This is a genomic window from Blastomonas sp. RAC04 (assembly GCF_001713435.1).
In the GTDB taxonomy this organism is placed as follows: Bacteria; Pseudomonadota; Alphaproteobacteria; order Sphingomonadales; family Sphingomonadaceae; genus Blastomonas; species Blastomonas fulva.
In genome coordinates this window covers 3,882,494-3,940,164 of sequence record NZ_CP016460.1, presented here as the reverse complement: position 1 = coordinate 3,940,164, position 57,671 = coordinate 3,882,494, and the positions used below count along the sequence as shown (strand labels likewise).

At 64.2% G+C, this 57,671-nt stretch carries 43 protein-coding genes (2 of these 43 running past the window's edge); 22 read left to right on the top strand and 21 right to left on the bottom strand.

Annotation, left to right across the window (positions count from 1 at the left end):
* A protein-coding gene (locus BSY18_RS19230) for a LacI family DNA-binding transcriptional regulator (RefSeq protein WP_054133537.1) crosses the window boundary here: on the bottom strand, window positions 1-870 show its 5' portion. It extends 144 nt beyond the left edge of the window; only the first 870 of its 1,014 coding nucleotides appear in the window; the start codon lies at window positions 868-870; its stop codon lies beyond the left edge, outside the window.
* On the bottom strand, window positions 867-2,876 hold the full coding sequence (locus BSY18_RS19225; protein ID WP_069051591.1) for an alpha-glucosidase: 2,010 nt from the start codon (window positions 2,874-2,876) through the stop codon (window positions 867-869). The genes BSY18_RS19230 and BSY18_RS19225 overlap by 4 nt, the downstream gene beginning before the upstream one ends.
* Window positions 2,877-3,054: 178 nt before the next feature.
* Here BSY18_RS19225 and BSY18_RS19220 point away from each other — a divergent pair, with 178 nt between their 5' ends.
* Entirely contained in the window at window positions 3,055-5,394 is a 2,340-nt protein-coding gene (locus tag BSY18_RS19220) for a TonB-dependent receptor (protein ID WP_069051590.1), read from the top strand.
* A 162-nt stretch (window positions 5,395-5,556) separates the two neighbouring features.
* On the opposite strand, the gene BSY18_RS19215 is transcribed toward BSY18_RS19220, so the two are convergent.
* Window positions 5,557-6,801 carry a serine hydrolase domain-containing protein gene (locus BSY18_RS19215; protein WP_083231591.1) on the bottom strand — a complete coding sequence of 415 codons (1,245 nt, stop codon included), beginning with the start codon at window positions 6,799-6,801 and terminating at the stop codon, window positions 5,557-5,559.
* A gap of 94 nt (window positions 6,802-6,895) precedes the next feature.
* Here BSY18_RS19215 and BSY18_RS19210 point away from each other — a divergent pair, with 94 nt between their 5' ends.
* Window positions 6,896-7,468, top strand: a complete 573-nt coding sequence (locus BSY18_RS19210; RefSeq protein WP_150126345.1) for a winged helix-turn-helix domain-containing protein — start codon at window positions 6,896-6,898, stop codon at window positions 7,466-7,468.
* A 22-nt stretch (window positions 7,469-7,490) separates the two neighbouring features.
* On the opposite strand, the gene BSY18_RS19205 is transcribed toward BSY18_RS19210, so the two are convergent.
* Window positions 7,491-8,729 carry an MFS transporter gene (locus tag BSY18_RS19205; RefSeq protein ID WP_069051587.1) on the bottom strand — a complete coding sequence of 413 codons (1,239 nt, stop codon included), beginning with the start codon at window positions 8,727-8,729 and terminating at the stop codon, window positions 7,491-7,493.
* Between the two features lie 130 nt (window positions 8,730-8,859).
* Here BSY18_RS19205 and BSY18_RS19200 point away from each other — a divergent pair, with 130 nt between their 5' ends.
* Entirely contained in the window at window positions 8,860-9,963 is a 1,104-nt protein-coding gene (locus BSY18_RS19200; protein ID WP_083231590.1) for a YeiH family protein, read from the top strand.
* 34 nt (window positions 9,964-9,997) lie between these two features.
* On the opposite strand, the gene sorB is transcribed toward BSY18_RS19200, so the two are convergent.
* The 4 genes from sorB to BSY18_RS19180 all read right to left on the bottom strand — a co-directional run bounded on the left by sorB (window position 9,998) and on the right by BSY18_RS19180 (window position 13,285).
* Window positions 9,998-10,381, bottom strand: a complete 384-nt coding sequence (sorB, locus tag BSY18_RS21360) for a SorB family sulfite dehydrogenase c-type cytochrome subunit (protein ID WP_054133543.1) — start codon at window positions 10,379-10,381, stop codon at window positions 9,998-10,000.
* Window positions 10,381-11,598, bottom strand: coding sequence for a SorA family sulfite dehydrogenase catalytic subunit (gene sorA / locus BSY18_RS19190; RefSeq protein ID WP_069051586.1), 1,218 nt, complete (start codon window positions 11,596-11,598; stop codon window positions 10,381-10,383). Before sorA ends, sorB begins: the two co-directional genes overlap by 1 nt.
* A 108-nt stretch (window positions 11,599-11,706) precedes the next feature.
* Entirely contained in the window at window positions 11,707-12,069 is a 363-nt protein-coding gene (locus BSY18_RS19185; protein ID WP_069051585.1) for an ArsR/SmtB family transcription factor, read from the bottom strand.
* Between the two features lie 4 nt (window positions 12,070-12,073).
* Entirely contained in the window at window positions 12,074-13,285 is a 1,212-nt protein-coding gene (locus BSY18_RS19180) for a hypothetical protein (protein WP_150126344.1), read from the bottom strand.
* A gap of 124 nt (window positions 13,286-13,409) precedes the next feature.
* On the opposite strand from BSY18_RS19180, the gene BSY18_RS19175 reads away from it, so the two are divergent.
* From BSY18_RS19175 to BSY18_RS19165, 3 genes are all read left to right on the top strand, one after another.
* On the top strand, window positions 13,410-14,291 hold the full coding sequence (locus tag BSY18_RS19175; protein ID WP_054133546.1) for a LysR family transcriptional regulator: 882 nt from the start codon (window positions 13,410-13,412) through the stop codon (window positions 14,289-14,291).
* A 114-nt stretch (window positions 14,292-14,405) separates the two neighbouring features.
* Window positions 14,406-15,965 (top strand): proton-conducting transporter transmembrane domain-containing protein, encoded by a 1,560-nt coding sequence (locus BSY18_RS19170; RefSeq protein WP_054133547.1) that lies wholly within the window; start codon window positions 14,406-14,408, stop codon window positions 15,963-15,965.
* A gap of 65 nt (window positions 15,966-16,030) precedes the next feature.
* Window positions 16,031-18,451 carry a YbcC family protein gene (locus BSY18_RS19165; protein WP_069052045.1) on the top strand — a complete coding sequence of 807 codons (2,421 nt, stop codon included), beginning with the start codon at window positions 16,031-16,033 and terminating at the stop codon, window positions 18,449-18,451.
* Window positions 18,452-18,470: 19 nt separating this feature from the next.
* Here BSY18_RS19165 and BSY18_RS19160 read toward each other — a convergent pair whose 3' ends face one another.
* Complete coding sequence (locus tag BSY18_RS19160; RefSeq protein ID WP_069051583.1) at window positions 18,471-19,691, bottom strand: GNAT family N-acetyltransferase; 1,221 nt, start codon at window positions 19,689-19,691, stop codon at window positions 18,471-18,473.
* A 243-nt stretch (window positions 19,692-19,934) separates the two neighbouring features.
* Here BSY18_RS19160 and BSY18_RS19155 point away from each other — a divergent pair, with 243 nt between their 5' ends.
* Window positions 19,935-21,233, top strand: coding sequence for a sugar MFS transporter (locus BSY18_RS19155; RefSeq protein ID WP_236823416.1), 1,299 nt, complete (start codon window positions 19,935-19,937; stop codon window positions 21,231-21,233).
* A 3-nt stretch (window positions 21,234-21,236) separates the two neighbouring features.
* Here the strand turns inward: BSY18_RS19155 and BSY18_RS19150 are convergent, their stop codons facing one another.
* Window positions 21,237-22,733, bottom strand: a complete 1,497-nt coding sequence (locus BSY18_RS19150; RefSeq protein ID WP_069051581.1) for an MFS transporter — start codon at window positions 22,731-22,733, stop codon at window positions 21,237-21,239.
* A gap of 134 nt (window positions 22,734-22,867) precedes the next feature.
* Window positions 22,868-23,887 (bottom strand): LacI family DNA-binding transcriptional regulator, encoded by a 1,020-nt coding sequence (locus BSY18_RS19145; protein WP_069052044.1) that lies wholly within the window; start codon window positions 23,885-23,887, stop codon window positions 22,868-22,870.
* Between the two features lie 220 nt (window positions 23,888-24,107).
* On the opposite strand from BSY18_RS19145, the gene BSY18_RS19140 reads away from it, so the two are divergent.
* The 4 genes from BSY18_RS19140 to BSY18_RS19125 all read left to right on the top strand — a co-directional run bounded on the left by BSY18_RS19140 (window position 24,108) and on the right by BSY18_RS19125 (window position 32,632).
* Window positions 24,108-26,996: a TonB-dependent receptor gene (locus BSY18_RS19140; protein WP_069051580.1), complete on the top strand. Its 2,889-nt coding sequence runs from the start codon at window positions 24,108-24,110 to the stop codon at window positions 26,994-26,996.
* Between the two features lie 65 nt (window positions 26,997-27,061).
* On the top strand, window positions 27,062-28,894 hold the full coding sequence (locus BSY18_RS19135; RefSeq protein WP_150126342.1) for an alpha-amylase family glycosyl hydrolase: 1,833 nt from the start codon (window positions 27,062-27,064) through the stop codon (window positions 28,892-28,894).
* Between the two features lie 14 nt (window positions 28,895-28,908).
* Complete coding sequence (locus BSY18_RS19130; RefSeq protein ID WP_069051578.1) at window positions 28,909-30,543, top strand: alpha-amylase family glycosyl hydrolase; 1,635 nt, start codon at window positions 28,909-28,911, stop codon at window positions 30,541-30,543.
* A gap of 22 nt (window positions 30,544-30,565) precedes the next feature.
* Complete coding sequence (locus BSY18_RS19125) at window positions 30,566-32,632, top strand: glycoside hydrolase family 97 protein (RefSeq protein WP_069051577.1); 2,067 nt, start codon at window positions 30,566-30,568, stop codon at window positions 32,630-32,632.
* 102 nt (window positions 32,633-32,734) lie between these two features.
* On the opposite strand, the gene BSY18_RS19120 is transcribed toward BSY18_RS19125, so the two are convergent.
* Window positions 32,735-33,634 (bottom strand): LysR family transcriptional regulator, encoded by a 900-nt coding sequence (locus BSY18_RS19120; RefSeq protein ID WP_069051576.1) that lies wholly within the window; start codon window positions 33,632-33,634, stop codon window positions 32,735-32,737.
* Window positions 33,635-33,727: 93 nt separating this feature from the next.
* Between BSY18_RS19120 and BSY18_RS19115 the strand changes: the two genes are divergently transcribed.
* The 6 genes from BSY18_RS19115 to BSY18_RS19090 all read left to right on the top strand — a co-directional run bounded on the left by BSY18_RS19115 (window position 33,728) and on the right by BSY18_RS19090 (window position 41,919).
* The gene (locus BSY18_RS19115; protein ID WP_069051575.1) at window positions 33,728-34,936 is read left to right on the top strand and encodes a cytochrome P450; all 1,209 of its coding nucleotides are present in this window, start codon (window positions 33,728-33,730) and stop codon (window positions 34,934-34,936) included.
* A 15-nt stretch (window positions 34,937-34,951) separates the two neighbouring features.
* Window positions 34,952-35,752, top strand: a complete 801-nt coding sequence (locus tag BSY18_RS19110) for an SDR family NAD(P)-dependent oxidoreductase (protein WP_069051574.1) — start codon at window positions 34,952-34,954, stop codon at window positions 35,750-35,752.
* 3 nt (window positions 35,753-35,755) lie between these two features.
* Window positions 35,756-37,213 (top strand): aldehyde dehydrogenase family protein, encoded by a 1,458-nt coding sequence (locus BSY18_RS19105; protein ID WP_069051573.1) that lies wholly within the window; start codon window positions 35,756-35,758, stop codon window positions 37,211-37,213.
* Between the two features lie 22 nt (window positions 37,214-37,235).
* Window positions 37,236-38,840 (top strand): GMC family oxidoreductase, encoded by a 1,605-nt coding sequence (locus BSY18_RS19100; RefSeq protein WP_083231588.1) that lies wholly within the window; start codon window positions 37,236-37,238, stop codon window positions 38,838-38,840.
* Entirely contained in the window at window positions 38,837-39,526 is a 690-nt protein-coding gene (locus BSY18_RS19095) for an SDR family NAD(P)-dependent oxidoreductase (protein WP_069051572.1), read from the top strand. The genes BSY18_RS19100 and BSY18_RS19095 overlap by 4 nt, the downstream gene beginning before the upstream one ends.
* 122 nt (window positions 39,527-39,648) lie before the next feature.
* The gene (locus tag BSY18_RS19090; protein ID WP_069051571.1) at window positions 39,649-41,919 is read left to right on the top strand and encodes an arylsulfatase; all 2,271 of its coding nucleotides are present in this window, start codon (window positions 39,649-39,651) and stop codon (window positions 41,917-41,919) included.
* Between the two features lie 14 nt (window positions 41,920-41,933).
* Here BSY18_RS19090 and BSY18_RS19085 read toward each other — a convergent pair whose 3' ends face one another.
* Entirely contained in the window at window positions 41,934-42,830 is an 897-nt protein-coding gene (locus tag BSY18_RS19085) for a formylglycine-generating enzyme family protein (protein ID WP_236823414.1), read from the bottom strand.
* Window positions 42,831-42,926: 96 nt separating this feature from the next.
* On the opposite strand from BSY18_RS19085, the gene BSY18_RS19080 reads away from it, so the two are divergent.
* The 3 genes from BSY18_RS19080 (at window position 42,927) to BSY18_RS19070 (ending at window position 46,834) form a co-directional block, all read left to right on the top strand.
* The gene (locus BSY18_RS19080; protein ID WP_069051569.1) at window positions 42,927-43,535 is read left to right on the top strand and encodes a TetR/AcrR family transcriptional regulator; all 609 of its coding nucleotides are present in this window, start codon (window positions 42,927-42,929) and stop codon (window positions 43,533-43,535) included.
* 141 nt (window positions 43,536-43,676) lie between these two features.
* Window positions 43,677-45,302, top strand: a complete 1,626-nt coding sequence (locus BSY18_RS19075) for a GMC family oxidoreductase (protein WP_083231587.1) — start codon at window positions 43,677-43,679, stop codon at window positions 45,300-45,302.
* A 56-nt stretch (window positions 45,303-45,358) separates the two neighbouring features.
* A complete protein-coding gene (locus tag BSY18_RS19070) occupies window positions 45,359-46,834 on the top strand; it encodes an aldehyde dehydrogenase family protein (RefSeq protein ID WP_069051567.1) in 1,476 nt (491 codons plus the stop codon).
* A gap of 51 nt (window positions 46,835-46,885) precedes the next feature.
* Here the strand turns inward: BSY18_RS19070 and BSY18_RS19065 are convergent, their stop codons facing one another.
* The 4 genes from BSY18_RS19065 to BSY18_RS19050 all read right to left on the bottom strand — a co-directional run bounded on the left by BSY18_RS19065 (window position 46,886) and on the right by BSY18_RS19050 (window position 52,412).
* On the bottom strand, window positions 46,886-47,980 hold the full coding sequence (locus BSY18_RS19065; RefSeq protein WP_069052042.1) for an alcohol dehydrogenase catalytic domain-containing protein: 1,095 nt from the start codon (window positions 47,978-47,980) through the stop codon (window positions 46,886-46,888).
* Window positions 47,981-48,152: 172 nt separating this feature from the next.
* Window positions 48,153-50,660 (bottom strand): TonB-dependent receptor, encoded by a 2,508-nt coding sequence (locus tag BSY18_RS19060; RefSeq protein ID WP_069051566.1) that lies wholly within the window; start codon window positions 50,658-50,660, stop codon window positions 48,153-48,155.
* Between the two features lie 200 nt (window positions 50,661-50,860).
* Window positions 50,861-51,661 (bottom strand): acyl-CoA thioesterase, encoded by an 801-nt coding sequence (locus BSY18_RS19055; RefSeq protein ID WP_069051565.1) that lies wholly within the window; start codon window positions 51,659-51,661, stop codon window positions 50,861-50,863.
* Between the two features lie 37 nt (window positions 51,662-51,698).
* Window positions 51,699-52,412, bottom strand: coding sequence for a 2-oxo acid dehydrogenase subunit E2 (locus BSY18_RS19050; RefSeq protein ID WP_069051564.1), 714 nt, complete (start codon window positions 52,410-52,412; stop codon window positions 51,699-51,701).
* 207 nt (window positions 52,413-52,619) lie between these two features.
* Between BSY18_RS19050 and BSY18_RS19045 the strand changes: the two genes are divergently transcribed.
* Window positions 52,620-54,152: a class I adenylate-forming enzyme family protein gene (locus tag BSY18_RS19045; RefSeq protein ID WP_171900281.1), complete on the top strand. Its 1,533-nt coding sequence runs from the start codon at window positions 52,620-52,622 to the stop codon at window positions 54,150-54,152.
* 46 nt (window positions 54,153-54,198) lie between these two features.
* A complete protein-coding gene (locus tag BSY18_RS19040; protein WP_069051562.1) occupies window positions 54,199-55,032 on the top strand; it encodes an SDR family NAD(P)-dependent oxidoreductase in 834 nt (277 codons plus the stop codon).
* A gap of 13 nt (window positions 55,033-55,045) precedes the next feature.
* Here BSY18_RS19040 and BSY18_RS19035 read toward each other — a convergent pair whose 3' ends face one another.
* The 4 genes from BSY18_RS19035 to BSY18_RS19020 form a co-directional block, all read right to left on the bottom strand.
* Entirely contained in the window at window positions 55,046-55,600 is a 555-nt protein-coding gene (locus BSY18_RS19035) for a TetR/AcrR family transcriptional regulator (RefSeq protein WP_069051561.1), read from the bottom strand.
* Window positions 55,601-55,715: 115 nt separating this feature from the next.
* Complete coding sequence (locus BSY18_RS19030; protein WP_150126340.1) at window positions 55,716-56,501, bottom strand: enoyl-CoA hydratase/isomerase family protein; 786 nt, start codon at window positions 56,499-56,501, stop codon at window positions 55,716-55,718.
* A gap of 77 nt (window positions 56,502-56,578) precedes the next feature.
* A complete protein-coding gene (locus BSY18_RS19025; protein WP_069051559.1) occupies window positions 56,579-57,154 on the bottom strand; it encodes a carboxymuconolactone decarboxylase family protein in 576 nt (191 codons plus the stop codon).
* A gap of 11 nt (window positions 57,155-57,165) precedes the next feature.
* Window positions 57,166-57,671 carry the 3' portion of an NAD(P)H-dependent flavin oxidoreductase gene (locus BSY18_RS19020; protein WP_236823413.1) on the bottom strand. It continues 394 nt past the right edge of the window, so the window shows 506 of its 900 coding nt (coding positions 395-900); the start codon falls outside the window, past its right edge — the gene reads right to left on this strand; the stop codon is at window positions 57,166-57,168.

The window sequence follows — 57,671 nt, the reverse complement described above, 5'->3', positions numbered from 1 at the left end:
GAGCGGCGGCCAGACGGTGCGCGCCAGCGTGGTATCGTCGAAGCCCGCAACCGAAAGCTGCGCGGGCACGACCATTCCGCGATCATGCGCGACGGCAAGCACGCCCGCGGCCATGTCGTCGTTCGAGGCGAAGATCGCGCTGGGCCGCTGCGGTAGATCGAGCAGCATCCGCCCGCCGCGTACGCCCGAATCGAAATCGAACTCGCCATCGCACACCAGCACCGGATCGTACGGCAACCCCGCCCGGTCGAGTGCGCGGCGATAGCCGAAAAGCCGGTCGTCGGAGGCCATGTGATTGTGGTGGCCCTTGATGAAGCCGATGCGGCGGTGCCCGGCGTTGATCAGATGGGTGGTCATGTCATCGGCGGCCTGGGCATCGTCCATGAACACCGAACTCGTCAGCGCGTGATTGGTGCCGGGCGAAATCCGCACGAAGGGCACATCGAGCGCCTCGAGCGCGCGCAGCACCGGGTCGCAATCGGTCACCGGCGACGACAGGATGATGCCATCGACATGCGTTTCGGTGACGAGGCCCCGCACCTGCTCGCCGACATCGGGATCGGCGACATCGACCGGCTGGGCGAGCAGCCGGATATGGTTGGCGCGGCAGAAGTCCCAGCAGCCGGTCTGGATCTGGAACATGTAATAGGGGCTGTGGTTGTCGTAGATCAGCGCGATCTGGTTCGACTTGCCGCCCGACAATATGCGAGCGGCGACGCTGGGGCGGAAATCGAGCGCGCGCATCGCGTCCTCGACCCGGGTGCGGGTCTCGGTGCTGACATAGGGGTGGCCGTTGAGCACCCGGCTGACGGTCTTGACCGCAACCCCTGCCCGCGCCGCCACGTCCTTGATGTTGGCTCGCTCGCTCATTCCTCCAGCACCCCTTTCAGCCCCGCGAACAGCGCGGCAAAGTCGCTGTCCGGGCGGTAAAACACCGGTGGCTGACCGATCGGAGCAGGGATGTCGTGAACCCCGGGGGCGAAGTCCTCGCCCGTCCAGACATGCCGCCAGGGCCGTTCGCCCGGAAGGATGACCTGGCGCTGCAACGCCCCCTGCTCGATCACTGGTGCCACCAGCAGGTCGGCACCGTAGAGAAACTGATCCTGCACCGTAAAGAGTGCAGCATCATTGGGGTAATGCAGGAACAAGGGCCGCTGTGCAGGGAGCCCGGCCTCGCTGGCCTCGGCGCACAGCTGGCGGACATAAGGAGCAAGGTGCGCGTGCACCTGGCTCCAGCGCGCAAAGCAGGCGAGCAATTCGGCATTGCTGTCATATTGCAGATTGTCGTCGGGGCGGTTGCCCTCGTGGCTGCGCATCACCGGCGCGAAGGCCGAAAGTTCGCACCAGCGCTGCATCAGCTCTTCGCTGCGCACATTGCCGTGCAGCGAGGTGTAGCCGCCGCAGTCCGAATGGCTGTAGGCGTTGCCCACCAGCCCTGCGGACAGCGCGCCGGTGATCACCGTGCCGATGCCGTCATGCCGGGTGAAATCGACTGACTGGTCACCCGCCCAGAGCAACGGGCAGTGTGCCTGCACGCCCGAAAAGCCTGCGCGCATGAAGAACACCGCATCGCCGGTGCGTCCCCGGCTTTCGACCGCACGCGCGTTGACCTCGGCCCACAACACCGGCCACAGATTGTGCGCTTCCATCGGGTCGGAACCGTCGGCAAGCCTGAGGTCGGTGGGCAGATACTCACCGAAATCGGCCATCCAGCCATCGATCCCGATATCGAGCATCTCGCGGCCCAGCACGCGTTCGGCGAACCAGGCGCGCGTCTGCTCGCTGGTGAAATCGACAACGCCGCAATCGAACTCGCCGAAATCGACAAGGTGGACGTCATCGCTTTCGCGCTGCAGGCAGAAATGGCCGCCCGCGCGGCCCTCCTCGTAGAGATCGCCATCGACCGCGATGTAGGGGTTTGCATAAGCCATGAAGCGGATGCCGCGTGCATGGAGATCAGCGATGCGCGCCTTGAGATCGGGATAACGCTCTTCGCTGCGCGCGCCGCTGTGCCAGTCCCAGAACAGGCGGCGTCCGAAGGTCGTTTCGCGGACCCCTGCCCAGTCCTCGCACCACACAGCGGAAACCGCAGCGCCAGCCTCGATGAACCGCTCGAGCCTCTCGAAGCTCGACGCGCCAGACTTCAGCCCGACGATCGCGCCGCCGATCGCCCAGTCGGGCAATTGCGGCTGCCGCCCGAAGCGCGTGGAAAGCTGCGCGACCAGGCCTGTCGGGCCGGTGTCGGCGAAAATCTCGAACGTCGCCGCGCCGCTCCACACATCGACCGCATGGATTGCAGGATGGGTGAAATCGAGCACGCTGTAGCAGCTGGCATCGAGATGCACCGCCAGCCAGCGCGAGGTGAGGAAGGTCGGCTGCGGATAATTGGTGTTCCAGTAATCGCCGCCCGCCATGCCGTCGGCGTCCATGATGCGCGTGAGCTCGGTCGACTTGTCGCGGCCGACACCGGGCTCGCTGGTCCAGATCGGGAAGGCGCGGCCGTTCAGCGCCAGATAGCTCATCTGCTCGCCGCCGCCCCAGACGGTCTCGCCGGGCTCGGCGTGAAAATTGACGCGCAGCCGGTCATAGCCCTGGATCAGCGCGCGCAGCTTGAGCATGCTCCCGGCCAGCTCGATCCGCACAACGGGCACATCGCCGTCGAGCAGTTCGACGCCCTGATAGCAGGTGCGCCAACCCGCAGGTGCAATGGCACCTTCAGGAGAATCGGAAATGCGGAAATTGCCGCGAATCATCAGGATATCGGGGTTGCCCCGCGCCATGACCACCGCAGGACAGGATTGGCGGTGACGCAACACCACATGATCCCCGAAGCGGAGATCGAACCCGTCATTTCCGGCGTCCAGCCGCAGTTTCAAGCTATTATCCTCACCCCGCAGCCGGGACTGTGGCAGATTGGCCGCAGCCTCCGCCCGTTTTTCTGACACCGCTTGACATATCGGGACAGTCATAGCAGATCAAGGGGCAATCGCGGCGACCATATCAAGGGGCGGCAAGCCCCCGCTACGACCGCATTCTCGCAGGGAGAGGTTACACATGACGTTCACCAAGTACCCGTCCGCACGCGCCCTGGCGCTGTCCGCCACCGCGCTGTCGCTTGGCTTTGCCACCCCCGCTTTCGCGCAGGATGCCGCGCAGGAAGACACCGGCGGGATCGCCGAAATCGTCGTGACCGCGCAGAAGGTCGCAGAGAACGTGCAGGATGTGCCGATCTCGATCACCGCGATCACCGCTGACCGGCTCGAAGCCACCGGCGTCACCAGCCTGGAAGGGCTGACCCAGCTCGTTCCTTCGGTTACCTTCCGCAAGGGCACCACCAGCGCCAACAGCGCCATCGTGATGCGCGGCGTCGGCACCATCACCTTCTCGGTCGCAGCCGAACCCAGCGTCTCGACCGTGGTCGATGGCGTGGTGCTCAGCCGTTCGGGTCAGGCGTTCATGGATCTGGTCGACGCCGAGCGGCTTGAAGTGCTGCGCGGCCCCCAGGGCACGCTGTTCGGCAAGAACGCGTCGGCCGGCCTCGTCAACATCATCTCCAAGGGCGGCACCGACACTTTGCAGGCCGAAGCGCGCGCCGAACTGTTCGAGGGCCAGGAGTACCGCCTGCGCGCATCGCTCTCCGGCCCGCTGGGCGAAGGCCTGACCGGCCGCGTGACCGGCTTCTACGGCACCTTCGATGGCAACATCACCAACATCAACGGCGGCCGTCGCAACACCATCAACGGCTATGAGCATTACGGTGCGCGCGCGATCCTCGATTACGACAGCGGCGGTTCGCGCTTCCGCTTCATCGCCGATTATTTCGAAGCGGATGACGATTGCTGTGCCGATGTCACCGGCGTCAGCCGCGGCGCGGTGCTCGATCGCGAGCTCGGCCTGCCCGGCGGCGTGGCGCGCGGCGTCAACCAGCGCTTCGTCAACCACAACCTCGTCACCCGCACCCTCGACCGCCAGTGGAGCCTCACCGCTTCGGGCGATTTCGATGTGCTGACCGACCATGTGCTTAGCGTCGTCGCGGGCTATCGCAACTGGGAGAACACCGAAATCCGCGAGGGTGACTTCCTCCCCCGCGCGCTCGTCGGCACCGGCGAACTGCACGACAATGGCGAAGTGCGCACCGAACAGCTCTCGCTCGAAGTGCGCCTGGCATCGGACCAGTCCAAGCCGTTCTTCTACCAGATCGGCGGCTTCCTGTGGGGTTCGGACAACGAGCAGGACTTCACCCGTCGCAACATCACCTGCAACAGCTCGACGCTGCCGATCGATCCGATCACCGGTGGCCGTCCGTGCAACGTGAACGATCGCACCAACACGCTGTTCCCGACCGCGACCTCGTTCAGCGACGTCAAGTCGCGCAACTACGCGATCTTCGGCCAGGCGACCTATCGCCTGACCGAGCAGCTCGCGCTGATCGGCGGCCTGCGTTACACCTGGGATGAGCTCGACTTCGTGCACACCCGCGCACCGGGCATCAACGCCACCACCGGGCTTCCGGCCACCGGTCCCGGCGTTTCCGGCGCCCCTGCCGGCGGCACGATCGCCACGGGCGGCAACGGCACCAACACTTCGCGTGGCCAGAGCAGCAACGGCAACCTTTCAGGTCGCGCCGCGCTGCAGTTCAAGCCATCCGAAGACGTGATGCTCTACGGCAGCTACACCCGCGGCTACAAGGGCCCGGCGTTCAACGTGTTCTTCAACCACACCGCGCCGACCAACGCGATCCCGATCGACGAGGAAACCTCCGACGCGTTCGAGATCGGCATCAAGTCGCAGTTCCTCGACAACCGCATTCAGGTCAACGCGTCTGCCTTCACCGTCACCTATGACGGCTTCCAGGCGAACAACTTCGTGCTGCTGAACGGGGCGGTCGTCTCGAACCTGACCAACGCCGGATCGGTGAAGAGCGAAGGCTTCGAGATCGATTTGCTCGCAGTGCCGGTCGATGGCTGGACTTTGCGTGCGAGCGGCGCTTATGCCGACGCCACGGTCAAGCGCTTCAACCCCAACCCCGCCACCAACGCTCCGGATGCCCGCAACGGCACCCAGCTGCCGCTGGCACCCAAGTTCACCTGGACGATCGGCACCAGCTACGAGCGCGATCTGGGTCCGGTGAAGGTCTATCTGGACACCGACTTCCGCCACGTCAGCCGCCAGTTCTCCGACCTCGGCGAATCCGGCCCGATCGCGGCCTATGGCATCTGGAACGGCTCGATCGGGTTCTCGGACCCTGAGGACAACTACCGCATCAGCTTCCTGGCGCGCAACATCACCGACAAGGCGTACGCCCTGCTCAACGTCAGCGCCGGCCAGCGCCTGCAGATCCCGCGCGATGCCGATCGCTACTTCGGCGTAAGCTTCCGCGCCCGCCTGCGCTGAGTGGTTCAGGGATAACATAAGCCCTTCGGGCCACAGGGCAAAGAATGGGGCTCCGGGCGCAACGTCCAGAGCCCTTTTTCTTGTCCTTAATCCTCCCCCAGCGTGCTGCTTAGCCGGGGTTTAGAGGGCGAGCGGGCGGTGCCCGATTTCAACGGGGCCTGATCACGTGCAGGTCCCACCATCAAACAGAATTGCGCGCACATTGCGCATCAAATCGGTTGCCACTGGCGGGTCGCGATTGGCCATGATCACTATCGTCGTCTGATCGTCGGGAAACGTCGCCGTCTCGACATTCACCCCCAAAGTTCCGCCATTGTGTCCCATCCATCGGTGCCCGTTGTACGTGCCAACTGCAAAGCCGAGGCCATGAGAAACCGCAGGCCTGCTGGGACTGGCAGGATCCATCGCAATCTGCGTGGAAAGCAGACGATCACGCATGGCGGCGCTGGTCAGCTTTCCGGCCACCAGAGATGCAAAGAAACGCTGCATATCCGCTGCATTGCTATAGGCCCCGCCTGCCGAATTTCCGACCAGTGCGGCTTCCACGGCAGGGCGAAGCGGGCCGGGTGGTGGCATCTGCATTCCATTCGGCCCGCCAGGCATTCCGGGCGGTGGTCCAGGCGGTGGTCCCAGTGGAGGTCCGGGCGGCCCGGCGTGCTGTCCGGGTGCGCCGCCGGGCGGCGGAAGCAGCATTTCAGGCATGTTGGTCATTCCAACGGCGCGTTCGGTGTCGCTGCCGGGCAGCGTGCTGGATGCCGTCATGCCTGATGGCGCAAAGATATGCCGCTGGAGATAGTCTTCATAGCTCTCTCCGCTGACATGCTCGATCATGAGGCCCAGCAGGAGAAAACCAGAGTTTGAATACTGGACGCGCGAGCCGGGCGGAAATTCCGGTCGTTCGCGCACGACCAGAGGCTTCAGATCAGAAAGGCTTCTCGCGGCCTCGAGAGCCGGCAGATTGTCCGGCGTGAAGAAGTTGCCCAGCCCGCTGCTGTGCGTCAGCAACTGCCGGACGGTCACAGCGCCAGCACCGGGCGTCAGGCCATCGACATGGTTCCTGATCGGATCATCCAGGCTGACTTTGCCTGCGTCTACCAACTGGGCCACGGCCACCGCCGTGAACATCTTGCTGGCCGATCCCAGATTGAACCGGGCACCGCTTGCAATGGCGGTGCTTCCGGCCCCGGCCATCAGGCCTTGCGCATAGGATACAGTGCCGCCCGGTCTCGTCACGGCCATGACGCCAGAGAAGGACGAAGGGGCTGCAACGCCCGCCAGGCACGCGCGCAACCCATCGTCGTCCAGTGCTTGTGGGGTGGCGGTGGCACCAGCCCCGGGACAGGCCAGCAGTGCCGTGACGAGCATGGCTGAAATCGGTCGAATCAAACGCACAATTTTGTCTCCCATAGAGGATCACCAGCTTTGACGAGCACCAACTTCAAATTCTATACATGGTCTTGAACTAGGCGAGCTTGATGATGGTCAGCCCAGGAGGCATTCGATGCGTGAACATATGCATGTAACGGAGCGAGCAGCCGCCGCAGCCTTTGCATCTCCCCGTCAGCGCAGGATCGTACAAACCCTCATGGCGGGTGACATGTCGATGAGCGAACTGGCATCTGCAACCCAGCTGCCGCTCAGCCTGCTACACTATCATGTCTCGCAGTGTATGCGACTGGGCCTGATCGAGATCACGCGAGAACAGCCCCGGTCCGGGCGGGCGGTAAAATTCTATCGTGCGGTGGCGAAATCGTTCTTTGTGGCTGCAGAGCTGGTCGACGAAATGCCGGGCACTGCATTCACGCGGAAACTGCGGGACCTGCTTGACCAGAATTTGAACAGATCGCTGCAGGGGATATGCTTCCGGCACGATGGCGTCCGACCTCGCGCCGATCTTGTGACTGACCCTGACCAGCAGAATGAAGCCATTGAACTATGGCTCGACGTCGGCCTGACGGGAGCCGATGCAGCCCGGCTGCGGCAGGAGTTGCAAGCCCTGATGGATCGCTTCCGGATGTGCGATAACGCTGCAAATCCGCGCTATCTTTTGCACATGGCGGCGGTCAAACTTTGATCTGCCGCATTCCCCCAATTCCTCACTCCGTCGCCAGCTTGAGCTTCGGGATCATCACCTGGATGAACGCCAGCGCCACCAGATACGCGCTGCCGCAGATCGCGAACAGCGGAACGTAGCCCATGCCGCTGCCCAGCGAATAGCCTGCGAACTCGATGATCGCGGTGCCCGACAGGTTGCCCGCGACCGCGCCCAAGGCGATGACGCTGGCGACGCGGGTGGCGGGGATGATGTCGGCGGTCATGCCGAAAACGTTGGTCGAAAAGCCCTGATGCGCGAACAGGCCAAGGCCGATCAGCACCGCGGCGATCCACGGATTGCCGGTGGTCAGCGCCAGCGGCATCGCCAGTACGACCAGCGCGTAGAACAGCATCGAGCTCTTGCGCGCGGCGTTGACGGTCATGCCCCGGCTCAGCAGGATCGGGTAGAGCCCGCCCGAGGTGATCGCGCCCAGCGCGGCCAGCGTGAAGATGATCGCGATCGGCCAGCCCAGGTCGCCCTGCGCCATGTTGAACTGCCGGTTGAAGAAATCGGGCATCCAGAACAGCACGAACCACCACACCGCATCGATGCAGAACTTCGCGCCGATCACGGTCCAGGTCCTGCGGTCGGAGAGCAGGATTCCCCACGGCACGCGCGCGCGCTCGGGGATATCGCCCAGGGGCTTGAGGTTGCGGGTGCCATACCACCAGCCCGCGAGCCAGAAGAAGCCCAAGGCTCCCGTGACCCAGAACGCTGCCTGCCAGCCAAAGGCGAGCGCGAACGGCGGGATCAGCAATGGGGTGATGATCGCGCCGATATTTGGCGCGGTGTTGATCAGGCCAATGGCGAAGTTGCGTTCCTTGACCGGAAGATACATCGCCGCGGCCTTGAGCCCCGCTGGCGTGCTCACCGATTCGCCCGCCGCCAGCACGATCCGCGCGGCGACAAACTGCTGCACCGTTTGCGCCAGCGCATGCGCCATGCCGGCAGCGCTCCACACCACGACCGCGATCGAATAGGCGACGCGTACCCCCAGCCGGTCGACGAACCAGCCGACGAACAGCAAGGTGCCAGCGGCCGCGATCTGGAAGGAGGAGCCGAGATGGGCATAGTCCGCGTCCGACCAGCCGAATTCGGCTTCCAGCGTGGGCTTCAATAGCGCCAGCACCTGCCGGTCGACATAGTTGAGCGCATTGCCCAGGAACAGCAGCGCCACCAGCGCAATCGCCGCGCCGCGCGCGACGCCCTGTTGCGCCGATTGTTTCTGGGCCTCGTTCATTGCGCAATCCTCCCGCTGGTGCACGCTTATGCCGCGCTTCTCGCTTGCACGATAGCCGCTCCCGAGCGTAAGAAAAGCCCTATATGACACCGAAGGACATACTTTGTGGTCAGGTCAGGGAGAGCCACGCGTGAAACGGCAGGAGATTGACTGGGATTCGCTGCCCGCGGCAGGCGACCTGTTCGGCGAGATGTATCTGGCCGATGCCGGCCCCAAACCGACATCCCAGACCCCTTCGGAGCCCGCCAAACCGCGCGAAACCGTTTTCCAGGGACTGGTCATCTGCGCGATTGCCGCCGCAGCGGCAGCGTGGCTGTCCGAACACTATATGTTCCCGATCATCCTGCTGGGGCTGCTGATCGGGCTGTCGTTGAGCTTTGTCGCGCGCGATCCGCGCAGCCATATGGGGCTCGATTTCGCGTCGCGCACCTGCCTGCGCTTCGGCGTGGTGCTGCTGGGGCTGCAGGTGACCTTCAGCCAGATCGGATCGCTGGGCCCCGAGCCCTTTGCCGCGCTCGCCGCGATCATGACGTTGACCTTCGTGGCCGGGATCGTCGGTGCGCGGCTGGTCGGCCAATCGGTCTATACCGGCATCCTCGCGGGCGGCGCGACCGCGATCTGCGGCGCGAGCGCGGCGATGGCGCTCTATGGCATCATCGGGCGCGAGCGGGTCAGCCAGTCGCAGTTCGCGATCACTTTGGTCGTGGTGTCGCTGGCGAGCGCGCTGGCGATGTCGCTCTACCCTATCCTCGCCGAATATCTGAACCTCACCGACGAGCAGGCAGGCTTTCTGATCGGCGCCTCGATCCACGACGTCGCGCAGGCGATCGGCGGCGGCTATGCGTTTTCCGAAGCCGCGGGCAGCTATGCCGCGATCGTCAAGCTGTCGCGCGTCGCGCTGCTCGCGCCGGTGGTGATCATCACCGGGCTGCTGATCGGCGGCGCAGGCAAGGCCGAGGGTGGCCCGCTGTGGAAGCGGCTGGCGCTGCCGTGGTTCATTGTCGCGTTCTTCGGAGTGGTGCTGCTCAATTCGATGGTCGCGATCCCCGCGCCCGCACGCGATTTCGCGCTCAGCGTCTCGAAGGGCCTGCTGCTGATCGCGGTGATCGCCACCGCGATGCGCAGCCGGCTCGACCTGCTGATGGAAACCGGCATCCGCCCCGCCATTCCCGTGGCGATCGCAACGCTGGTCAGCCTGCTCGCCTCGTTCGCGGCGGTGATGCTGATCAACTGATCGGTTAGAGTGAAACGGGGACATCCCCGCGCGTTCACGGCAGCTGGGTTGCCTGGCCGAAGCGGTCGGCAAGGATGTCGCCGATCGCCTCTGCGTCCGCAGGTTCGATCGGCGCGCCATAGACCTTGATCATCTTGGCGACCGAATCGTGCCAGAATTTGTCGCCCATGCCGCGCGGCTGGGTGGTGATGTACTCGAGCGAGTGGCAGGCCGAGCAGGTCGAGACCACCAGCTCGGCGCCCGCATCGGCGAGTTCGGGCGGCGTGGTTTCCTGCGGCATCGTGAACGCAACCGGTTCCAGCGAGGATGGCGGCTGCGCGCGCTCCCCGGACCCTGGTTGCGGAAACACCGCCAGCACCGCGAGCGCGGCAACCACGACGAACCCTGCCACTGCGGCGTTCTGTCCACCCGGTCCCATCACACCGCCTCCACTTGCACGGTTTCAACGGCATTGCGCATATAGCCCGCAGGCTGCCAGCGCGCGTCGAACGGCTGCGTCTCTGCGCCTGCCGTGACCGCGCGCACCTTTATCGCATGCCGCCCCCGGGCCAGGGTCACGCCCAGCCGCCATGGCCGGAACGAATAGCGCCCCGCATCCTCGCCCAGCCGCGCCGCCTGCCAGCTGCGGCCATCATCGGCAGAAACGAGCACCTGTTTCACCGGATCGCCCCCGGCGAACGCGATGCCGCGCAGCTCTGTGGTCTGCCCGGCGGAAACCTTCGCGCCATCGGCATGGCTAGTGAGGAACGAGCGCACATTGAAGCGGCCGATCGGCACAGTCTTGTCGGGCTTGGTGCCAGGCTCGACACAGGCGCAGTTATTGTCGGGAATGCGATAGGCGGTCTTCATCCAGTATCCATCGAAGTCCGCATCGACGACGTTGATCTCGTTCAAATGCTTGACCCAATAGGTGCCGAAATGCCCGGGGACGACCAGACGCAGCGGATAGCCGTTGAGGAACGGCAGGTCTGCGCCGTTCATCGCGAACGCGACCATCACCTCGCCATCGATGGCATGATCGATATCCAGCGCCTTGACGAAATCGGGGACGGTATCGATTGGCGGATTGTCGAGGCCGTTGAAGGTGACCTGCCGCGCGCCTTCGCGCAGACCCGCCTTGGCGAGCAGGTGCTTGAGCGCTACGCCGCGCCAGCGCGCATTGCCCATCGCGCCGTTGCCCAATTGCCCGCCGCCGACGCGCGGGGTCACGAACCCGCGGCTGTTTCCCGAACACTGGTTCACCGCGACGATCTCGGTGACCGGAAAATCGCGCTGCAGGCTTTCGAGCGTGAGCTCCAGCGGCGCGGTAACATGCCCGCCGATCTTCAGCCGGAAGCTGCGCGGATCGATCTCGCTGGGCAGGCCCGAGAGATGATAGCGCACGAAGAACGCGTCATTGGGGGTGATCAGGCCTTCATCGAACACGCCGAACGGGGTTTCGAGCTGCGGCGGACGGGTGGTGAGCAGGATCATCTCCCGCTTGCCGGGCATCCGCACCAGCGGCCGGGCGCCATTGCCGAACGGCAGCGTCACATGGCCCGGCGTGTCCCGGGTGGTGGCGCCCAGCAGCGCCGCACCGGCTCCGGCCAGGAACAGTCGACGGTCAAAATCGCTCACATTGCCTCCGTTGCGCATATCGGGTTGGCATCCCTTTTTGCGCAGCACGCAGCGTATGTCCACCGTTAGTCATAGGCGGCAGGATTTGCGGAAACTCGTTCGAAGCCGGAAAAGCGACGCTACTGTTTAGAGCGCGCCGACCGAATCCAGCTCCCACAGCCTTTTGGCGTGCTCCATGTCGCTTTCACTCACCCGGCCGATGCGGTGGGCGATGAAATCGATACCCTCGATCAGCCAGAGAGCCAGTTGCGGCTGGGTGAGCCGGTAAAACCGGTTCTGGCCGATCGACTTGATCTCGACCAGCCCAAGCGCGCGCAGCACCGCAAGATGCTGCGACAGCCGGGTGGGGGTGATATCGAGCGCGGCCGCCATCTCGTTGACGGTCTGGTCGCCCACCCGCAGCTTCTGGATCAGCCGGATGCGGTCCGGGTGCGATATCTGGCGCAGCACGGTGGCGAGTTCGTTGGCGACAATCTGGCGGCTTGGCATGGGCTTATTGACCTGTAATGGCGGAAACGAGGCGCAATGCGGGGCGGGCTGCCGGCCGCGCTGCGGTCTGGACAGGGGCAATCGCGCGCCATGGTGCGGGCTTGCGCGGCGAACCGGCAATCCCCCCGCACATCTGCGCGATGAACTCCTGATCGCTGACTTCGGTGACATAGGGCGCGACCGACCCCCTGCCCGGGGTGGTGATGCCGCAATCCCAGATGCGCGCCGCGCCCTGCTGAAGCCGGTGCGCTGCCTGGCGCATGCCAGCCTGAGACGCAGCCAGCGCCAGAGCCTGCACCAGCAAGGGGGCGTTGAGCGGCAGCACCGCATCCGCCTCGTCGAGCGCTTCGCCCGACACGCCGCTGAAATCGCGCTGATGCCACAGCATCGGCCAGGGGCTGCGGATGCGGGTGGTTTCTGCAAGCATCGCGAAGACCAGGCTGCGCAGATCGGGCAGCACCACAATCGCATCCCATCGGCCTGCATGCCGCACCAGATGGCACAAGGCGTCCTCGATGGTCAGAACTTCGATCTGCAGATCGTCACGGGCCGCGGGACGACCCGTGATCAGCAGGCGGCGCACCATGGGGTTGCGGCGCCGGGAATCGACGATGATGGCAACGCGGCTGCGTCCTTCCTGCCGCGCTGCCTGCAGCATGGCCTGCATCGCATCGGCGCGGGGCATCGGCGCGCTGCATTCGTCATCGACCGGGCAGGCTGCGGGCAGCGGCGACATCAGCATGACATCCAGCCCGCCCGCCTTGAGCTTTTTGCCCGCCCCCTGGTCGTGCAGGTAGCTTGCGACCCAAGAGGCCCGCGGCAGGAACGCGTGGCCGCCGCCCTGAAGCGCGACCGGTGAAACAGCCTGCCATGGCGCGAAAACCGGAACGGTGGCTGCACTCGCAATCGAAGAGGCCCAAGCCGCCGCACGCCGCAGTTCACTCACCGGCCGGACAGGGATCAGCCTGATGTCGAGATCGAGCCAGGCGGCCAGCCGGTCGAGCGCCTGCTGCCAGTCGCCGGGCACCGGCTGCGACGTCTGGCCCAGCGTCAGGACAGAGCCTGCCACCAGGCTGAGCATGGGGCCGTGCGCAGGGCGGGGGCGCGCAGATATCCCCTGACCGGATGGAACTGCGAACATCCGGTCAGGGGCGCAGCCATCCACAGCCTGGGGGGAGTTGGCGGGCAGATCAGGCTGTTCGGGGCGTGCTTCCATGGTGGGGAACCTCGTATGGAACGTTTGACCCTTGTTCGCCTAAACGGATTGCCCTCATCGAGGAAATTCAATAAAATGGACTAATCGTTCTTATTTCGGGAATTGAATGGGGATCCGGGACGCCATGCACCTCAATTTCAAACACCTGCGCTATTTTCATGCGGTCGCGCATGACGGCAATCTGACCAACGCCGCACGCCGGCTCAATGTTTCGCAATCCGCGCTGTCGACCCAGATCCGCCTGCTCGAAGAAAGCGTCGGCCATCAGCTGTTCGAGCGGCGCGGGCGCAGGCTCGAACTGACCGAAGCCGGACGGGTCGCGCTCAATTATGCCGACAGCATGTTCGAGACCGCCAACGAGATGATGGCGACCTTCGCAGGTGGCAGCGGCGCGAGCCGGCGGCACCTGCGCGTCGGCGCGCTCTCGACGCTGTCGCGCAACTTCCAGATGCGCTTCCTGGCGCCGATGGTGGGCCGCGATGACGTGCATCTGGTGATCCGGTCGGGTTCACCGCGCGATCTGGTCAAGGCGCTGGAGGCGCACGAGCTCGACGTGCTGCTGACCAACCGCCTGCCTTTCCGCGACAGCAGCACCAACTGGGTGGCGCATCTGGTCGATCAGGCGCCGGTCAGCCTGATCGGGCCGCAGCGGGTCGATGTCGCGCGCATGACGCTGCGCGACATGCTGGTGACCATGCGGCTGGTGCTTCCCGCCAAGGACAGCGGGATGCGCGCCGATTTCGACCTGATGGTCGACCGGCTGGGAATTCTGCCCAATATCGTGGCAGAAGCCGATGACATGGCGATGCTGCGGCTGCTGCTGCGCGCAGGCACCGGAATCGGCGTGGTGCCGCCGATCGTGGTGCGCGACGAACTCAGCGCGGGGCTTCTGCACGAGATCATGGTGATCCCCGGCCTCACCGAATCCTTCTATGCGATGACCCAGTCGCGGCGCTTCCCCCACCCGCTGGTGGACCAGCTGCTCGAGATCGCAAAAATCGGCTAGTTCTTTTTTCAAGAACCAAATCTTAGTTTCATTGTATTTTCCGAAGTATCCGACCCGCGTTATCCGGATGCGATCGCTTCGCTCCCCACGGGGCGGCACGGAGACGGAAAGACTATGGATATCGCGATTTGCCTCGCCCTGGCGATAGCCGGCTTTGCAGGCCTTGGACTGGTGGCACTGATCGCTGGAGACCGCCACGCCCGGGTGACCGGCCTGGTGCTGGAGGCGGGCATGCTGGCATGCCTCGCGCTCGGCGTGGCAGCGGTGGCGCAGATCGTCCGCGCAGGGCCAGCGACGACCGATCTGCTGGTGTGGCACCAGGCGGGGCTGTCGGTCCGTCTGGACGCGGTGAGCCTGCCGATCATGGTGCTGGTCGCCTTTATCGGCTGGGTGGTGCTGCGTTATTCGCGCACATACATGGCCGAAGAGCCCCGCCGCGCCTATTTCCAGGCATGGCTGGCATTCACGCTGGCAAGCGTGCTGCTGCTCGCGCTGGCTGGCAATCTGGTGCAGCTGGCGCTGGCGTGGATCGCAACCAGCCTGTGCCTGCACCGCCTGCTGCTGTTCTATCCGCACCGCGCCGCCGCGCAGCGCGTCGCGCGCAAGAAGGCCATGACCGCTCGCGTCGCCGATGCCGCGCTGATCGGCGCGGTCGCGCTGCTCGCGGCGCTCTATGGCACCGGCGATATCATCACCATCCTTGATGCCGCACGCGATGGCCAGGGGGGCGCAGGCGTCACCGTTGCGGTGCTGGGCCTTGCGCTCGCCGCGATCCTCAAGTCCGCGCAATTCCCGCTGCACGGCTGGCTGACCGAAGTGATGGAGGCGCCGACCCCGGTGTCCGCGCTGCTCCATGCCGGGGTCATCAACGCAGGCGGCTTTCTGCTTATCCGCTTTGCCGATGTCATGCTGATGTCGCCTGCGGTCATGGCCGGGCTGGTGATGGTGGGCGGATTCACCGCGCTGTTCGGCGGGCTCGTCATGCTCACCCAGCCTGCGGTCAAGACCTCGCTGGCCTGGTCCACCGTCGCGCAGATGGGCTTCATGATCATGCAGTGCGGCCTCGCGCTGTTCCCGCTGGCGATGCTGCATATCATCGCGCACTCGCTGTACAAGGCGCATAGCTTCCTCGCCTCGGGCGGCGCGGTCGAGCGGATTGCGGCGCTGCGGCGGCCGGGTCCGGTCGCCATCCCCGGCGCTGCAGCGGTGACCAGCGCCTTCGTCGCAGCGATCGCCATCTATGTCGCCATGGGCTGGGCGTTCGGCTTTGCCGACAAGTCGCCACAATCCAACGCGCTGGGTGCGATCCTGATCTTCGGCGTCGCGTATCTGCTGGCGCAGGGGCTCGCGGGCGCCGCGCCGGTGGCGCTGATGCGCCGGATGGTCGCCTATTCGCTGGTCGCCTCGCTGGGTTATTTCATGCTGCACATCCTGGCCGACTGGCTGATGATGGGGACGCTGCCTGCGACCCCTGCCCCCGGCCCGCTGGAATGGGTGCTGATCATCCTGGCGGTGGTGAGCTTTGGCCTGGTCGCCTTTGCCCAGTCGATGTTCCCGCTGTGGGCCTATCACCCCGCAGCGGCGGGCCTGAGGGTCCATCTGTCCAATGGCCTGTATGCCAATGCGCTGTTCGATCGGCTGCTGAGCGGCTGGGCGCTGCGTCGTCCCCTGTGACCCGCATGTGACCTGCCAGTGACCCACCCGTGACCCCGCTGCCGACCCACAAGGAGATTGCCGTGATGCACACCACCCCGATCGAGACCGCCCCGGCAGGGCCAGATATCGCAGCCCTGGCCGATACCGCCGCGCGCGCCATCCCACCGGTCTGGCCGCTGGCCTCCAGCGTGGCGGTCAACCCCTATCTCGGCCAATCCGATCTGGATCTCGCCGCGACCGGCGCGCTGCTCGCCCGGATCAGCGAAGCCCCGGTCACCATGCAGCGCAGCTGGTACCGCGAGCGGATCACCAGCGGTGCGATCAGCGATGCCGATCTGGCAGCGGCGCTGGCCGCCAGCACCTCGTCACCGCGACCCGCCTCGGTCGCAGAACTGAAACTCGCCGCGCAGCGCCCGCATGTCCGTCAGGACCCGCTGCCCACGATCGCCGATCTGGCCGCCCGCGTCTCCGGGATCGACTGGCCCGCGGTCATCGCCGAGCGCTTCGGCACCTGGGCCGGTGCATGGAGCGACGAAGGCCAGGCGCTGTGGGCCGCGCCGCGCGGCAAATGCGCATGGCGCGCCTGGCAGGCGGTGGCAACGCATGACCTGACGCCCGAGATCGTCGGTCTCAAGGGCTTTGCCGCCTTTGTCGCCGAAGCCCCCGACAGCCCGGCCGACGCCATGGCCGCGAGCGTCGGCCGGCTATCGATGCCCACAGAGGCGATGCCGACCTATTTCCACGCGCTGCTGGCGAGCCTTGGCGGCTGGGCGCAATATGCGCGCTACCGGCTGTGGCAGGCCGAACTTGCGGGCGAGCATGACAGCGCGCTCACCGATTTCCTGTGCATCCGTCTGTTGTGGGAGGATGCGCTGTTCGCGCAGTACCGCTCTAGCATCATCGACGCCTGGACGCATGTGGTCGCATCGCATGCCGCCCCGGCGCTGCCCGGCGAGGAGCAGGTGATCGACGCCATCCTGCAGGAAGCCGCCGAGCGAGCGGGCCAGCGCGATATCGGCCAGATCCTCGCCGGCGGTGCTCCCGTCTGCCCTGCCGGCCCCCCGCTGCTGCAGGCGGCGTTCTGCATCGACGTGCGTTCCGAAGTGTTCCGCCGCTCGCTCGAGGCGGTCGATCCCGGCATCCGCACGCTGGGCTTTGCCGGCTTCTTCGGTCTGGGCGCTTCGCACCGGCGCTTTGCCTCGGATGTGGCGGAACACCGGCTGCCGGTGCTGCTGAACCCCAAATTGACCAGCTGCGCAGGCAGCTCGGAAGACGCTGCCGATGATCGCGCCGCGCGCTATCTGTCGCGCGCACGCAGAGCCTGGGGGCGGTTCAAGCTGGCGGCGGTATCGTCCTTCGCGTTTGTCGAGGCGGCAGGCCCGGTCTATCTCGGAAAGCTGCTGCGCGACGGGCTGGGACTGAAGCGCACCAGGCTGCCCAACGATCCCATGCCGCGGCCCGATCCCGCGCTGAGCCTGGAGGATCGCATCGCTGCAGCCGGTTCGATCCTGCGCGCGATGTCGCTGACCGCCGATTTTGCGCCGCTGGTGTTGCTGGTCGGCCATGGCGCCAATGTCGTCAACAATCCGCACGCCAGCGGTCTGCACTGCGGCGCCTGCGGCGGCTATTCGGGCGAGGTCAACGCCCGGCTGCTGGCGAGCCTGCTGAACGATCCCGCGGTGCGCGGCGGGCTTGCGGCTGCGGGCATCCGGGTTCCGGCCGAAACGCTGTTTCTGGCAGCGCTGCACGACACCACCACCGACACCGTGCTGATCTATGACGGCGACCATCCCTCGCCCGCGCATGCCGACGATCTGGCCCGCGCGCGCACGTGGCTGGCGAGCGCCGGACTGGTCGCACGCGGCGAGCGCGCGCTGCGCCTGCCGCGCGCCGGATCGGCTGCGGACGTTGCTCGCCGCAGCCGCGACTGGGCGGAAATCCGTCCCGAATGGGCGCTGGCAGGATGCCGCGCGTTCATCGCCGCACCGCGCAGCCGCACCAGCGGCAGGAGCCTGGAGGGTCGCGCCTTCCTGCATGACTATGAATGGCAGCAGGATCAGGGCTTTGGCGTGCTGGAGCTGATCATGACCGCGCCGGTGGTGGTCGCAAGCTGGATCAGCCTGCAATATTACGGCTCGGCCGTGGCGCCCGAGGTGTTCGGCGGCGGCAACAAGCTGATCCACAACGTCATCGGGGGGATCGGGGTCGTGGAAGGATATGGCGGCACGATGCGCGCCGGGCTGCCCTTTCAGTCGGTGCACGATGGCAGCAGCCTGGTGCACGAACCACTGCGGCTGAGCGTGTGCATCGAGGCCCCGGTCGAGGCGATGACCGCGATCCTGGAGAAGCACCCGGGCGTGCGCGCGCTGTTCGATAATCGCTGGCTGCACCTGCTGGCGCTGGATGACGCGGGGCAGTTCGCGTGGCGCTATGTCGGCGATCTCGACTGGCAGCGCGTGGATGGCGACGGCCAGACGGTCATCGAGCGCGATCTGGCAGCGTGATAGCGGCTCAGCGCCGTGGTCACTCGACCATCAGCGCGGCGGCTGCGGACAGCGTCAGGCCCGACATCAGCAGCCGCTTGATCGTGGCGCTCGATGGCAGGCCCGAGGCCTTGATCGCATCGGCGAGCCCGGTGGCGATGGCGAGCGTGCCCGATCCGGCGGATTCCTCCCATCTGGGGCGCAGCGCTGCGGCGATCGTCGCGCTGCGCACCAGGAGCAGGTCGTGGATTCGCGAACCGGGCCGCGCGCCAAGCTCCTGCTTGTAACCGCTGTCGCCCGCACCCCAGTCGATCTGGCGCACGCCGCGCGCGAGGCTGTCATCGATTCCATGCAGCGTGACGATCTGGCCCGGAGAAAATGCGGCGAAGGCATCGTCATAGCTGCTGGCAATGCCATATTGCAGCGATCCGCAGGTCAGATCGAGCGAGAATGCCACCGGCTTGTCACCCACATAGAGCAGCGTTGCGGCAAGCATCTCGGCCAGCTCGGGATCGACCACCGCCCGCTGCCAGTGCGCCAGCATGTGCGGGTTGAGGAACTTGGCGCCGCTGCGATCGGTGCGCTTGCCCACCCAGCTGTTTTCCTCAATCCGCGCCAGATCATGAAACACCCGGCGCGACCAGGCGTCGCCGCGCACGATGCGCAAAGTCAGCGGCCCGAGCTCTTCCAGCCGCGCGATCATGCGGCGGATCTTCTTGCGGCGCGACTTGCTGGGCCATGGATCGGGTGCGCCGGGACCGGGAAGATCCTGCATGAAGCTTTGCCCCATGTCGCGGGTCAGCACGTGCCAGCCGGTAGCTTCGGCGGCGGCGACCAAGAGCTGCGCCAGCCGGTCGTCCTGGTAGATCGGCCCCAGCCGCAGCATCGGACCGATCGCCGCGCGCGCGGCGGGATGATCCAGCACGGCACGCATGTCGCCGACCCCCGCAGTCTGATCGATCGCCGCGCTGCGGAACGGCCAGTAGCTGCCCGCCAGCGCACGCGCCTTCAGCCCCGCCGGGCCAAGCTGCCGCATCGGCAGGGCCAGAATTTCGCTGCCATCGCCGCGCCGCGCCACCAGCGTCGATATTGCCTCGGGCTCGCCGCGGCAGAACCAGGCGGCGCGCAGGAAGGCGTGGCTGGCGGGAGCCTGCGCCGCAAGCCGGTCCACTGCCGATGCCACCCCCGGCACCACCGCACAATCGATCGCTCCCAGTGGAGCAGCATTGGCCAGCATGGTCTTGTGGTTTATCTCCAGCATGAATGGCTCCCGGCAAGGTGGCAACACCCAGCCTATGCCAGAAAGAAGATAAGCCAAAGTTTACACCCGGCAAGACGGACGAGCGGTGCCAAAGACCGATCCTGGCGCGACGGGCGGTCATGCCCTGGTGCTCGCGGGGGTGCAGCACATACGTATTCATGGCGCATGATGGCCGCGAGTGCGGCACTCTTCGGCTTTGGCACGACCCCCGGCAAAGCGGGGCGCGGCAGGGAGAGGTGACGGATGGCAGGCATGGGAATGGGCAGCATCGATCGCGGCGGGAGCCCCCAGCGTCCCGGGATGAGCCAGGCGGACATCCGCCGGATGCAGCTGCTGGTGGTCGCGGTATTCTTCCTGTTCGGCGGGATCACCAACATCAACGATGTGCTGATCCCCAAGCTCAAGGGGCTGTTCCAGCTCTCCTACATGCAGGCCAACCTCGTCCAGTTCGCCTTTTTCACCAGCTATGCGATCTTCTCGATCCCAGCAGGGCTGGTGATGAAGAAGCTGGGCTATGTCCGCGGCGTGGTGCTGGGCTTTGCGATCATGGCGCTGGCGTGCGTGATGTTCCTGCCTGCCACCTATTCGGGGCAATACATCTCCTTCCTCGTCGCGCTGTTCATGATCGGCGGCGGGATCACGCTGCTGCAGGTGGCGGTGAACCCGCTGATCCTGCAACTGGGCCCGGCAGAGACCGCGCACAGCCGGCTGACCTTCGCGCAATTGTTCAACTCGATCGGCGTGTTCGTGATGGTCTATGGCGGGGCCGAGCTGATCCTGGGTGACAGCACGCCGGTCGATGCGACCGGGCTCAGCGCCGCGTCGCTCAAGGCGATCCGGGTGCAGGAGACCGCGATCATCGGGCAGGCCTATCTGGGGCTTGCGGTGGTGCTGACCGCGATTGCCGCGTTCTTCTGGCTGTGGCGCAAGGCGCTCGACGGGCAGGCCGTCGAGGAAGTGAAGCTGGAGGGCACCTTCGCGCTGCTGCGTCGCCCGCGCCTCGCCTTCGGCGTGCTGTGCATCTTCATGTATGTCGGCGCCGAAGTCGGCATCGGCAGCAACCTCGTCTCTTATCTTGGCGACGAGCGCGTGCTCGGGCTGAGCCAGGTCGAGGCGGGGCGGTTGCTGGCGCTCTATTGGCTCGGCGCGCTGGTCGGGCGGCTGGCGGGCACCGTGCTGCTGCGGCTGGTGAAACCGGGTCTGGTGCTGCTGTGCTTTGCCGCCGCTGCGATCGCGCTGATCGCAACCTCGGCGCTGTCGTCGGGCGCGCTGGCGGCGTGGACGCTGATCGCGGTGGGGCTCGCCAACTCGATCATGTTCCCGACGATCTTCAGCCTGGCGACCGAAGGCATGACCGCAGAAGCACCGCAGGCGTCGGGCCTGCTGTGCACCGCCATCGTCGGCGGAGCGATCGTGCCGGTGCTGATCGGGTTTGCCGCAGACAACGTGGGCCTTGCCGCTGCAATGCTGGTGCCGATCGCCTGCTATGCGGTGATCGCGAGCTTCGGCATCTATGCTATGCGCAGCCGGGCCGCCGCGTAAGGGTCAGCTCGTCGGCTCGGGCACCCGCAAGGTGGCGAGCGCGGCAAGCGCCAGCACCGCTGCGGCAAAGGCCATCGTCCAGATCGGCTCGGTCGGGAAGAACGCCTTGAGCAAGCTGCCCATCACCGTTGCCACCAGCAATTGCGGCAGCACCACGAAGACGTTGAACAGCCCCATGAAGATTCCGAGCTTGGCTTGCGGCAGGCTGGAGGCGAGGATCGCATACGGCATCGCGAGGATCGATGCCCAGGCGATGCCGATGCCGATCTCGCTGGCGATCAACCATTGGGGATCGCGGATGACGAGGAAGCTTCCAAAGCCCGCAGCGCCGCACAGCAGGCACAGCGCATGGGTGCGTACCTTGCCCATCCGGGCCGCAAGCCACGGCAGCAACGTCAGCGCCGCGACCGCCGCGACGCCGTTGTAGACCGCAAACAGCACGCCCACCCAGTTTCCCGCATCGTTGAACGCCGCGCTGCCTGCATCGGTGGTGGCGAACATCGCCTGCGCGACGACGGGGGTGGTGTATATCCACATGATGAACAGCGCTGACCAGCTGAAGAACTGCACCAGCGACAATCGCTTCATGATCGGCGGCATGCCCGAGAAGTCACCGACGATGTGGCTGAGCAGGTTGTTGTCGCGTCCGGCGCGGGCGAGATGGATCGCAGCCAGGCTGATCAGACCATAAGCCGCGAACAATCCGCCGAGCAGATAGACCTCCTTCTCAAGCTCCAGCCGCCAGACAAGCGCGATGACCACAACCCCCGCCACCAGCCAGGCCAGCGCGGTGCTGGGGCCGCGCGCGGCGAGCGCGCGCATCGGCGGGGCCTGCGGCTCGTCGGTATAGGCTTCAGCGAACGCCTGCATCTCGTCGGGGCTGTATTCGCTTGTCGTGACGATGGTCCACAGCACCGCGACGAACAGCGCCGCGCCACCGAACCAGAAGCTGTAACGCACGGTATCGGGCACGCCGCCTGCGGCATCGGTGTTGGCGACGCCAAGACCGGTCAGCAGATAGGGGAACAGCGATCCCGCCACCGCGCCTGCGCCGATGAATGCGGTCTGCACCGCATAACCAAGCGTGTGCTGGTCCTTGCGCAGGCTGTCGCCGACAAAGGCGCGGAACGGCTCCATCGAGATGTTGAGCGACGCATCGAGGATCCACAGCATCATCGCGGCGAGCAGCAGCGACTGCGCCATCGGCATGATCACCAGCGACAGCGCGGCGAGCACGGCGCCAGCGAGAAAATAGGGTCGCCTGCGCCCCAGCCGCGTCCAGGTGCGGTCCGAATAATGGCCGACGATCGGCTGCACCAGCAGGCCGGTGAGCGGGGCTGCGACCCAGAGCGCGGGCAGGTTGTCGAGACTTTCGCCCAGCGACTGGAAGATGCGGCTCATGTTCGCATTCTGCAACGCAAAGCCGATCTGGATGCCGAAGAACCCGAAGCTCAGGTTGAACAGCTGCCAAAAGCTCTTGCGCGGTTTTTCCGCGATCATGTGCCTCTCCCCGGGATCAAACGATACGCTCGGGCCCGTGTTGATCCGGGTCTTCAAGCGGGCAGACCGTGGCAGAGCCACCTGTGGCGCACAACATCAGCGCATACGTATACTTGGCTGTGCAACCCGGCGGGTCAGCCGCTCGAGCCGCGCACGACAAGCTGGGTCGGCAGCATATAGGGCTCGACTTTCTGTCCGCGAATCTTGCGCAGCAGCGTATCGACCAGCGCCTCACCTGCGGCCTTCACATCCTGGCTGACCGTGGTCAGCGGCGGGCTGGTGAAGCTTGCGGCGGGGATATCGTCGAAACCGATCACCGCGACATCGCCGGGAATCGACAACCCATGTTCGGCCAGCGCCCGCATCGCGCCGATGGCGATCAGGTCGGACGCGGCGAACACCGCATCGAAGGGCGTGCCCGCGGCCAGCAGCGAGAGCATCGCCTCGCGCCCCGATTCCTCGGAGGTCACCGCGTTGCGCTGCAGCGCGGGGTCGGCATCCAGCCCCGCCTCGGCCAGCGCATCGCAATAGCCGCGCCAGCGGTCCTCGAACTCGGGCGCGTGGCTCGATGCGGTGCCGATGAAACCGATCCGCCGCCGTCCGTGATCGACCAGGTGCCGGGTCGCGGCATAGCCGCCGCTGCGGTTCTCCGACCCCAGAGTGATCCCCGGCTCGTTGGCCATGGGCGAGCCCCAGCGCACGAAATGCGTGCCCTGTTCGACCAGATGGGTGAGGCGCGCGCGATAGTCCTCATAATCGCCATAGCCCAAAAGGATGATGCCGTCGGCCTTGTGGCTGTCCTGATAATCGACATGCCAGTCGCTGGAGAGCTGCTGGAACGAGATCAGCAGATCGAACCCCGCGCGCGATGCGGTGCGGGTGATCGATCCGAGCATCGCGAGGAAGAACGGATTGATCATCGAATCATCGGGCGTCGGGTCCTCGAAGAACAGCAGCGCCAGCGTGTTCGCCTGCTGCCTGCGCAGCGACGATGCGTTCTTGTCGACCGAGTAATTCAGCTGGGCTGCGATCGCCTGAATCCGCCGCCGGGTCTGTTCGTTGACCGAAGGATTTCCGCTGAGCGCGCGCGATACCGTGGGCTGCGAAACCCCCGCCAGCTGTGCGATGTCGAATGACGTCGGCCTGCGCCCCATGATGCCCCGCGCCTCTTCAAACCCTGACAAAACCGCCGTTTTCCGGGCCTTTTGGTCTGCATAATGTTGAATACGTATGCGTATGCCTTTTGTCATCGCCCTGCAAAGGTTATTCAACTGCCCGACCGGTTCATCTGAAAACCGGCGGCTCTGGCAGCCGTCCAGACGCCATGAATTGATCCCCGCCAGACGCTGGACGGGGTCCCTGGGGAGAGTGATTATGAAAGCGATTTTTCGCGCCCGTCGTCTGCGCCTTGCATCCGGCCGCGCCAGCCTTGCCACCCTTTCCACCGCGCTGATGATCGGCGCCGCGTTCGCCGCCCCGGCTGCCGCTCAGGATGCCGATGCCGCACAGCAATCGGGCGCTGCCATAGACGAGGACGCGGGCGTCATCATCGTCACCGGCTTTCGTGCCAGCGTGGAAAACTCGATCGCCGCCAAGCGCGAGAGCAACTTCATCGTCGATGTGGTGACCGCAGACGACATTGCGGGGCTTCCCGATGTCTCGATCGCAGAATCGCTCGCCCGCCTGCCCGGCGTTACCTCGCAGCGCACCGGCGGCCAGGCCAGCGCGATCAACATCCGCGGCCTTTCGCAGGACCTGGTCTCCGCCACGCTCAACGGGCGCGAACAGGTCGCGACCAGCGGCAACCGCGTCATCGAGTTCGACCAGTACCCGTCCGAACTGATCAGCCAGGCTGCGGTCTACAAGACCCCGCTTGCCAGCCACATCGAAGGCGGGATTGCGGGCAAGGTCGAGCTCAAGACCGTGCGGCCGCTCGACAACACCGAAAGCTTCAAGGGCGCGATCAACCTGCGCGGGCTGTACAACGACCGCGCCAGCGAAAGCCCCGATGTCTCGTCCTATGGCTACCGCGTTTCGGGTTCGGTTCAGGCCAAGCTGCTTGACGACACGCTGGGCGTCGCGTTCGGCTATGCGCGGCTGTACCAGCCCAATGTCGCCACGCGCTTCGTACAGTTCGACTTCCCTGTGCCGGGCACCAACGGTTCGCCCAGCCGCGATCTCAACGGCGATGGCACCGTCGATTCGCTCAACTTCCGGTTCGAGGGCATCCAGTTCGGCGGGCGCGAAACCCGCGATGCCGCGATCGGCGTAATCCAGTGGGAGCCGACAAGCAACCTGCGCGTGCTGATCGACGGCTATTATTCGCGCTTCAGGTCCGATGTGAAGCGCCGCGGCATCCGCATCGTCTCGCCGCAGTCGGGCGACAACCAGTTCATCAATCCGGTGATCGCCAACAACGCGCTGGTCGGCGGGCAGATCGTCAACCGCGTCGGCAGCAACGGCTTCGGCTTTGGCCTCGGGACCGAGCTGGTCAACCAGGACGAAAGCCGCCGCGACGAACTCTACACCATCGGCGGCAACCTGGCCTATGACTTCAGCGACCGCGCCACGCTGTCGGTCGATGTCGGCTATTCCAAGGGCACCAGCTTCTTCAACAACGCCGGGATCAACCTGCGGCCCTATGCGGCGACGCCCGCCGGGCTGCGCCGCGCGGATTCGATCCCGGGCCTGATCTCGGTCGACTATCAACTCAACGGCACGCGCCTGCCGACGATCCGGTCGATCACCTCGGACTTCACCGATGTCGATCCTGCCGGTGGCGGCTATCTGCTCGACGGCCAGTTCCTGGTGCCGCAGTCGGACAGCGACGAACTGTTCGCGGCTGCCGCCGATCTGGTCGTCCGCTTCGACGAGGCCAATTTCCTCGACGCGCTGCGGGTCGGCTTCCGTTATGCCGACCGGCGCGGCGATCGCCTCGTGACCTCGTTCAACACCTTTGGCGTTCCGGGCAACGCGATAGCGGTTCCGGCCAACATCGTGCAGCAGGCGGGCTTTTCGGGTGGCTATGCCAAGGCCGGGCTGCCCAACTTTGCGGTGGTCGATATCGACGGCGCGTTCAACTTCGCCTTCGGCAACAGTTTCGGCGTCCGCCAGCCGACCGACCAGATCGCGTTCGACTTCACCATCGACCAGAGCTTCCGAATCGATGAGGAAACCTATGCGGGCTATGCGCAGATGGACTTCGATACCGAGCTGGGCGGCCTGCGCTTCCACGGCAACATCGGTGCTCGCTATATCCGCACCGACCAGAGCTCGACGGTGAACTTCGCCGATCCCAATCTGGTCGACAACCCGGCGACGCCGCCACCGGCGCGCGAAAACCGCAGGCCGGTCACCCGCGGGCGGACGTTCAATGACTTCCTGCCCGCGGTGAACCTCATCCTCGACCTGTCCGACCGCGACATCCTGCGCGCCAGCTACAGCCGCCAGATCTCGCGCCCGCGCTTCTTCGAGCTGCGCGGATCGATCAGCGTCAACACCGGATCCGACGGCAACACCAGCGGTAGCGGCGGCAACCCCGACCTGTCGCCCTATCGCGCGAACCAGTTCGATCTGGCGTACGAGCATTATTTCGGCAACTCGGGCGTGCTGGCGTTCGGCGCGTTCTACAAGGATCTGAGCTCGTACATCATCAACGGCACGATCCCGCAGTTCAATTATGTCGAAAACGGCATCACCCCGCCGCCGATCCCGGGGACCAACCGGCCCGGCAACGCGGTCGGCAGCTTCTCCTCGCCGATCAACGGCGACGGCGGCTATGTCTATGGCTTCGAAATCCAGTTCTCCAAGACCTTCGTCGAACTGCCCGCTCCGTTCGATGGTCTTGGGGTCCAGATCAACTATGCCTACAGCAAGAGTGATCTGGAATTCCCCAGCGCGACCAGCGGCGCATCGATCAACCTGCCGCTGCCGGGCCTGTCCGAGCATGTCTTCAATCCGACCGTGTTCTACGAAAAGGCAGGGTTCGGCGCGCGTCTGAGCACACGCCACCGTTCCAGCTTCGTCAGCCCGCAGATCGGCATCAGCGAGCTGATCCTGACCAGCGCCAAGGAAACGGTGATGGATGCGCAGCTCTCCTACCAGTTCCAGGAGGGCAGCGCGCTGCAGGGGCTCAAGCTGCTTGCGCAGGTCAACAACCTGACCGATGAACCCACCCGGACCTATTGGGGCAACATCGCCCAGACGGGCACGATCCAGAACTTCGGCCGCACCTTCTTCCTGGGCGCGACGTACGAATTCTGACCCCGGTACCGGTGCAGGGGGCGGGCTTCCCCACCCGCCCCCTGATTGTTGAGTGAGGTAGGCACATGGCGCGAAACTGGATGACGGCAGCGGCGGCAGCGGCATTGCTCGCGTCGGCTTCGCTTGCGGCGCAGTCCCCCGGCTATGGTGCCGATACCGTCCGGACGCGGGCACCGCAGGACGAGATCATCTATTTCGTGCTGCCCGACCGCTTCGCCAATGGCGATGCTGCCAACGATCGTGGTGGGCTGAAGGGCGACAGGCTCAGGACCGGCTTCGACCCTGAGCACAAGGGGTTCTTCCACGGCGGCGATCTTGCCGGGCTGACCGCGAAGCTCGATTATATCCAGCAGCTGGGCGTCACGGCGATCTGGTTCGCGCCGATCTTCCAGAACAAGCCCGTGCAGGGCGAGCCGGGGCAGGAAAGCGCAGGCTATCACGGCTATTGGGTGACCGACTTCACCAAGGTGGACAGCCATTTCGGCACCAACGACGCATTCAAGGCCTTTGTCGATGCAGCCCATGCGCGCGGCATCAAGGTCTATATGGACATCATCACCAACCACACCGCCGATGTCATCTATTTCAAGGAATGCGTTGGAAAACCGGTATGCGCCTATCGCTCCAAGGCGGATTACCCCTACTGGACCAAGGGGGGCATCAAAGGCGCACGGATCAACGGCGGGTTCGAGGGCGATACGGTCGCAACGAAGGAGAACTTCGCACGGCTGACCGATCCGGCCTATGCCTATAGTCCGCAGGTTCCGGCAGCGGAAAAGGACATCAAGGTCCCCGCCTGGCTCAACGATCCGATCCATTACCACAACCGCGGAAACACCAGCTTTTACGGCGAGGATTCGCGTTATGGCGATTTCGTCGGGCTTGACGACCTGATGACCGAGAGCCCGCGCGTGGTCGAAGGCTTCATCGAGATCTACGGCAGCTGGATCGACCGCTTCGGCGTGGACGGCTTTCGCATCGATACCGCGCGGCACGTGAACCCCGAATTCTGGGCGAGCTTTGCGCCCGCGATGCTGGAGCGGGCCAAGGCCAAGGGCATCCCCAATTTCCATATCTTCGGCGAGGTCGCCAACGATGCAATGGACCCCGGCTTTCTCGCGCAGCACACCAGGCGCGACAAATTGCCTGCCGTGCTCGACTTCGCCTTTCAGGCGGCGGTGCGCGAGATGCTCACCGGCAAGGCGGGGACCGACCTGTTCGCCAGCCTGATCGCGGGCGACGTGCTCTATGAGGGCGGCGATGCGACCGCACTCATCCTGCCGACGTTCCTGGGCAATCACGACATGGGCCGGCTGGGACATATGCTCGACAAGGCGTATCCGCAGGCGAGCGAGGCCGAGCGGCTCGACCGCATGAAGCTCGCGCACGTGCTGCTGATGACCGCGCGCGGCGTGCCGACGATCTATTATGGCGACGAACAGGGCTTTACCGGCGACGGCAACGATCAGGACGCGCGCGAGGACATGTTCGCAAGCCGCGTCGCCAGCTACAACGACAACCGGCTGGTGGGCACCACCGCGACCACCGCTGCCGAAAACTTCGACCCTGCCCACCCGCTTTACCGGCTGATTGCCGAGCTGTCGGCGCTGCGCCGCGAGCATCCGCGGCTGCGCGAGGGCCGCACAGTGCTGCGGCATTCCGGTCCCAAACCCGGGCTGCTGGCGTTCACCCGCGGCGAGGATGACGGCGAGGAAATTCTGGTCGCGGTCAACACCTCGAGCGAGCCGGTCAGCCTCAATGTCGAGGTCGGCTATCGCTCGCGCGCGTTCATCGGCCTTGCCGGGACCTGCCCGACCACCGCCAGCGCGCCGGGATCGGTGGCGATCGCGCTGCCGCCATTTGGCTATGCGGTCTGCCGCGCCACCCCGATCGACTGAGAGCCCATTCCAAGATGACCAAGCCGATCTGCGACACCCGGCCCGCACATCCCTCGCTGCAGGACACGCCCTGGTGGAAGGGCGCGAGCATCTATCAGGTCTATCCGCGCAGCTTTGCCGATTCGAACGGCGACGGAATCGGCGATCTGGCGGGCATCACCGCGCGGCTCGAGCATATCGCCTCTTTGGGGGTGGACGCTTTGTGGCTGTCGCCGTTCTTCCCCTCGCCAATGAAGGACTTCGGCTATGACGTCGCCGATTACTGCAATGTCGATCCGATTTTCGGCACGCTGGCAGACTTCGACGCGCTGATCGCGCGCGCGCACGATCTGGGGCTCAAGGTGCTGATCGATCAGGTGTTCTCGCACAGCTCTGATCAGCATCCCTGGTTCGTCGACAGCCGTTCGAGCAAGGCGAGCGCGCATGCCGACTGGTATGTCTGGGCCGATGCGAAAAGCGATGGCAGCCCGCCGACCAACTGGCAGTCGGTGTTCGGTGGTCCGGCATGGACCTGGGATGCGCGGCGCGGCCAGTATTACATGCACAACTTCCTCAAGGAGCAGCCGCAGCTCAATGTGCACAATCCGGATGTGCAGCAGGCGCTGCTCGATGTGCTGGGCTTCTGGCTCGATCGCGGCGTCGACGGCTTCCGCATGGATGCGGTCAACTTCGCGATGCACGACCCCGAACTGCGCGACAATCCGCCCGCGCCGCTCACCGACAAGCCCCGCACCCGGCCGTTCGATTTCCAGCTCAAGCTCTACAACCAGTCGCACCCCGATATCCCGGGCTTTGTCGAACGGATGCGCGCGCTGATCGACAGCCATGGCGACAAGTTCACCGTGGCCGAGGTCGGCGGCGACGATGCCGAGCGCGAGATGAAGCTGTTCACCGCGGGCGGAACGCGGTTCGACAGCGCCTATGGCTTCGACTTCCTCTACGCCGAAAAGCTGACCCCGCAGATGGTCGCCGATGCGCTGCTGAGCTGGCCAGACACGCCGGGGACCGGCTGGCCGAGCTGGGCGTTCGAGAACCACGATGCGCCACGCGCCTTGTCGCGCTGGGTCGATGCTGAGCATCGCGACGCCTTTGCGGGCATGAAGATGCTGCTGCTTGTCGCGTTGCGCGGCAACATCTTCCTCTATCAAGGCGAGGAGCTGGGGCTGCCGCAGGTCGACATCCCGTTCGAGCGGCTGCAGGACCCCGAGGCGATCACCAACTGGCCGCTGACGCTGAGCCGCGACGGCGCGCGCACCCCTATGCCCTGGCGGCACAGCGCGAACGATCTGGGCTTCGGCAGCGGCGATCCCTGGCTGCCGTTCGGCGAGGATCATGCCGCGCTGTCGGTGGACGTGCAGGCGCGCGATCCGCATTCGCTGCTCAACCTCGTCCGCGCCGCGCTGCGCCTGCGCAAGACACATCCCGCGCTCGCCACCGGCAGCGTCGCAATCCTGCACTGCGATGCGCAGCTGCTCGCCTTCGAGCGGGTGGGCCACGGCCAGCGGATCATCGCGATGTTCAACATGCAGGCCGACGTTGCCCGCTGGCCTGAGGGCGTGCCGGGGACAGGCGAGGTGCTGATGGCGGTCAACGATGCCGCCCCCGGCGCCCTGCCCGGCCATGGCGCGCTGCTCTTCGTGCCCGATTGACCCTGCTGACTGGAGAAATGCCATGCGTGCGCTCGTCCTCACCGTGATCATGCTGCTTGCGGCGCTGGGCGCTCCGGCGATGGCACAGGAGGGGGCACTCGCCAGCGTCGCCTCGCCCGATGGCAGGGTGCGGATCGACATCACCATCGATGGCGAGGGCTGGGCGCATTATGCGGTCAGCCGCGATGGCAAGCCGCTGATCGCGCCGTCGCGGCTGGGCTTCCAGTTTACCGACCAGGATGCGATCGGGCGCAACAGCCGGTTTGTCGGCAGCGAAACCACCAGCCGCAACACCCGCTGGGAACAGCCCTGGGGCGAGCGGCGGTTCGTCACCGATTCGCACAACGAGCTGCTGGTGCGCCTCGCCTCCCTCGGCGCGAGCAATGCGCTGACCGACAACCGCGCCGACCGAGCGATCGCGATCCGCTTTCGCGCGTTCGACGACGGCGTGGGCTTTCGCTACGAGTTTTCCGCGCGCGCCGATGGCAAGCCCTGGCGCATCGCAGACGAGCTGACCGAGTTCGTAATCGCAGCCCCGGGTACAGCGTGGTGGATCCAGGCGGGCGACTGGAACCGCTACGAATATCTCTACCACCACACCGCGATCGGCGAGGTCTCCGCCGCGCACACGCCGATGACGGTGAAGCTCGCCGATGGGACGCACCTGGCGTTCCACGAGGCGGCGCTGGTCGATTATTCCGCGATGTGGCTCAAGCGTGTCGACGGCCTGCGTTTCCGCGCGACGCTTTCGCCCTCCAGCCGGGGCGCCAAGGTCGAACGAACCGGCGCGTTCACCACCCCCTGGCGCAGCATCCGCATCGCCGACGATGCCGCCGGGCTCTACGACAACGATCTCGAGCTCAACCTCAACGATCCCAACGTGCTGGGCGATGTCAGCTGGTTCACGCCACACAAATATGTCGGCGTGTGGTGGGAAATGCACCTCGAGAGCAAGAGCTGGGCGAGCGGCGCCACCCACGGCGCGACCAATGCCAACGTCAAGCGGCACATCGATTTCGCCGCGAAGAACGGCTTTCGCGGGGTGCTGGTCGAAGGCTGGAACACCGGCTGGGACGGCAACTGGTTCGGCAACGGCCGCGACTTCGATTTTGCCCAGAGCTATCCCGATTTCGATCTGCCCGATCTTGCCGCTTATGCGCGCAGGAAAGGCGTGCGGCTGATCGGCCATCACGAAACCGGCGGCAACATCGCGAAGTACGAGGCGGGCCTCGACGCCGCGCTCGACCTGTATGCGCGGCACGGCGTCGATGCGGTCAAGACCGGCTATGTCGCCGATGCCGGCGGCATCATCGCTCCGGGCAATGCGCCGGGCGAGCAGCGGATGGAATGGCACGACGGCCAGCGCATGGCGCAGCACCACCTCAAGGTCGTGCGCGAGGCGGCCGCGCGGCGCATCGCGGTCAACCCGCACGAGCCGATCAAGGACACCGGGCTGAGGCGCACCTATCCCAACTGGGTGAGCCGCGAGGGCGCGCGTGGCGGCGAGTATCAGGCATGGGGAACGCCGGGCAACGGCCCTGCCCATGCCCCCACCTTGGTGTTCACCCGCATGCTCGCGGGGCCGATGGACTACACCCCGGGGATTCTCTCGCTCAAGGGACGCGGCGGACGCGATCTGGAATCGACGCTTGCGCGTGAACTGGCGCTGTATGTCGTGCTGTACTCGCCGATCCAGATGGTGGCCGACCTGCCCGAAAATCTCGAGGCGCATCCGCGCGAGATGGACTTCATCCGCAAGGTACCGACCGATTGGGCCCAAACCCGGGTGCTGACCGGCGCGGTGGGCGAACTGGCGGTTCTTGCGCGGCAGGATCGCAACGGGCCCGACTGGTACATCGGCGGCGTCACCGACACCCAGCCGCGCGAGGTGGTGATCGACACGGCCTTTCTTCCCGCAGGCACACGCTGGCGCGCGCACGTCTGGCGCGATGGCGACACAGCCGATTACCGCACCGCCGCGCGGCACGACATCGTCATCGAGCAGAAACCGCTGACCGCCGGCGACCGGATGACCATCCGCATGGCCGCAGGCGGCGGCTTTGCAGTGCGGCTTGAAGCGATCGAGTAGCCCGGCGCGGACCTGATGTCACAGCAGCATCCGCGACAAGGATGCCGGAGGGGCGGTCCAACCGACGATGCTGGTCAGGAAAATGGAGCATGCGGTAATTGCCTACCCCAACTGCAGTATCGATTTTGCCACACCGACGACCTGCCGGGTAGCGGGGCTCAAGGTTCGATTTTTGAGATGGGCAAGAACGATGTCGATCTTGCGGTTCGCCGGCATCGTCGACACTGGCAACTCGATCAACCTGCCGGACTGCAATTCGTCGGAGATGACACGATCGCTGGCGTACCAGATGGCATCGGTGTGCAATGCCACCTGTTTCAGGATGCTGAAATTGTCGCATTCAAGCGTGGGTGGTTGCCCTTCGAAGATCGATTGAAAGGAAGGCGCGAGCGGATTGGGAGAGCGCCCTGTCATGCGAGGGTACAGCGCCATATCGTTCGGGTTGAATGCCGCGCTGCCGGTTAACAATGGATGGCCGGCTCGCACGAAAAAGCCCATCTGGATCTGCGCCAGGACAGTGATGGCCAGCGAAGGATTGGGTTCCAGCGTGGACGCCGCGCAAATGCAGCAGTCTATTTCCGCATCCATCAATCGAAGCACCAGATTCATCGTCGGCTCGACATCGACGACAACCGATAACATCGGCCATCGTTCAAGACTTTTGATCAGCAGCGACTCCATCACGATGCCCGAAACCAAGGGGCCGACACCCAATCTGATGCGTCCGGAATCCCCCCGGCTCTGCATGAGGAGGTCGTTCTCGATCGCGACGGCTTGGCCCAACAGGCTGCGAGCTTTGGCCAGCAGGTCCTCCCCCGCGTTGGTAAGGGTTACACCAATCCGGCTGCGATCCAGCAGGCGCACGCCAAACTTGGCCTCCAATTGAGCGATGCTTCGGCTGAGTGCAGGTTGGGAAAGATTCAGGCGCTCTGCGGCGCGTGAGATGTTCGCCTCTTGCGCCACTACCACCAGATTATTCAGCACACGCAGATCGAGCATCATGCGTCTCCATTATGGTAACTGCATCTAATATGCATTGGACGTGATAGCTGGGCGATGTCATGTCAAGCGTCAAAGACACACCGGAGAGGATGGATGATGGCAAATGTGCTCACTCCCAAACCAGATCATGTTCCCGATCACCTGGTGGTCGATCATGACTATGTGGACCTGGCCGGGATGGCAGAACTGGGCGTTTATGCGGCATCCAAGCGGCTGCATGACGGGCCGGATATCATCTGGACGCAGCGGCATGGCGGCCATTGGCTGGTCACGCGCGCCGAAGATGTGAAATTCGTTCAGGAGAACTACGCGATCTTCAGCCACGAGGAATTCATGATTCCGCGCCTGCTGAATCCGTTCAAGGTTGTTCCGCTCTCGGTCGATCCCCCCAATCATGCCCGCTATCGCGCGGTCTTGAACCCGGCCTTTGCCCCCAGCAAAATCGCCAAAATGCGCGGGGATGCAAAGGTGCTGACCATTGAACTGATCGAGCAGATCAGACCCAAGGGTCGCTGCGAATTTGTGAGCGAATTCGCTCGCATCATGCCGGTGGCGATGTTCCTGCGGATCGTCGATCTGCCGCTCGACCGCCGGGAGGAGTTCGTGGAGTGGGGGTTGGCAATCATGTCATCCTACGAGCCGGACGAGCGCATGAAGGCGAATATGCGGGTTCGGGAATATCTCAAGACCGTGCTGGACGAACGTGAGGGCGGCGAAGGCGAAGACCTTTTGACCCGCGTAGCCAACTGGCGGCGCAATCCGCGGTTTGAATCCGACGAAGAAACGCTGTCGATGGCCACGCTGCTCTTTGTCGGCGGGCTGGATACGGTTGCCTCCTCACTGTCCTATATCACCCACTATCTGGCGCAACATCCTGAGCAGCAGGCGCGCCTGCGCAAGGACAAGGACATCATTCCCAAGGCCGCAGAGGAGTTTCTGCGCCGTTTTGGCCTGTCCAACACCGGGCGCATTCTGACGCGGGACTTCGAATACAAGGGCGTGCTGTTCAAGAAGGACGACATGATCATGGTGCCCAACAATCTGTCGGGCATTGATGACCGGGCCTATCCCAATCCGCTGGTTGTGGACTTCGACCGAGGGGTCGGGCCGATGGATCACAACACATTTGGCAATGGGCCACACAAATGCATCGGCGCAGGACTGGCCCGCGCGGAAATTCAGGTGTTCCTGGACGAGTTTGTTGGCCGGATGCCCGAGTTCCGGCTCGACCCGGACCAGGTCAATGTGGAGCACTGCGGCTCGGTGCCGGGATTTGACGAACTCCACCTCCGCTGGGACTGAAACGGGAGAGCTCACATGACAATTCAGCAGAGCGCGCTCGCGCCATTTACGCTTGAAGGCAAAGTCGCGCTAATTACGGGCGCCGCGCAGGGGCTGGGCCGATCCATTGCCGAGCTCTTCCTCGATGTAGGTGCATCGGTGGTGATCGCCGACCTGAATGGCGAGGCGGCTGCCTCCACCGCAGCAGAACTGTCCGCCAGGGGACCAACCCTGGGCGTTGCGATGGATGTCGCGGATGAAGGCTCTGTGCAGACAGGCTTTGCCGCTGCCGCAGAAACATTTGGCGGGATTGATGTCCTCGTCAACAACGCGGCCTATCGCAACAAGGCCAATACCATGGACATGTCCGTGGCCGAATGGGACATCATGCACGCGGTCTGCACCAGAGGAACGTTCCTGTGCCTGCGCGAAGCGGTGAAGCAGATGCGCCGGCGTGGCGGCGGTTCCATCGTCAACATTTCGTCGATGAGCGCGCAGCACCCGACCATCTACCCCAACATGCACTATGACTCGGCCAAATCGGGTGTGGACGCGATCACGCGGCTGAGCGCTGTCGAGTTTGCGAAGGACGCAATCCGGGTCAATTCGGTGTTGCCGGGCGGCATGGCCACTCCGGGGCCAGACAAGATGCGCGCCATGGCAGCGCAGGGTGGCCCCAGGATCGAGGGACCCGCGCTGCTCCCCGGTCGCAATGTTATCGGACGGATCGCAGATCCCATCGAAATGGCGCGAGCGGTGCTGTTTCTGGCCAGCGACGCTGCAAGCTATATCACAGGCGTTGAATTGCTCGTCGATGGCGGGTTCACAAAAGGATAGTCGATGCTTGACGTTCTCGGCAGCAGCAGCCCGCTGATAGGATCGGACCGACCTTCCTTCACCAGTCTTGGCGCGCGCGAACATATCAATCCTGCAACCGGCAAGGCGCAGGCCAGCGTCATGGTCAGCGGCAAGGCCGAAATCGATGCAGCCGTGGCCGCCGCGGTTGCGGGGCAAAGGGCCTGGGCCGAGATGGGGCCGGAAAAGCGGCGGGATTGTCTGCTCAGGCTGGCGGATCTGGTGGAGCAGGACGCCGAGCATATGGCGACCATGATCGCGCTGGAAGGTGGTACGCCGATCAGCCTGAAGGGCACGCCGCAGGCCGTCGCGTGGATCCGCTATTACGCCGGTTGGGCTGACAAGATCGAAGGCACTTGCAGCGAACCGTTCGGGATCAATGGTTTTGCTTATGCCCGGCATGAGCCGATCGGCGTGATCGGGGTCATCATCCCGTGGAACTCACCGCTCATTGCCACAGCGATGACAGCAGTTCTTGCGTTGGCGGCGGGCAATGCGGTTGTACTCAAGCCGCCGACCCAAACGCCATTTGTGGCGCTGCGCATCGGGGAATTGGCGCTAGAGGCGGGATTGCCGGTCGGTGCCCTCAATGTGGTGCCAGGCGATGCTGTAGCGGGCGAGGCTCTCATCGCGCACCCGGCTGTTGGCAAGGTCAGTTTCACTGGCGGCGAGTCAGTCGCCAGGGCGGTGATGCATACCGCCGCCGAGCATCTGAAGCCGCTCGCGCTCGAACTGGGGGGCAAATCTGCAAACATCATTTTTCCTGATGCCGATCTGGACAAGGCGGCCACCATGTCAGCCACCTGCAGCCTGGTGGCCCTGTCTGGCCAGGGATGTGTTCTGCCCACCCGCGTGTATGCCCATGATGCGATCTTCGATGAGTTTGTGGACCGCGTTCGCGGCACGGCGCAGCAATTCACAATGGGTGATCCGCTTGATCCGGCAACCCTGATCGGGCCGGTCATCCATGAAGCGGCGGCACAGCGCATCATGGGGGTTATCGAGAAGGCAAAGGTTGAATCGGGGGGCAGACTGGTTGCCGGCGGGCGGCGCGGACAGGGTGCGCTGGCGGCAGGCAGCTATGTCGAGCCAACGATCTTCGCCGATGTCGCCCATGACAGCAACCTCGCCCGCGAAGAGGTGTTCGGCCCGGTGCTGACCATCATGCGCTTCAAGGACGATGAAGAGGTCATCGCAAAGGCCAATGATTCGCGTTTCGGCTTGGGTGCTTATGTCCACACCCGCGATCTCAGCCGTGCGCACAGCCTTGCGCACAGCCTTGCGGCCAGGCTGCAGGTCGGCTGTGTCGCAGTCAATGGCATGCTGCCGATGTCGCCAAATCAGCCCTTTGGCGGTGTGAAGCAAAGCGGTTTCGGGCGCGAAGGTGGACGCCCCGGCCTTGAAGAGTTCATGCAGATCAAGCAGGTCTTGATGCATCTGTGATCCAGCCCGAGGAGATGGACACATGATACAGAGCGCCGACTATATCATCATCGGAGGCGGGAGCGCAGGTTGCGTGCTTGCGGCGCGTCTGAGCGAAGACCCGTCCCGTACGGTCCTGTTGCTGGAAGCGGGCGGCGAGGGGGAGAACTTTCTCACCAAGATGCCCGCGGGCACCGCCAAGCTGATGGGACACAAGACGTTTGATTGGCGGCTGCCCACCGAGCCCGATCCCACCATCGGCAACCGCACCATGCAATGGGTGGCGGGCAAGGCTCTGGGTGGCGGTTCTGCGATCAACGGGCAGGTATACATGCGGGGCGAGCGCTCTGATTACGACGCATGGGAACGGCTGGGCTGTTCGGGTTGGGGCTATGACAGCATCTTCCCCTATTTTCTGAAATCGGAGTGCTTTCAAGGCGCGCCCTCGCAATCACACGGCAGCCACGGCCCGCTAAGCGTTTCGCCGGTGAAGAAGCCCGAGCCGATCGGTGCCCATGTCATTGAGGCCTTCACCCAGATCGGTATCCCGGTGAACGAGGATTATTGCAACGGCAGCCAGGCCGGCGTCTATCGCAACTTTGCTACCCAAAAGGACGGACAACGCTGCTCCACGGTGCGCGCCTATCTCGAACCGGCGCGCACACGGGCGAATCTGACCGTTGTTACCGGCGCGCATGTCGAGCGGATCGCCGTCGACAATGGCCATGCAACGGGGGTCGAGTATCGTGTCGGCGGCGAGCAACATCAGGCCAGCGCGACGGCTGAGGTCATCGTTTCTGCTGGGACGATGCATTCTCCCGCGATCCTCATGCGTTCGGGCATAGGCCCGGCGGCGCATCTCAAGGCATTGGGTATTCCCGTTCAATGCGATCTGCCAGGCGTGGGACAGAACCTGCGCGAGCATAACACGATTTCCGTTTCCAAGCTGGTCAACATCCCGACGATGAGCGCCCGGCTGGGGCCTATCAGCATGATCGGCAATCTGCTGAATTATCTGCTGTTCCACAAAGGGTTGCTGACCACGCCAGCCGTGCAGGTGATGGCCGCCCTTCGCACTGATCCAGAGCTTGTGGACCCTGACATCATTCTGTCAGCCCTGCCCGTTGCGGTTACCTTCAACGACAAGGGCGATGCGGTGGTGGAAAGGCGGCCTTCCTTTTCGATCGCGTTCCATGTCGCCCGCCCCCAGAGCCGAGGCGAAATTCGACTGCGCACTGCCGATCCATTTGACAAGCCAGTGATCGATCACCGGCTGCAAAGCGCGCAGAGCGATGTGGACAAGCTGGTCAAGGGGTTGAAGCTCATAGAGCGCCTTTGCAAGGCACCAGCTTTGGCCAGCATCATTACCGGCCCCCTGAAACCGGATCCGACACCCGAAACGGACGAAGATTGGGCAGCCTATGTCCGCCAGTTCGGAGGCATTGGCTATCACGCTGTCGGAGCCTGTCGCATGGGGCCGGATGGCGATCCCATGGCCGTGCTCGACCCGCGATTGCGGGTGCGGGGCATCACCGGGCTGCGCGTCATCGACGCCTCGATCATGCCCGAGCCGGTTTCCGGCAACACCAACGCGCCGACGATCATGATCGCAGAGCGCGGTGCAGATATCATCAAGGGGCATGCATGATGTTGGACGGCATCTTTGGAATCGCAGACAAAACGGCGCTGATCATTGGCGACAACCCGATCGCCCAGGCGACTTTGGCACTGTTCACGCAGGCTGGCGCGACGGTCGAACTGATCGATGTGGCCACGGAAGAAGCCGCAATGGCGGATGCTTATGCGGGGTTTGTCGAACGGCATGGCCGCCTCGACATCGTCGTCTATGCCGCCAGCCGAATTGGCACCTATGCTCTGCCGGACATGACGCTTGCGCAATGGGACGTCATGCATGACATCAATTTGCGCGGCGCCTTCATCGCCTTGCGTGATGCGGTTCGCCAGATGAAAGGTCAGGGTGGTGGCGTGATCGTGGCGGTTTCCACGATGGGGTCGCTGCATCCGGTGCTCATGGGCAATGCGGCTTATGGTTCTTCCAAAGCGGGACTCAATGCATTGGTCCGCGCGACGGCGCTGGATCATGCCGGTGATGGTATTCGAGCCAATACGGTCCTTCACGGCGCGGTCCCGTGCGGTCAGCCCGCCAGCGATGCGGTGCAGCTGGGCGGCCCCGCCATGCAACCGGGACGGCTGACTCTGGGCATGGGACAACCCGAAGATGTGGCCAGCGCAATCCTGTATCTTTGCTCGCCAGCCGCAAAATTCATCACCGGCCAATCGCTCGCCCTGGATGGCGGCTTTCTGATCAGCTGACCGATTTTTGGCATGACGGGCGGCTTGCGGGGGAAGGCTGTTTTATATAGATATATCCTATAGATGTATAATCCAGCTTGGCTCGATGTCGCTCCAGCCGCCCCAGCCTCAAAGGATCTGCGATGACCCGTCGTGCCTATAAGCCCCTGCTCGCCAGCGTTGCGGTGATCTTTTCAAACGCGCCCGCCATTGCGCAGGCTGTCCCCGAAGCGCCCGTGGCGCAGACGCAACAGACCCAGCTCAAGCCGCATGTCATCGTCTGGATGCTGGACGATATCGGCTTTGCCCAGCTTTCGTGCTTCGGCGGTCTGGTGAGGACGCCGAACATCGATCGGGTCGCCAACCGTGGGGTTCGCTACACCAATTACCGCACCGCGCCGATCTGCTCGGCGAGCCGGGCTGCCTTGCTGACCGGTCGCAACCCGCACAGCGTCCATGTCGGGGGCCATGCGGGCGCGCCGCTGCCTTATCCCGGCTATGACGCGCATGTCCCGGCCAGTGCCGGAACGATCGCTGCCAACATGAAGGCGGCGGGCTATCAGACGGTTGCGCTGGGCAAGTGGGACCATTTGCCGGGCGCGGACATGACCCAGGCCGGCCCGTTCAATCTGTGGCCGACCGGCCAGGGCTTCGACAAATTCTACGGCTTCATCGGTGCTGATGCAGACAATTGGCAGCCTGTGCTGCTGGATGGCACCTCGCCGGTCGCGACCCCGGCGGGCCCCGGCTATCACCTCAACGACGATCTTGCCGACCGGGCGATTGCCGCGTTCGATGCCCGCAGCGCAAGGCGGGATGCCGCCCCGGTGTTCATCTATCTGGCGACCGGCACGGCCCATGCCCCGCACCACGCTCCGCAAGCCTGGATAGACCGCTACAAGGGCCAGTTCGACATGGGCTGGGACAAGGCCCGCGACGTCGTGCTGAAGCAGCAGATCGCGATGGGGATCATGCCCAAGGGGACCAGGCTGGCCCCCCGCCCCGAAGGCATGCCCGCCTGGGAGACATTGAGCCCGGACAACAAGAAGCTCTACGCCCGTCAGATGGAGGTGTTCGCCGCCGCTGTCAGCCACGCCGACGAACAGTTCGGCCGCATCCTCGATGCGCTGGAAGCCAAGGGCGAACTAGACAACACCATCATCGCCATCACCTCCGACAATGGCGCAAGCGCTGAAGGCGCGTATCACGGCACCCACAACGAAACTCTGTTCATGAACGGATACTATCCGTCGGCGCAGGAAAACCGCACCTTCGTCGACCGCTGGGGCGGCCCCGAGACTCAGCCGCATTATGCCTTTGGCTGGGCTGTCGCGGGTAACACTCCGCTGCGCAATTACAAGCAGACCACGCACGATGGCGGCATCCGCGTTCCGCTGATCGTGTCGTGGCCCAAGGCGGTTGCGGCGCACGGCGAACTGCGCAGCGAATTTGCCTACGTCGCCGATGTGATGCCGACCGTGCTCGATCTGGCAGGGGTTCCGCTCGCCCCGACGATCAACAATGTCGCACAGGTTCCAATGGAGGGCGTCAGCCTGAAGCCGAAGTTGCTGACCAGGGATGCCCCCACCACCAGCCGCGCGCAGTATTTCGAGATGTATGGCAACAAGGGGCTGTGGCACGATGGCTGGACGATCGTAACATCGCACCGGCTCGATCCGTGGCGGATGGACCAGATGTCGCCGATCACCGAGCCTTGGGAGCTGTATCACACCGATATCGATCCTGGCCAAACCATCAACCTGGCGGCAAAGCGACCTGACAAGGTCGGCGAACTGGCTGCGCTGTTCGAGGAGCAGGCCAGGCTATACAACGTCAACCCGATATCCAATTTCGGCGATTCCCGGGCGTTCGGGGCCAAGGCGTTCCAGGCCGAAATGGCGGCGCGTAAGGGCCTGTGGTCATTCGACAGGCCGATGACCAATATCGGCTATGGCGCTGCCCCGCCGATTGCGATCCGGCCCTTTGACATGAAGGCGCAGATCGAGCTGACATCAGGAGACGAAAGCGGGCCGATCTTTGCGTTCGGAGGATCCAGCGGCGGCATGGCAGCCTATCTGTTGAACGGCGTCCCCGGTTTTGCATTCCGAGATCTGTCGGGCAAGCTCACCACCGTGCAGGCGGCAGCGGCCCTGCCCAAAGGCACCAGCGACCTGACACTGCGGGTCGAGCGTGCCACTCCCAAGCCGATGTCTGCGGAGACCGTTACGGTGACCATCATGGCAGGCGATCAGGTGCTGGTCCGGCGCGATGTGCAGGCGGTCATTCCTGCAGCCTATGGCGTCGCGGAAACCTTCGATATAGGCCTGGATCGCGGCAGCACGGTCAGCCCCACTTATGCTCCCGACAAGCCGTTTTCCGGCAGGCTGGGCAAGGTATCCTTCCAGATCAAATAACAGGTCCGCTGCTGTCAGATCGATCTGGCGCAGCGGAAGCCGACATGGGTGGTTGATGTATCCACCGGCTGAAACCATCTGGCGGCGGGGCGATAGCGCTGGCAGTAATTGGGCGCACACAGATGCGATCCGCCCTTCAGCACCTTGTGCAAATGAGGGCTTGGGGTGAATTCTCCCGATTTCAGGTGGCAACAGCTGTTGTTGCCGACCGGACCGCTGGCGTCGCTCGACGTCCATTCCCAGACATTTCCGATCAGGTCGAATAGTCCGTAGCCATTGGGCCGATAGCGCGTGACAGGAGTGGTATAAGGCGGGCCATTGCGATCGGGATGGGTGAACGGAAAGCCCTCGAGCCAGATATTGGCCTGCGCCTCGCCTCCCGGGAGAAATTCGTCGCCCCAGGCATAGGCTGCATTGGCGAGGCCCCCGCGCGACGCGAATTCGGCCTCTACCTCGGTCGGCAGGCGCTTGTCGGCCCAGCGAGCATAGGCCAGCGCATCGCCATAAGCGATGTGCACCACGGGGTGGTCGGGCAGTGGCGATGGGTCATCGATGCCGGTGCCATAAGGCTGCCGCCAATTGGCGCCCGCCACATAGCACCACCAGCTTTCAGGTCCCACCGGACCGCCTTTTGCAGGCGCGGTGAAAACGATCGACCCTGCTACGATCATTTCGGGCAGGATGCCGGGGTAATCCGCCGGATCCGGCGCCGTTTCCGCCAGCGTCACATAGCCCGTGTCGGCGACAAACGCGGCAAACTGCGCATTGGTAACCGGCGTTGGATCGAGCAGGAACGGTGCGACCTCATGGGTCCGCACCGGTGCTTCCTCCGGATAGAAATCGGTGCTGCCGATAGTCACCGATCCACCCGGCAACAGGATCATCGCTGGCGACGGGATTGCAGGGTGCATGGCGGTTCCTTCGTGGCCTTTGCTCGCGCACTGTCCGGCCGAGCCGTTGCTGCGGACTCGACTTTTCTTGGGCTGGCGTGCGATAGATTTTCGAACATGTCCACTGCCAAGCCACCATCCACCGCCGCACGCACGCCCCAGCGGTCCAATGGGGTCAAGCGTCGCGAGGCCATTCTCGATGCCGCTGCCGCGATCATATCCGAAACGGGAATTGCAGGGCTGACCCTTCACGCAACAGCAAAGCGGGCCGGCGCCTCGATCGGCTCGATGTACCATTTTTTCCGGGACAAGGACCAGCTGCTCGACGCGTTGCGCGAGCGCCATCGGCAGGCAATCGCCGACATCATCGGCAGCCTGGCCGCGGTCACGCCGGACCAGTGGATCGCCATGTCGGCTGGCGATGCGATCGATTGCCTGTTCGGCAAGCCCATCCGCTTTTATGCCGACCACCCGTTCGCGCTTGACCTGCACCAGTTGCACGAGGAACGGGCCGCCGATGCCTTTCTAGCGCTGGTCGAGAGCGTCATGACATTGCGCCTGGGCGATCGGCGCGGGCCAGATGTCGCGCGCATGCTTTATGCGATTTCGACAGGCACGCTTGCGTTCGCGCTGGATCATCATGACACGGCGCGACGCGCGCTGGTGCCCGGCATTCCTGTTGCGCTGACCGCCTATCTGCTGACGCAGGAAGCAACGCCCGCCTGATTTGAACCATGGCTGCAGATGATGCCCGGCTGGACGCGCTCCGGCGGCGAGCACGCGTGCGTTTCGAAACGGTGCTCCCGCATACCGCCTTGTCATACTAGACGAAACTCTCTATTAATTTCAAAAAACGAGAGGATCCCGATGGCAACGCAGCCTGACGCTCACGTCCCTGTGGCGGACTTCATCATCGTCGGCTCAGGCTCGGCGGGCGCGGTGCTGGCTGATCGGCTTTCTGCCGATGGCCGCCATACGGTTCTGCTGCTCGAGGAAGGCGGCGGTGACACCTGGCTGAGCCGGATGCCCAAGGGCTTCGGCAAGCTGCTGATGGATCCGCAGTACAGCCATTATTACCCCACCAGCGTGGATGAAAGCGCGCCTGGCCCCCAGGAAGTCTGGGCACGTGGCAGGATGCTGGGCGGATCGAGCGCGATCAACGGCATGGTCTGGAACCGGGGCGTCGCCGAGGATTACGACGCCATCGAAGCCCTGGGCAATCCCGGCTGGGGCTGGAAGGACATGCTGCCGTGCCTGCGCGCGCTGGAGGATCACCATATGGGCGCCAGCGACCATCGCGGCAGCGGTGGCCCGGTCAGCATCACCACCAACCCAAACCGCACCCCGCTCGCCGATGCATTCATCGCTGCGGGCGGCGCGCTGCAGCTGCGCGAGAAGGACGATCAGAACGGTCCCGAGCTCGAAGGCATCGGCTATGCACAGTGGAATATCGATAGATCCGGTCGCCGGATCAGTTCGGCCCGCGTGCTGATCGACAAGGCCAGCGGCCGAACAAACCTCACCATCCGCACTCAGACCCGGGTGGACAGGGTGCTGATCGCCGATGGCAGGGCGGCAGGCGTGGCCTGCACCAGCGAGGGCCAGGCGGTGAATCTTTATGCCGGGCGCGAGGTCATCCTGTGCGCAGGCGCGCTGGTCTCGCCCAAGATCCTGCAATTGTCAGGCATCGGCGATGGCGCGGTGCTGCAGGCAGCAGGCATCGAGACGGTGGTGCACAGCCCCAATGTCGGCAAGCGGATGCGCGAGCATCTGACGCTGGCGATCAACTTCCGGCTGCGCGACTGGCGCTACAGCGACAACCGTGAATATGGCGGCGCGCGGCTGATCGGCAACATGCTCAACTATCTGGCACGCGGCAAAGGCCCGCTGGCACGCGGCGCAGCCGAAGCCATAGCCTTCGTCCGCGCGCATCCCGGATCGACTCGTCCGGACACGCAGATCATGTTCAACCCCTATTCGCTCGACCCCAACGGGCAGGGCATCGCGTTCGAGCAGCAACCGGGGATGCAGTGCTATTCCTATATGCTGCGCCCGGTCAGCGAAGGCACCGCGCTGATAACGTCAGCAGACGCCGCCGCGCCGATGGCGATCCGCCCCGCCTATCTGGAAGCAGAAATCGACCAGGCCACCAGCATCGCCGGAACCCGAACGATCCGCCGGATCATGGAACAGGATGCGCTCAAATCTTTGGTGGTCGGAGAAACCGAAAAGTCGTCCTGGGCGCAAAGCGATGACGAGATTTTGAAGCTGCACAAGCAGTTCGGCCACTCGGGCTATCACGCGGTGGGCACTGCGGCGATGGGGCCCGACGATACCGACGTGCTCGACAGCCGCCTGCGGGTGCGCGGGGTAGACGGTTTGCGTATCGTCGATTGCTCGATCTTCCGCGAAATTCCGGCAGGCAACACCAACGCGCCGACGATGGCCGCCGCCTGGCGGCTCGCCCAGATGATCCAACAGGATCCAAGCTAGAACAGCCCAGGGACACTGGCGCGGCCAGACCCCGACGGTGCAGGAAAGGAACGACAATGACCCTGATGGAACGACACAAGAAAGCTGCGGAAATCCTTCCTGCAGTCAGCTCGCTGGTTGGCGGCGAACGTTATGCCGGGGTATCTTCCGGTACCTTCGACCATATCAACCCGGCAACCGGCCAGGCCCAGGCCAGCATCCCGCTTTCGGGAACGGATTGTGTCGATGCTGCGGTGGCAGCAGCACGGTCGGCAGCCGCCGGATGGCGCAACACGCCAGGATCACGTCGGCGCGAGATCCTGGAAAAGCTGGCCGAACTGATCGTGCGCAACGGCGAAGAGCTGGCCACCATATCGACGCTGGAAAACGGCGCGACCATGGGCTTTGGCGCGACCCGCTTTGTCAACATGGCGGCGGAATGGACACGCTATTACGCGGGCTGGGCAGACAAGCTCGATGGGCTGGTGGTCGATACCCATCGCGATGAGCCGCTGGTCTACACCATCCCCGAGCCCTTTGGTGTGGTCGGCATCATCATCACCTGGAATGCACCATTGCTGTCGCTGGCGATGAAGATCCCGCCGGCGCTGGCGGCCGGCAACACCGTGGTGCTCAAGCCCGCGGAGTTCACCCCGTTCACGTCGCTGCGGTTTCTTGAGCTGGCAAGGGAAGCCGGCCTGCCCGATGGCGTACTCAACCTCGTCATCGGCGGGCCGGATACGGGCGCAGCGATTTCCGCGCATCCCGGCATCAACAAGATCAGCTTTACCGGCGGCCCTGCCACCGCGACCAAGATCATGCAATCTGCCGCCAGCAATCTGGTGCCGGTGCTGTTCGAACTGGGCGGCAAGGGCGCAAACCTGGTGTTCGACGATGCCAATCTGGCCGAAGCCATTCCGTTTTCGGCAACCTTTGCGCTGGTCAACACCGGCCAGGGCTGCGCTTTGCCCACCCGGCTGCTGGTGCAGCGCGGCATCTACGATACGGTGGTCGAGGGCGTGACCGCGGTGGTCCGCCAATACATCACCGGCGATCCGCTAGAGCCGACGACCTTTGCCGGGCCGCTGGTCAACCAGGCCGCGCTGGAGCGGGTCAGCGGCATCATCGACAAAGCCAAGGCGGAGAACGCCGGACGTGTCGTGCTGGGTGGGGGACGCCCCGGCGGCGAGCTGGCTAATGGGTTCTTCGTCGAATCCACCATCTTTGCCGATGTCGATCCGGATAGCAGCCTGGCGCAGAACGAGGTGTTCGGGCCGGTACTGTCGATCATTCCGTTCGACACCGAAGAGCAGGCGGTCGAGATTGCCAACAGCACCGCTTATGGCCTGACGAATTATGTGCAGACATCGGACATGCGCCGCGCGCGCCGCCTCGCCCGCGATCTGCGCTCGGGCACGATCGGCATCAACGGGACCGGCAACATGCATGTCGGCGCGCCGTTCGGGGGCGTGGGCATCTCCGGCTTTGGCCGCGAAGGTGGCCGCGAAGGGGTGATGGAATTCGTCAGCACCAAGACCGTGCTGATCGGTTGAGGCTGATCCCCGGGACCGGCCTGGTCCGGTCCCGGGGGCGCGCATTTCGGTTCAGAACATCACCACCGTGCGGATCGACTTGCCCGATTTCATCAGGTCGAAACCGGTGTTGATGTCTTCGAGCGCAATGCGGTGGGTGATCAGCGGATCGATCGCCAGCCTGCCATCGCGGTACCAGTCCAGGATCTGCGGCGTCTCGACCACGGGATTGCAGTCCCCCATGAACGTGCCACGGACGGTGCGCCCGAAATAGAATGTCGAGGCTGGCAGGCTGAGCTGATCGCCGACAGGCGTGATGCCCACTGCGACCATCACCCCCCAATAGGGATTGACCATCGCCACCGCCTGCCGGACGGTTGCCGGGTGGCCGACGCAATCGAAGGCGTAATCGGCCCAGCTGCCCAGCAGCGTCCTCACACGCTTTTCAAGCGGAAGGTCACTGTCGGCCGGATTGAGGAAATCGGTCGCGCCAAATTCGCGGGCAACCGCCTCCTTGGCCGCGTTGGTGTCCAGCGCCACGATCGATGCGGCACCCGCCAGCCTGCAGGCCTGAAGCACGTTCAGCCCGATCGAGCCCATTCCGAAGACCAGCACCTTGCTGCCGGCTTCCACCTTGGCGACATTGTTCACTGCCCCCACGCCGGTCATCACCCCGCATGGCACCAGCGATGCGGTGTCAAAGCCTATGCCGGGCCCGAGCCGGGTCAGCCGGTCGGGCGGGATGATGGTGTGCCCGGCAAAGCTCGCCGCCGGTCCCATCCGTCCCAGGCTTTCGCCGCGCCAGGTGAAGGGCGATGGCGCGCGCGCATCCATCGCCATGCTGTCGCAATAGCCGGTCTTGCCCGAAAGGCACGGCAGGCATTGGCCGCAATGCGCGGTGTTGTTGAGGATGACGGCATCGCCCGGCGCAACCCCCGAAACCCCCGGTCCGCATTCCACCACGACACCGGCGCCCTCATGCCCCAGCACGGCGGGCAACCTGACCGGGAACTTGCCCTCCATCGCCGACAGATCGGTATGGCACAGCCCGGACGCTTTCATCTCGACCAGCACCTCGCCCGCCAGCGGGCTGCGCACCTCGATCTCGTCCACGATCAGCCGCTCGCCATGCCCCTGCGCGATCGCCGCCTTGGTCCTTAGTCCCATGTCCATATCCCCCTTTTCGCTTGCCCAGTTTCGCCGACATCGCTTGGCATCAACCCAGTTCGGGCGGGATGGACATAGCCCTGCGGCTCAGCGTGCCTGTTCACGAATAGAAATGCCAAAAAAATGGGCGGCCTTTGCGGGCCGCCCAGGAAAACCGTCTGCTGGAGAGAATTCAGAAACGGAATGATGCGCTGATGCCATACGTGCGCGGATCGCCAGGCATATAGCTGGTGAAGCCGAGCGCAGTGCCCTGCACGGCGAGCAATCTCGAGAAATACTGTTCCTTGGTGATGTTGCGCGCGAAGAATGCGACTTCGATCTGCGGTTCGTTGAACTCGAAGGCGACGCGGGCGTTGAGCAGGCCATAAGAAGGAATGCGCGCCGTATTCTGCAGATTATCGCTGATAGTCTGGATCTCTGCGGCCGACCTGCCTGCGCGCTGTGGCGCAGAGGCGGCAATCGGCTGGGCAAACGCTTCGGACCGCCAGGAATAGTCCGCATGCAGCTTCAGCCGACCAGGGCCGACATCCACCGAGTAGTCGCCAAAGAATGCCAGCGTGAGTTCGGGCGTATAGGGGAACTCCGAACCCGACCAGTCGGACCCGTCGAGGTTGACGAAGCGCTTGTACTTGGCATCGGTATAGCCAAGGTTCGAACCCAAGGTGAGGCCGGTCGTTGGCGCAACGGTCAGCTCCGCCTCGAAGCCACGGATCTGGGCCTTCGCGGCATTCTCCACACCCGAGACCAGGCGGCCGTTGCCGACCCCGATCACGTTGCGCTGCTGGTTGTTGATGTTGGCGTTGAACGCGGCGAGGTTGAGGCGGACGCGACGATCGAACAGGTCTATCTTCGCGCCGATTTCATAGTCGGTCACAATTTCAGGGTCGAAAGCCACCGACGGAATGCCGCCCGCCACTGCGCGGGTGTTGAGACCGCCCGAGCGCTGCGATCGGCTGGTTTTTGCATAGAAGAACATATCATCGGTCGCCTGCCAGTCCGCACTCACCAGATAGGACCAGTAATTGAACTTGCGCTCGAACGTGGCCAGGAACGGATCGGCGGGATTGCCATCCCTCAGATCGGAGATGATGGCTCCGGCCGCATTCGTCAGGGTCAGCGCCGATGTCGTGACATTGGTCAGAACATTTCTGTCCCGATTGCGCAGTTCAAGCCGGCGCTTGTCTTCCGTGTAGCGCAGGCCGCCCGTCAAACGGACCGAATCGGTTACCTGGAAAATGAGCTGGCCAAAGCCTGCAATACTCTCGTTTCGCACCACCGCATCGACCGTGCCGACAGCGGGATTGAGCGGGAAGAGACTGCCGCTGTCCGATCTGTCTGTGCCGTTCTCGACGAAGTAGAAGCCACCCAGAATGTATTCGAACGAGCCGATTTCTCCGGTGAGTTGCAGTTCCTGCGAAAACTGGTCCTGCTCGATGCGGTTACCCGGAACCGGTGCCAGCCCTCCGCTGAGTTGATAGGGCGTGCCGTCATTGTCCGTCAGCGACTCCAGCTCCACGCCGCGCCAGGCTGTGGTGGACTTGAGTGCTGCCGCTGGAGAGAACTCATATTCAAGGACGCCGGATGCCCCGTACGTATCGTTTTTGCCATATGCGGGAACGTTACCGGTTTGATTATAAAAGCCGGCGTTGTTGACGCCGCCGAGCGCATAAGTGCCAATCGGACCGGGACGCGCGCCCACTGCAGGGCACAGGGGAATAGCCCCCGATTTCAGGCCCCCCAGAAAGCCCGCTGTCGCCGCAGGCAGACCGGCAGGTATAGGCTGTGTGCCACAGGCGGCAGCCAGGAGTTCGGGAGACAGAAAGGGACGCGCTGCAGGGCTGGCAGCCGCCGCAGGATTGGTCGCCGACAAGGTGGGATCATAGGTTCTCAGGCCGACCAGCTCGCCGGAATTGCGGAACTTGGAAAAATCCGCGGAAATCAGCGCGGTGAAACCACTACCCACGGGCTCGAAGCCGAAGGTCAGGCGGCCGAAGTCGGATTCCAGATCGTTCAGCGGCCGGTTGAGCGTGACGTTGCGCCCGAAGCCATCGCGCTCACGGTGCTGATAGGCGGCGCGAACCGCTACGCCTTCTCCCAGCGGAACGTTGAGGACACCTTGCGCCAGCCAGGCGTTGTAGTTGCCGTAATCGACGCGCACCGAGCCTTCGAACTCGTCGCTCGGCTTGTTCGCGATGATGTTGATAGCACCACCCGTCGTATTGCGGCCGAACAGGGTGCCCTGCGGACCACGCAGGACCTCGACCCGCTCGACGTCGAGCAGATCGGTGGCTCCGCCGGTGGAGCGTGCAGCATAGACGCCGTCCAGATAGACGCCAACGGCCTGGTCGATCGCAACCAGACCATCGGACGAACCCTGGCCGCGAATGAACACGGTCGACGATCCCGGCTGCGCCACGGCGCTCGAAAAGGTGATGTTGGGCGTGATCGCCTGGATTTCCTGGATGCCGACGATCTGCTGATCGGCCAGCGATTCGCCTGAGATGGCGCTGACCGCGACCGGGGTGGACTGCAGGCTTTCGCTGGTCTTGCGCGCCGTGACGACGATGTCGGCAATCCCTTGGTTTGGCTGGGGATCTTCAGCGCTCTGGGCCAACACTACGCCAGGCGTCGCCAGAATCGATACGAGCGCTACGCCGCTCAACAGGCCGAATTTGGTCATAATCCCCTCCGTGGATGATTTTATCGTCGTTATTATGCAACGTAGATAGACGATTAGAGTGGGGGGCTGTCAAGGGCCATTCGCGGTTCCGGCGGAGTTCTGCAAAAGTGTTGCAGTTTGACGACAATTTTGCAGGAGCGGCGATTACGGCCCAGGCGCGAACAACCCGCGACCATGGGTGGACGGGTGCCCCGACCCCGTCATGCTGCGGGAGGGTGAACCCGCAGAATCATCGATTGACCCGCGGTTGCCATGAGCACGCCATCGGGGGAATACAGATGCATGCGGCCGTGCACGATGCCATGCGTCAGCGATTCGATCTGGACATCGCAAAGGACCCATTCGCACGGCACGATCCTGCCAAAGCGGATGGTGTTGTCGAGGCTGTTGCCACCGGCGTGCATTCCGGTGGCTCCGGCGATACCGGACGCGACATAATCGGCGGCGATGGCGAGCATCCGAGAATCGATCATATCCCCTTCGCGGGATCGCAGCCAGAAGATCAGCCTGCCGTCGCCGCGCTCGGCGATCGCGCGATCACCGTGGAAATGTCCTGCCGCGACCCGGATTTCCAGCCGCGCGTTCAATCCGCTGCCATCACCGCGCCAGTAATTGGCCTCCTTGCAATCCTCGGGCGGGCTGACATCGGGCATACGGACCCATTGGTCCTGAACCGGATCTTCCCGCGCACCCAGCGCCGCCTGCACCGCGATGATCTTCTGGTCATCGATGTGCAGCAGGACATTGGCCTGGGTGGTCAGCCTTCCTGCAACCGGGACCACGACATCAAGGTCGACGATGCGCCCCGGCAGCGCGAACGAAAGATACTGCGCAGTTGCCCATATGACCGGGCGATTGCAGGTCTGCTCCATTGCCTGGATCGATGCCGCCATGCCAACCCCGCCGAACAGGAACTGCCTATGCTCGGGGCCCGTGCACAGGTTGCGTTCCACCTTCAGAAACCAGCGGTGCGGATTGTGGGTGGCTTTCAGATCAAACATGGCTGGCCCTGTATCAAGCGTGTGTCGAGATGGATATTCAAAGAGCGGCGGGGGCCGCGAGAAGTTCGCCGATCCGGCGGACGAATCGCGCTGCGTCGGCACCATTTATCACACGATGGTCGTAACTTAGCGACAACGGCATCATCAATCGCGGCTGAAAGGCGGTGCCGTCCCACACCGGCGTCATGCGGGTCTGGGTGACCCCCAGAATCGCCACCTCGGGCTGGTTGATGATCGGCGAAAAGCCGGTTCCGCCGATGCCGCCAAGCGACGAGATGGTCATGCATCCTCCGGACATCGCGCTCATCGGCAGGCCCTTGTCGCGCGCCTGTGCGCTCAATGCAGCAAGCTCAGCATTCAGCGTCCCCACGTCCTTGGTGTCGGCGTTGTGCAACACCGGCACCAGCAGTCCCAGCGGGCCATCCACCGCAACGCCGATGTTGACATAGCTCTTGGCAAACAGCGTCTTGCCGTCATCCGAAAGCGACGCGTTGAACGCAGGAAACTCCCGCAGCAGAACCGCGAGCGCCCTGACCAGGAAGATCAGCGGGGAAACCTTGGTGTCCGCGGGCATGGAGCGCCTGAAGGCATCGAGCTCAGTCACGTCCACGCTGTCATGATGGGTCACGTGCGGAATTTCGGTCCAGCTTTTCGTCAGCCTGCGCGCGACCACCTTCTGGAAACTGGTCATCGCGACCGGCTCGACCGATCCAAATGGAGCGAATTGATCTTCAAACTTCATCTCGGTCATCTGGCATCCTGTTTTTGTGCGGCTATTCTGCTTCGCGGGCAGACAGAGGCCCTTGCCTCACTCGCGCCAATACATCATAATCATATACATCTTAATCTCAATCAGAGAAGCATGGGAAGCGGGAGAGCGATGACGGACGAGGACTTCAGGGCGCTGGGCCTTCAGCCTCCGCCCAGCAGGATCAATCCGCCAGGCGGGCCTTGCGATGTGGCATCACTGATCGAACGCGCGTGCGCACTTGCCCCGGATGCTCAGGCGCTGGATGACACCAGACGGCAGCTGACCTTCCAGCAGATGGCAGATGCCGTGTCCACCGCCGCCATGCTGCTGGACGCTGCAGGCGTACGCAAAGGCGATCGGGTCGCGGCATCGCTGGGCAACGAGGCCAACCTGGTCATCGCGTTCTTCGCGGCGATGCAGCTGGGATCGATCTGGGTGGGCATAAACAAGATCCTGCCCGCCACCGACAAGTGCTACATCCTCGAGCACAGCGGTGCCAAGGTACTGATCACCGATTCGAGCCTGCGATCCCAGATCGACGAACTCCGCCCTGCCCTCCCCGCCCTGACCTGCGTATGGTTGCTCGACACCGACGATGCGGATGGTGGCTGGGCCGCGGCGATGGCTGCCGAGCCTGTGGCAGCCCCCGCCCGCGCGCCGATCGATCCGTTTGCACCTGCGGTCATCATGTACACCAGCGGCACCACGGGCGTTCCCAAGGGCGTGGTGCACAGCCAGCACAACATGATCGTTGTGGCGGCAGCATCCTTTGCGCATGGACTGATGCAACCGGGCGCCAGGCGCGGATCCTGCCTTCCGCTGACCATCACCAACCTGATGATTCTCGGCCCGGTCGCAGCGTTCCTGTCCTGCAGCCCGTTCCTGTTCGGCGTGTCCGCCAAGATCGGTCCGCTGGTCGAATGGTGCCGCGAGAAGCGGGTCGAGACGATCTCGCTGGTTCCCACCATGGTCTATGACCTGCTGCAGGCCGATCTCGATCTGCCTGACGGACTGATTCTGGGCAGCGGCGGCGCTCCGCTGCCAGAGGTCATTCGCGAGGCGTTTTTCAAACGCTATGGCTACCATATCACCACCAGCTATGGCTTGACCGAGGCCCCCACGGTCGTCGCGCACCCCATGGATGCGGTAGCACCCGAAGGCGCCAGTGGCCGCGTGCTGCCCCATCTCAAGCTGTCGATTCTGGACATTGACGGAAAGCCGGTGCCCGCAGGGACTGTCGGGGAGGTTTGCGTCAGCGCCATCGAAACCGGAGCTTGGGCGCACGTCTACACGCCGCCCCTCGGCTATTGGCATGATGCCGAAAAGACCGCTGCTTTGTTGCGCGGCGGGGTGGTGCATACCGGCGATCATGGCAGTGTCGATCCGGATGGCTGGCTGACCATCGCCGACCGCAGCTCAGAGCTGATCCTGCGCGGCGGCTCAAACGTCTATCCGGCAGAGATCGAGCGCGTGCTGCACACGCACGACGATGTCGCCGATTGCGCCATCGTCGGCAAGCCGGACCTCAGGATGGGCATGCTGACCGTCGCGTGCATCCAGACCGCGCGCGACGATATCGATCAGGACCAGCTGCAGGAAGACCTCAAGGCGCTGTGTACCGAGAGGCTGGTGCGTTACAAGGTGCCGGACGAATGGCGTTTCCTGCAAAGCCTGCCGCGCAACGCGATGGGCAAGGTCGTCAAACCCAGGCTGCGCGAGATGGTCACCGGCACCTCCTGACGGGCGACGCGCCACCAGCCGATCACACATTCCAGGGAGCTTTTGCGTGCCACAACCCACAGTTTTTCACGGCCGCCTGAACGGGTGGAGAGCCATCGTCACCGGAGCCGGTACGCTGGGCGATGGTGTCGGCACCGGCAAGGCGATTGCCGCGCTGTTCGCAGGCGAGGGCGCCAAGGTTGCATTGCTCGATCTGGACGAGGCCCGCGCGCAAACCACGCTTGAGCTGATCGTCGGCTTGAACGGCGAGGCCCGCGTCTTCACCGGCAACGTCGCCGAGGCGCAAGCTGCCGAACGGATGACGGCCGAGGCGCTGGAATGGCTTGGCGGGCTCGATACGCTGATCAACAACATCGGCATCGGCGCAGGCGCCGGGCAGCTGCACACGGTTCCGCAGGCCGATATCGACAAGGTGATGGCGGTCAACTTCGGCACGGTGATCAACATGTGCCGCGCGGCAATGCCGGCCCTGCTTGAAGGCCAAGGCAAGTCGATCGTCAACATTGCCTCTGTCGCGGGCATTCTGGCGCACGGCAATAGCGCCTACGGCCCCAGCAAGGCTGCCGTCATCCAGCTGACCGCCGAACTTGCCGTGATGTATGGCCGCGATGGCATCCGCGCCAATTGCGTGGCGCCCGGGCATATCATGACGCCGATGGTGGAAGCCTATGTGAAGGGCGAAGGACGCAGGGTGCGCAGTGCGATCGCCCCGATCGGGATCGAGGGCGATGCCTGGGACATCGCCCAAGCCACCTTGTTCCTCGCCGGGCCGGAAAGCCGCTTCATCAGCGGCATCACGCTGCCTGTCGATGGCGGAGTCACGGTTCTGGGTCCGCTTGCTGCCTATGAACGCGTGTCACAGGAAGCGCCTGCTGCGTAATCGGCAGGCGCAGCTATAGGGGCCTGGCGTGAACCAGTCCGCTGCACACCAGGGCGACATGCGTCTCGATCAGCCGGGCATAGCCTTCGGCGCTGCCTGCCACATCGCGTAGCCCGCGCGCACCGTACAACAGCACCCGTGCGGCCTCGTCGGGCTGAACGGCAGGCGCAGGCATCTCTTCGGCGATCAGCGCGGAAAAGAAGCTCTCGAACATCGCATAGATCGCACGCACCACCGGAAAGGTCAGGTCATCCATGTCGCGGGCATCGGGCGCGGACTGTTGCAGATCGAATACCCGCACCAGAAGCATGACACAGGCCGTGGTCAGCCTTTGCTGCAGCCCCTCGCATTCGTGCAGCGCGCCGCGGATATCGTCCAGGTGGCGGCGAGCGAGGAACATCGTGCCCGCCTCGAACGCCTGTTCCTTGCCCGGGAACAGCAGATACAACGCGGGGCGCGACATTCCGGCCGCCTTGGCGATGTCGCCCATGGTGGTCCGGGCATAGCCATACCGCAAAAACACATCCGCCGCCGCTGCGATGGCCCTGCCCAGCTTGTCGTCCGCCACTGTCGTTTGCCCCGGTCTGGTTTAGCATCCACATTAGCGAGCGATGCAGATGCGCGCAAACACAACGACTATAACTGTCCAGATGTCAAACGGAGGTCACCGAGTTCGGCGGTGACTATTCACCGCTGAACTGCGGCTTTTCCTTTGATCCGAACACCCGGATCGCAGCGACATTGTCCTTGGTGCGCGATGTGCGTGCAACGGCCTGCGCCTCGCTTTCCAACGCCGAATGCAGGTCGATCCGCTGCGCGACATTGACGATCTGCTTGATCTCGGACAGCGCAATCGTCGCATCATTGGCGATTTCCATCGCAACTTCGCGGGCGCGCGCGGCGAAGCCATCAGCAGGCGCAACCTCGCTCACCATCCCCCAATCGAGCGCAGTGGCGGCATCGATCCGCTCGGCGCGCATCAGGATGCGCTTGGTGCGCAGCATGCCGATATTGCGCGACAGCAGCCAGCCCAGCCCGGAATCGGTGGCTGACGCCAAATTCTTGAACGGAGCCTGGAACCAGGCCTTGTCCGAGGCGATGACGTAATCGGCGGCCAGGCACATGCCCAGGCCTATGCCGACCGCAAGGCCATTGGGCGCGGCGATAACGGGGATCGAAACGGCATGCAGCCGCCGCAGCAGCGGGTGAAAGAATGTCTCGACCCCGCCCATGACCGGCAGTTTGTTGGTGCCATCGGCCAGCGCCTTGCGGCTGCCCATCAGGTTGACTCCGGCGCAGAAGGCACGGCCTTCGCCCGTGATCATCAGCGCGCGGCATTTGCGGCGCGGCTTGGCGATCTCGTTGAGCACGGTGGCGATGGCTTCGCCCATCTCCATTCCCATCGCGTTCAGCCGCTCCGGGTCGTTGAGCGTCATGATGGCCAGCGGGCCATCAAATTCCAGTCGCACGAACGGGTAGTCAATCGTCTCTGTTGCTGCGTTTTCCAAGGTCTCAGTCCTTCAATCATGGGAGGTGCGAGCCAGGCTCAGTCGTTGGACAGGCCGGCGTCCTCATTGGCCTTTTTCCAGAAATCACCGCCCAGCACGGCATCGATCTCGAGCTCGGCAACCTCGGACACGCGGACGAACAGCATATACAGGCCGATGACGTGGATAAGTTCGACGATCTGGCGCGGGGTGTAAAAGGCGGCGACAGCGTTGAAGACGAAGTCGTCGACCCGCACCGTCTTGACCACCTGCCGGGTAAAGGCGAGCAGCGCCCTTTCGCGGTCGTCGAATATCGGGTCGCCAAAGCGGTCGTTGGCAATCGCCGCGACCTTCTCGTCCGCGATACCCATCATCTTGGACACCTGCATGTGCTGCGCCCATTCATATTCGCCCCGGTCCAGATGCAGCACCGCGAGCACGCAGATCTGTCGCTCCATCGGGGGAATCTCGATCCCGGACATCATGCCCTGCACCGCCATGCCGATGCCCGGCTGCATCGATACGGCGTGACCCAGCAGGCGGCTGAGGTTCAGCTTGCCCCCCGGCGCATTGTCGTAGCGGTCGCGCTGTTCGGGGGTGAGGTCCTCAACCGGGACGAGCGGAATTCGGTTCATGCGGGGGTTCCTCAATCAACGGCTTTGGCATCGAGCGCCTGATCGACCATCCGGGCGACATCGGCAAAGCTGGCGGCATCGCAGGCTGCGACATATTCGCGCCGCAGCCGTGTCACCAGCTCGGCAATGCTGGGGACATCGTCGATCAGATCGATCCCCTGCCCTGCCGACCACAGGTTCTTCCACGGCTTCACCCCTTCGGGCAAATGCTTGGACCCCATGCCATGGCCCGCAGGCTGCGGCAGATTTTTGGGATCGAGCCCGACACGTTCCATCGAGGGCACCAGCCAGTTGGCGGCGACCCCGGCGATCTTGGGAGTGAACATCAGGTCCTCCGAGTGTCCCTCGGTGAGCATGCGCGTATAATCGGGATCGACGGCCGCTTCCTGCGTCGCGATGAACCGCGTGCCCATATAGGCCAGGTCCGCGCCCAGGATTTCCGCTGCACGGATCGCCGCGCCGGTCGAGATCGACCCTGCCATCAGCAACGTGCCATCGAATATCCGGCGGATGCGCG

Excerpts from the sequence above, each read along its gene's own strand:
- BSY18_RS19135 (WP_150126342.1), top strand. The coding sequence starts at position 27,062 with ATGGCGCGAAACTGGATGACGGCAGCGGCGGCAGCGGCATTGCTCGCG.
- BSY18_RS19095 (WP_069051572.1), top strand. The coding sequence starts at position 38,837 with ATGATGTTGGACGGCATCTTTGGAATCGCAGACAAAACGGCGCTGATC.
- BSY18_RS19065 (WP_069052042.1), bottom strand. The coding sequence starts at position 47,980 with ATGGGACTAAGGACCAAGGCGGCGATCGCGCAGGGGCATGGCGAGCGG.
- BSY18_RS19070 (WP_069051567.1), top strand. The coding sequence starts at position 45,359 with ATGACCCTGATGGAACGACACAAGAAAGCTGCGGAAATCCTTCCTGCA.
- BSY18_RS19155 (WP_236823416.1), top strand. The coding sequence starts at position 19,935 with ATGGCAGGCATGGGAATGGGCAGCATCGATCGCGGCGGGAGCCCCCAG.
- BSY18_RS19175 (WP_054133546.1), top strand. The coding sequence starts at position 13,410 with ATGCACCTCAATTTCAAACACCTGCGCTATTTTCATGCGGTCGCGCAT.
- BSY18_RS19205 (WP_069051587.1), bottom strand. The coding sequence starts at position 8,729 with ATGAACGAGGCCCAGAAACAATCGGCGCAACAGGGCGTCGCGCGCGGC.
- BSY18_RS19210 (WP_150126345.1), top strand. The coding sequence starts at position 6,896 with ATGCGTGAACATATGCATGTAACGGAGCGAGCAGCCGCCGCAGCCTTT.
- BSY18_RS19105 (WP_069051573.1), top strand. The coding sequence starts at position 35,756 with ATGCTTGACGTTCTCGGCAGCAGCAGCCCGCTGATAGGATCGGACCGA.
- BSY18_RS19145 (WP_069052044.1), bottom strand. The coding sequence starts at position 23,887 with ATGGGGCGCAGGCCGACGTCATTCGACATCGCACAGCTGGCGGGGGTT.
- BSY18_RS19215 (WP_083231591.1), bottom strand. The coding sequence starts at position 6,801 with ATGGGAGACAAAATTGTGCGTTTGATTCGACCGATTTCAGCCATGCTC.
- BSY18_RS19220 (WP_069051590.1), top strand. The coding sequence starts at position 3,055 with ATGACGTTCACCAAGTACCCGTCCGCACGCGCCCTGGCGCTGTCCGCC.
- BSY18_RS19025 (WP_069051559.1), bottom strand. The coding sequence starts at position 57,154 with ATGAACCGAATTCCGCTCGTCCCGGTTGAGGACCTCACCCCCGAACAG.
- BSY18_RS19120 (WP_069051576.1), bottom strand. The coding sequence starts at position 33,634 with ATGATGCTCGATCTGCGTGTGCTGAATAATCTGGTGGTAGTGGCGCAA.
- BSY18_RS19060 (WP_069051566.1), bottom strand. The coding sequence starts at position 50,660 with ATGACCAAATTCGGCCTGTTGAGCGGCGTAGCGCTCGTATCGATTCTG.
- BSY18_RS19170 (WP_054133547.1), top strand. The coding sequence starts at position 14,406 with ATGGATATCGCGATTTGCCTCGCCCTGGCGATAGCCGGCTTTGCAGGC.
- BSY18_RS19185 (WP_069051585.1), bottom strand. The coding sequence starts at position 12,069 with ATGCCAAGCCGCCAGATTGTCGCCAACGAACTCGCCACCGTGCTGCGC.
- BSY18_RS19055 (WP_069051565.1), bottom strand. The coding sequence starts at position 51,661 with ATGTTTGATCTGAAAGCCACCCACAATCCGCACCGCTGGTTTCTGAAG.
- BSY18_RS19110 (WP_069051574.1), top strand. The coding sequence starts at position 34,952 with ATGACAATTCAGCAGAGCGCGCTCGCGCCATTTACGCTTGAAGGCAAA.
- BSY18_RS19115 (WP_069051575.1), top strand. The coding sequence starts at position 33,728 with ATGATGGCAAATGTGCTCACTCCCAAACCAGATCATGTTCCCGATCAC.
- BSY18_RS19050 (WP_069051564.1), bottom strand. The coding sequence starts at position 52,412 with ATGACCGAGATGAAGTTTGAAGATCAATTCGCTCCATTTGGATCGGTC.
- BSY18_RS19100 (WP_083231588.1), top strand. The coding sequence starts at position 37,236 with ATGATACAGAGCGCCGACTATATCATCATCGGAGGCGGGAGCGCAGGT.
- BSY18_RS19180 (WP_150126344.1), bottom strand. The coding sequence starts at position 13,285 with ATGGAAGCACGCCCCGAACAGCCTGATCTGCCCGCCAACTCCCCCCAG.
- BSY18_RS19165 (WP_069052045.1), top strand. The coding sequence starts at position 16,031 with ATGCACACCACCCCGATCGAGACCGCCCCGGCAGGGCCAGATATCGCA.
- BSY18_RS19160 (WP_069051583.1), bottom strand. The coding sequence starts at position 19,691 with ATGCTGGAGATAAACCACAAGACCATGCTGGCCAATGCTGCTCCACTG.
- BSY18_RS19075 (WP_083231587.1), top strand. The coding sequence starts at position 43,677 with ATGGCAACGCAGCCTGACGCTCACGTCCCTGTGGCGGACTTCATCATC.
- BSY18_RS19125 (WP_069051577.1), top strand. The coding sequence starts at position 30,566 with ATGCGTGCGCTCGTCCTCACCGTGATCATGCTGCTTGCGGCGCTGGGC.
- BSY18_RS19085 (WP_236823414.1), bottom strand. The coding sequence starts at position 42,830 with ATGCACCCTGCAATCCCGTCGCCAGCGATGATCCTGTTGCCGGGTGGA.
- BSY18_RS19130 (WP_069051578.1), top strand. The coding sequence starts at position 28,909 with ATGACCAAGCCGATCTGCGACACCCGGCCCGCACATCCCTCGCTGCAG.
- BSY18_RS19150 (WP_069051581.1), bottom strand. The coding sequence starts at position 22,733 with ATGATCGCGGAAAAACCGCGCAAGAGCTTTTGGCAGCTGTTCAACCTG.
- BSY18_RS19140 (WP_069051580.1), top strand. The coding sequence starts at position 24,108 with ATGAAAGCGATTTTTCGCGCCCGTCGTCTGCGCCTTGCATCCGGCCGC.
- sorA (WP_069051586.1), bottom strand. The coding sequence starts at position 11,598 with ATGCGCAACGGAGGCAATGTGAGCGATTTTGACCGTCGACTGTTCCTG.
- sorB (WP_054133543.1), bottom strand. The coding sequence starts at position 10,381 with ATGGGACCGGGTGGACAGAACGCCGCAGTGGCAGGGTTCGTCGTGGTT.
- BSY18_RS19090 (WP_069051571.1), top strand. The coding sequence starts at position 39,649 with ATGACCCGTCGTGCCTATAAGCCCCTGCTCGCCAGCGTTGCGGTGATC.
- BSY18_RS19080 (WP_069051569.1), top strand. The coding sequence starts at position 42,927 with ATGTCCACTGCCAAGCCACCATCCACCGCCGCACGCACGCCCCAGCGG.